The organism is Dyadobacter diqingensis (assembly GCF_024220585.1).
Taxonomy (GTDB): Bacteria; Bacteroidota; Bacteroidia; order Cytophagales; family Spirosomataceae; genus Dyadobacter; species Dyadobacter diqingensis.
Genome location: NZ_JAMXKF010000003.1, coordinates 230,685 through 288,355, shown reverse-complemented (window position 1 = coordinate 288,355; position 57,671 = coordinate 230,685). Strand labels below are relative to the sequence as shown.

Genomic DNA, 57,671 nt, shown 5'->3' with positions numbered 1-57,671 from the left:
GCAACATAGTTGCAAATAATAGAGTTCAGTTCGATATGATAAAAAAATATTTCCTTCCGACGCTGGCATTAACCTTCATTTTAACGGCCTGTTCAAATGACAAGGCAAAATCGGATAAGCTGATTGAGGCCAATAAAGCCCACCTGGAATCCGTTGCTATTCATGAAAATGTCGAAAGCGGGCTTCATGTCATGAAAAAACTGGCCGAAACCAAACAGGATTCCTTACGTTTGCAAAAGCTGGATAGCTTGCAGGATCTTATCGAGCTGTGGGAAGAAGGTATGATCGAAGTTCCCGGTTTTGAGCACGAACATCACCATGAAAAAGGAGAACATCATTCGCATAAACCGGCTTCGCAAATGACGGACGAGTCGATGCTGGAATATCAGCTTAATGCCAAAGCGGCCATTGAAGCCTTACAAAAAGATTTGAAAACTATTTAACAGGATTGTCCGATGAAAACGCTGGCGATGATTTTTATGCTGTCCTACACCGCCGTAACCGGTCCTTTGATAATAAATTGGAAAAAACTGGCGGATGTGGAGTTTACCAGAAAGCTTAATAAGGAAGTAAGCATGTACTTTTTGTATCCAACTTTCGGGCCGACCGTGAAGGCTTTGCAGGGAAAAGAAATTCAGATCAAGGGTTACATCATTCCCGTGGACGAAAATGAGAACATCTATGTAGTTTCCGCACAACCGATGGCTATGTGTTTTTTCTGCGGAGGTTCGGGGCCGGAATCCATCATGGAACTGCAATTCAAAAACAAAAAACAGCGGTTTAAGACAGACGAAGTCAGAACAGTCAAAGGTGTTTTACAACTGAACCCAACGGATATTGAGCACCTCAATTATATTTTAAAAAACGCCGAAGTGGTAGAATAAAATCGGGTTTGGTGCTGAACATGAACATCAGAACCAAACCCGAACTCTCTTGCGGTGATACGAAATTTTTCTATTGCATTTTCTCCCAGATTTCATGAACCGGTTTGCCGGCTGTACTCGTTCCCTTGTGATCCCAGCGGCCATTATCCAGTTTATAATCGAATGTCACGGTATTTCCTACCCTGTTATTATCCTTGGAAAAAAACTCGATCCGTTCCGAATATTTACCGTTTTTAGCAGTGTAAGTCCCACCGCCGGTATTGTAAAATGTTTTCTCAGCGGTATCAAAAGCAATCCACTGAAAACGCGTTCCCGATAAGATTTTCAATGTTTTACGTGTTCCCTCCTGGTGGATTTTCACCAGGTCGCCCTGCCCGTCATTTGCGCGTTCCGTAATTCTCCACGCACCAGCCAGCGGAGCATTTTCGCTTTCATCGATTTTCATCCAGACCATCGCCTCCTCGTATTTCAAAGTCAGGATGCCGTCTTTCCTCGTTACCGTAAACACAATAGGGATGCCCACTTTTGCCGTATCTGACGGATTAAACTCAGGTGTGTAAGTCATTTGATTACCCTGTATGGTAAATGGCCCGCCCTCGGTACGCTCATAATATTTGTTCAGGACGCTGTATGAAGCAATTGTCAGATAGTTATCCGCAACAATTAGAGTAGAAGTGCTTCCCGTTGGCTCCTGCGACTTCCATGCGCCCTTAGGTACCTGCGCCATAGCCAGAGAACCGCAGAAAAACAGTGTTATAATAATAAGTTGTCTCATGCTCAATTTAGTTTACGTTTGTCTGATTACTGTATCAAAATTATGCCAGTCTGGCCTGATTTCTATGCTTTTCCGCTAAATCTGTGCTAACGAAGCACCTCTTTCAACACATCCAGTGACCGGATCTCCCCAAGTGTATCCATATGTATTTTATAAAAGAAAAGAAGTTTTTCCAGTATATCGACCCGTCGGGACCGGTCCAGCGCCACGACCGTCCCATAAGGCTCCATTAACAACTGATGAGTAACCTGTAATTCCCGCTTATCCGCAATATGAGGATAATGGTTTTCCCGCAACTCACCTTCGAGGTCGTCGATCGTCTCAATACCAAAGCCAAGATAAGATGCCAGCTGCAACAGAAACTGAATATGAAAGTTTTCAAAACCACCGCTTGCTTCGTCCAGATACAAAACGGAATTCTCAATAAACTGAAAAAGTGGTTCGTTGGTCTCTTCTTCTTTTAAAGTTTTTCCTAAAATTTCTGTGGTAAACATCGCCAGGCTCGACTTATACATATCATAAGGCAGGCTTTGAAACGGCGCGTAACACTTCATTTCGGAAATCCGGTGAATCGTATCTTCCTTACTTTTATGATAAACTACCATATCCAGCAATGTAAGCGGCTGGAAAAGAGCAATTTTGTTCGTTTTCGATTTACTGCTCCGAACGCCGTTCACGATGTAACTCTGTATCCCAAAGGATTCGGTATAAACCTTCGCGATAATCGAGGATTCACGGTAACGGATATAATTTAATGCAATTCCTCTGGTTTTGTGCAGCATAAAAAAAGGAGCTATTTCACAAAAATAGGGATTAAAGATGCCATACTCTGATTCCTGTTTTAATTTGTTAAAGAGGTGCTGGAAAAAGACATCTTCACCGCTTCATGAATAAAAAATCGGAGCTCTGTCCAAAAAAATAATTAAAAAAAATTAAAAACTTTTTCGAGTTTCTCTCGTTCTTTTTCGTAAATTAATATAAAAAAAAGCGGTTTATATTTTCATAAACCAAGTTAAATGTACCTATCTCACTAAAAGAAGTTTACTTCTTGCTGTTTATAGAGTCAAGGCTCTAAAAAAACAGCGAGATTTGAAGTTTTTTAAGAGAAAGGATTTGTACCTTTATTCCGTGTTTACGAACTAAGAACGTTTTTCGTTCGTTAACAAATCATTAAAAAAGGAATAAGATTTGCAGCCAGCAAACGAACATATTTCTAACTCATTATTCTTCTCATGAGCGACGCCATAAAGCATGAGTGCGGAATTGCACTCATCCGTCTTCGAAAGCCATTTCAATACTACATTGACAAATACGACACGCCGCTATATGCCGTGCACAAGCTTTCTGTAATGATGGAAAAACAGGTCAACAGAGGGCAAGATGGAGCCGGAGTTGCCAACATCAAAATTGATGTACCACCTGGAAAACGCTATATCAGCCGTTACAGATCCGTAGAACCACAGCCACTTACCGACATTTTTTCCAAAATTCATAAGAAATTCCGTAAAGGGCTTAAGAATAACAAGGAACGTATCTCGGATGCAAAATGGTTACAGGAAAATCTTGCATTCACCGGTGAAGTGTGGTTGGGACATTTGCGCTACGGAACACACGGTACCAATGAGGTTGAAAACTGTCACCCGATGTTACGCCAGAGCAACTGGAGAAGCCGTAATCTGGTGATGGCCGGAAACTTTAACATGACAAATGTTGACGAGCTTTTTGGAAAACTGGTATCTCTTGGCCAGCACCCGAAAGAGAAAGTAGACACGGTTACGGTCATGGAGAAAATAGGACATTTTCTTGATGAAGAAAACCAACGTGTCTTCGATCGTTTCAAAGGAATATATGAAAATCCGACGTTATCGGATGTCATTGAAGAAAATATTGACTTACAGCGTCTTCTGTACAGATCATGCCGCGATTTCGATGGCGGATATGCGATGTGCGGTCTGACAGGTTATGGCGCTTCGTTTGTGATCCGTGACCCGGCTGGAATTCGTCCTGCATTTTATTATGCTGATGATGAAGTTGTTGTTGTTGCTTCTGAAAAACAGGCAATCAAGGCTGCCTTTAATGTAGAATATTCTCAGATTCAGGAAATCACTCCCGGTTCGGCACTTATCGTTGATAAAAACGGAGAGTATAACGAATTCCCTATTCTGCCACGTCTTGAAAAACGTTCATGCAGCTTTGAACGTATTTATTTCTCAAGAGGTACCGATCCGGATATTTACTATGAGCGTAAGCAACTGGGTAAATTATTGATCCCGCAGATACTTAAAGAGATCAATTACGACCTTGAAAATACGATCTTCTCTTATATTCCGAATACGGCTGAAACATCGTTCCTCGGAATGATCGAAGGTCTGGAAGAATATCTGGCAAAGAAGAGGAAACAGGCTATTATGGAAGGCATCCTTTTTGAGGCTGATCTTGAAAAAGTCCTTTCTTTCCGTCCCCGCATCGAGAAGCTTGTAACAAAGGATGTAAAGTCAAGAACCTTTATTACTGCGGATGAGCTGCGTGATGATATGGTATCGAGTGTGTATGATACCACGTTTGAAGTTGTTCGCAAAAATGTGGATACCGTTGTGATCATCGACGATTCGATCGTGCGCGGAACCACACTGGAAAAAAGCATCCTGACCATGCTTGACAGATTACAGCCGAAGAAAATCGTGGTTGTTTCGTCGGCACCGCAAATCCGTTTCCCGGACTGTTATGGTATTGATATGTCGAAAATGAAGGATTTCGTGGCTTTCAGGGCTGTATTGAAATTGCTTGAAGACAGAGGGATGGATTATTTACGTGAAGATGTGTACACACAAGCCGTGGCATCCATCGCAACCAAAAATTCTTTCCATACCAATTACGTGAAAGCACTTTATGATCCTTTTACAGACGAAGAAATTTCAAATGCAATTGCTGAAATTATCCGTCCTAAGGATTTGAATGCTGAGCTTTCAGTGATTTTCCAAACAGTTGATAACCTTCACAAAGCTTGTCCAAACCATGTTGGAGACTGGTACTTTACTGGAAATTATCCAACTCCGGGCGGAAACAAAGTAGTGAACAAAGCCTTTGCCAATTCTCACGAAGGCAAGCTGGAAAGAGCTTATTAATAAAGACTTTCTTATATATTCTTACAGTCGTCTGTTTTTCGGACGGCTGTTTTTTTATGTAATAAACCTAAATACCGTCAGTATGTTGACGGTATTTAGCTAAATTGCGTCAACATACTGACGTAATTTTGCTAACATCATGAAATTCGATCGATTTCTGGAAAAAATAATTCTTGATTTTCTACGTCCTAACAAAGTAAATGTTATTGTCGGAACGCGGCGTGTGGGTAAAACATATCTAATCCAGAAAATCAGCCGGGAAGCTTCTTATAAAACCTTGACTTTGGAAGGCGAAGATTCTACAACTCAGGAATTGCTTGCGCAAAAAAGCATCGCTAATTATCAAAGAATTTTATCCGGTGTTGAACTATTAGTCATTGATGAAGCTCAGGCTATACCAGATATTGGTAAAATTCTAAAATTAATCGTGGATCAGATCCCCAACATCCGAATCATTGTTACTGGTTCATCTGCCTTGGACCTCTCCCAAAAGTCCGGTGAGCCTTTAACTGGTCGTGCCTATTTCCATAACTTATATCCCATCGCGCAGGAAGAACTCAATCAACACGAGAACCCTGTCCAGATCTTATCCAACCTTGAAGAGCGACTGGTCTATGGTGGTTACCCCGAACTTTTTCAGCTAAACTTAATTAAAGAAAGAGAGCTCTACCTTAAAGATCTTGTGACCTCCTACCTGTTAAAAGATATCTTAACCTATGAGGGAATTCGAAACGCCGATAAAATAAAAGATTTGCTGCGACTTATCGCCTACCAGGTTGGGAAAGAAGTTTCTATGGAAGAGCTTGGGAAAACTCTCCAAATAAGTAAAAATACTGTTGAAAAATATCTTGACTTATTAACAAAAGTATTCATACTTCGTAAAGTTGGCGGGTTTAGCCGTAATTTAAGGAAAGAAGTTACAAAAACTTCAAGATGGTACTTTCATGACAATGGTATAAGAAATGCCCTGATAAATGACTTCCGACCATTGGTACTAAGAACAGATGTTGGAGAACTTTGGGAGAATTATCTGGTATCGGAACGCCTCAAATATTTACATTACGCGCAAAGGCAACCCGAATTTTATTTCTGGCGAACCTATGACCAACAGGAAATTGACTGGCTTGAATATGAAAACGGGCACCTGTCTGCTTTTGAGTTTAAGTGGACAGAAAATCAAACTAAAATTCCAAAAGCATTTTCACAAGCCTACCCTGACGCAACCTTTCAGTTAATTAATAGGGGCAATTACATTGGCTTTATTTCTTAATTATCTAATTTGGCATTTTATTAAAAACCTAAATCCATATGATCCTATTTAACAAGCTCAATTTTGGTAAAATCTTATCATTCGTATTATTGCTTTCTGCTGTCATAAGCGCTCCCGCGTTGGCACAAACCGCAACAAAAGGAAGTCTGAAAGACATAAACTTCCTGGACGGACGCTGGAAAGGCAATTATAATGGAGGAACCATTGAAGCATCATGGACTGCTCCCGAAGGCGACAATATTGTTGGATTTATCCGTATGGTTAAGGACGGCAAAGCAACACTTTACGAACTTTTTGCCTTTGAACAAACGGAAAAAGGACCTGTTGCCCATGTCAAACACTTCAAACCAGGTATGATTTCACTGGAAGAAAAGGAAGTATCTGATACTTACAATTTCATCGAAGCCAAGAAAAACGAAGCCTTATTTGAAAAAGACGACATTTCAGTGCGTATCATTTATGAAAGACGCAGCCAGAATCAACTGGTAATCAGAAGAGGAAAACTGGAAAACAACAAGTGGGAATTCATCGACTTGTTCGTTTTCAACCGCATTCCTTAATTTTTAAGGATCAGATAAACACCCGCGATCAACAGCAATGCGCCGCATATCCTGGGAAAACTGATCGGATGTACTGCAAAACCCTGAAAGCCGTAGTGGTCTATGACCATTGCGGCTAACATTTGTCCGGCAATGACCAAACAAATCAGATTGGCCGGCCCGATATCCCTTACAATAAAAATTACCGTAACTACGTAAAAAGCGCCCAGAAACCCTCCGGCATATTTCCATAAACTGACTTCACGGAAAGTATCGAGCGAGGGTATTGGGTTCTGATTAAAAAACGGGAAAGCAACCAACAACACAAGAAGACCAAAGCTGAACGAGGTGATGGCTGCCATAAGCGGATTGCCCAACGCGACACGAAGCTGTGCGTTCACGCCCGACTGGACCGTATTAGCCATCCCGATCATAAAAGCCAGGAGCAGGAATAACCAATTCATATTGTTAGGAATAGTAGATTTCTAAACAGATTCGCAGTCGGATTACTTCTTCAATTCATTGACCTTATCAGGATCTACCGTACGGAAATGTCCGTAAACTCTGAGGATAATCGCCAGCGCGACAGTCACTTCCGCAGCTGCTACCACAATGACAAAAAGTGCAAAGAGCTGCCCTCCTATCCGTTCAGGATCGTGACGGCTAAATGCAACCAGATTAATATTAACGGCATTCAGCATCAACTCAATCCCAAGCAAAATACCAATCAGGTGTTTTTTCGTAATGGCAATGGCCAGTCCTATGCAGAACAAAGCGGCCGCAACGATCAGATAATGTTCTACCGGAATGATTGTCATGAGGCGGGATTTCTGTTTAAAGCAAGATACGCTGCTCCAACTAAGGCAACCAATAAGAGGATAGCAGCAATTTCAAAAGGTAAAAGATGGCTGGTCATCAGTTCCACACCAATTGTTTTAAGAGTTGAGCGTGAAATATTGCTTTCGCCCGTCATCCTGAAATTTGAAGTAGCGATCACATAAGACAAAAAACCAAACAAACCGGTGCCGATCAGAAAACCCCAGAACTGCCGGGCCATTGATACGATTACACGGTTGGGCGTTGTCGAGATTGCTTCCTTGTCCGCTTTTTGGGTAAGCATAATCCCAAATATCAGTAACACAAGAATTCCTCCAACGTAAACCATAATCTGCGTGACGGCAAGAAAATCAGCTCCCGCCAAAACATACAGCGCTGCAACGCCAAGAAAAGTCAGGAATAAAGCAAATGCGGCGTAAATAAGATTTCTGGAAAACAGGATAAAAAGTGCCGAAACAATCGCCAAACCTGAAAAACCATAAAATGCAGCTATTTCCATATTTATCTTACAAATTATTTATTCCTGATCCGGTGCTTTTGGTTTCGGTTTCATTGTTGGACGAAACGCCGGTTTAGCTTTTATTTCCTCATTTTCAACTTTTTCAACAGAAGCTTCCGGAGTATCCGAAACCGGAGTTTTTGGCTTCATCGTCGGGTGGAATGCTGGTTTCGCAGCAACCGGTTCAGTAGGCGCTACCGGAATATCTTCATTTTGCAAAGCAGCTTCAACTTTAGGTTTCATCGTAGGACGAAACGCTGGCTTGGCTTTGACTTCTTCGTTTTCAACTTTTTCAACAGAAGCTTCCGGAGTATCCAAAACCGGAGTTTTTGGCTTCATCGTCGGGCGGAATGCGGGTTTCGCAGCAACCGGTTCAGTAGGCGCTACCGGAATATCTTCATTTTGCAAAGCAGCTTCAACTTTAGGTTTCATCGTAGGACGAAACGCTGGCTTGGCTTTGACTTCTTCGTTTTCAACTTTTTCAACAGAAGCTTCCGGAGTATCCAAAACCGGAGTTTTTGGCTTCATCGTCGGGCGGAATGCGGGTTTCGCAGCAACCGGTTCAGTAGGCGCTACCGGAATATCTTCATTTTGCAAAGCAGCTTCAACTTTAGGTTTCATCGTAGGACGAAACGCTGGCTTGGCTTTGACTTCTTCGTTTTCAACTTTTTCAACAGAAGCTTCCGGAGTATCCAAAACCGGAGTTTTTGGCTTCATCGTCGGGCGGAATGCGGGTTTCGCAGCAACCGGTTCAGTAGGCGCTACCGGAATATCTTCATTTTGCAAAGCAGCTTCAACTTTAGGTTTCATCGTAGGACGAAACGCTGGCTTGGCTTTTACTTCCTCATTTTCTGCTTTTTCAACAGAAGCTTCCGGGGTATCTGAAACCGGAGTTTTGGGCTTCATCGTCGGACGGAATGCGGGTTTCGCAGCAACTGGTTCGGTTGGCGCTACCGGAATATCTTCATTTTGCGAAGCAGCTTCAACTTTCGGTTTCATCGTGGGACGAAACGCGGGCTTAGCTTTGACTTCTTCGTTTTCAACTTTTTCAACAGAAGCTTCCGGAGTATCCGAAACCGGAGTTTTTGGTTTCATCGTCGGACGGAATGCGGGTTTCGCAGCAACTGGTTCAGCCGGCGTTGCCGGAATATCCTCATTTTGCGAAGCAGCTTCGACTTGCGGCTTCATCGTTGGACGAAACGCTGGCTTGGCTTTTGGAGCCTCTTCCGACTGCACTTCACTACCCTCAGTTGCCTCACCTTCTACAACTTTCGGTTTCATCGAAGGTTTAAAAGGCAAGCGCGGAGCCACAGGTTTTTCCGTCGGTACCTCAGAAACTTCATCATTTACGGACTTGGCTTCAACCGGAGCAGGTTTACGCGGTTGAAAAACAGGTTTTGGTTTTGCAACTTCGGATGGCTCCTCTTGTGCCGCAACTTCCTCCTGTTTTGGTTTTATTGTCGGTTTGAAAGCCGGACGTGCTACTGGTGTTTTTGCTGTTACATCAGGAGCAGCAGCTGGTTTTTGGGCCGCTTTAAGCGCTTCTTTTTCTTTTTGGAATTGTTCCAGTAAATCCCGTTTCTCCTGCGCCTCTTCGGCCGTAAGATTACCGAAATTATAAACCATTTCCCGTATATCTACCTCGCTATAATCGAAAGTCTTGGTCATTGTCAGACATTCGGTCGGGCATACAGTGGTGCAAAGACCGCAATAACAGCACTTTGCCATATCAATATCAAACTTGGCAGCGTACAAACGGATTGGCGAACCATCCGATGCCCTCCCAACTTCCTCAATCGCCCGAATCGGCTCAATTTCTATACAATCAACGGGACAAACCTTGACGCATTTATCACAGACAATGCAGTCGTCCATTTCGTTGTGCAAACGATAGCGGCCATTGTCGGGAATCGGGATTGTTTCCTGAGGATATTGAATGGTAACAATACCATCCTGTAAATCGAAAAAGTCCCCCTTGCGGATATCCGTTGACATACGGCGTTTTCTTGCGTCAAATAAATGGCGCAACGTCAGCTTCATACCCGTTAAAGTGGTATTGATACCCTCTGATATATTTTTAAAGTAAGTCGACAACGTTAGCAGGTCTCGATTTTCAATTCATAACTAATCCGGAAATCTCCGAAAATAAGCCTATTGCAAAGATAGAGTAAACTCTGAAAAAACTTACTTATCCACGAAAACACCTTCCAATAACACCAATAATTCTTTCTGAACCGACTGTGTTTTATCTCTCGTGTACCAACGCTGGATATCTTCGGCAAACTCTTTATACGGCGGCCGGTCCGGGTTGGCTTTATATTCTGCCAGTTTGGCCTGAGCACCTTCGGGACGTGGTCCCCAGGTAAAAATCTCATTAAACTCTTCGTCTACCGCAATAAGCTTTGGAATCGAACGTCCTCCGTTGGTCAGATACTGATCCATAAGGTCGGGATTTTCGTCTCTTAACAACAACTGAAAATCAATCAGCGGATTGAGTTTGGCAATCGCAGCCAGCACGGGTATACATTGTGCTGCATCCCCACACCAGGCTTCTGTCAGCACGTACCAGGTCTGCGGTATTTGGACCTGTTTCGCTGCGATTTTCAACTTTTCACTTAAAACTGTCGTTTTATTAAGCCTTTGCATTCTGTGCAGGTTGAGCTTGGTATATTCATTGAGCTCTTCCGACTGTTTGGACCCGGTTGTCCTTTGTTCCATGACAACCAATTCCATCAATAACATGTAATCCGGATAAGAATAAATATTCCGCTCCGTCCCGTTCTGAAATAAATCCGCTACGTTCTTCATGAAAATACACTGGTTCAAAGAAAAAACCCGTACCTGATCATTTCAGTTCAGACAATCCGGTTCAAATATTTACTATAATCGATTTGCTCAGCAATATAATCTTCGTTCACCAGCGGAGATGTGAATAAGTAATCGGCAGTAGCACGGTTTGACGCCACAGGAATGTTCCAGACCACACATAAACGCAACAAAGCCTTCACATCAGGATCATGCGGCTGAGCTGACATCGGATCCCAGAAAAAAATCAGTAAATCGATTCTTTCTTCCGCAATCATAGAGCCTACCTGCTGGTCACCACCGAGCGGGCCGCTCAAAAGACGGATCACGGGTTGCTCTAATAATTCCTCCAATAACCTCCCCGTTGTCCCGGTGGCATACAGTTCATTTTTTGCCAGCTGAGCCCGATTGGCACGTGCCCAGTCCATCAATTCCGTTTTCCGATTGTCGTGAGCCACCATGGCGATACGTTTGCTGGCAGCGATTTTTCTAAAATTTGTCATTCAAGTTCGAATTTATGAGCAAACATCAGTCTAAAACTAATGCGGTTCAAAGATGCTCAATATAATTCAAATACTCTTTTGCCAACACCTGCCTGTCGAAATGTTTTTTAGCAAACCGATACCCGTTTTCTCCCTGTACTTCCAGTAAAGCAGGATTTTTTAGATAAATCCTGACTTTTTCAGCAAAATCAGCCGGATTTTCCGGTTCTACAAAAATGCCCGCAGCAGCCTCTTCTACCAACGACCTGGAAACTCCGTCAATCGCCATCAGCACAGGCTTTTTACAGGAAAAGTAATCGAAGGTTTTATTGGAATAAATAGTCTTGAAAGTATCCGTTTTCTTCAAAACGGAAGTACCCATATCAGATGCTATGATATATTTCAAAACTTCATCCTTAGGCAATGATTCTACAAAACGAACATTATCGATTGCTCGCCGCCTTGCTTCTGCAATCAGATATTCATTTTGTTCCCCGTCGCCAATGAGCAAAAAGAGCACATGGGTGTCCCGTAAGATTTCAGCCGTTTCTAAAATCTGGATCAGATGATTCGCCTGACCATGCGCACCGGCGTAGGTTATGACAAACTTCCCTTCCAGTTTTTTGGCTTTTCTAAAAGAAACAGCATCAAACTCGCTGAGCAGTTTATCTGAGCGTATAAAATCGGCGGCGTTTGGAATTAAGATGATCTTGTCAGCCGGGACCTTCTTTTTATTTATTAAAATCTCACGAAATGCCGGCGTCAAAACCGCGATCACTTTTGCTTTCTGATAAATCCTCGATTCAAGCCAAAAGGCAAGGCGGATGAGATATTTATTTTTCAACATCCCCGTTCCAATGGCAGATTCCGGCCACAAATCACGGATTTCAAATACAAAAGGAATGTGCTTCCACCAGTTTAAAAAGATAGCTATCAAACCTACGAACAACGGCGGTGAGGACACGATCATGACGTCATAATCTTCTTTTGCATAAAAAGCACCCGCCCAGATACCTGTAAAAACAAAGGCAAAAAAGCCAGACAAACGACTTAAAAAGCCTTTACCAGACTGCCCCGCATAACAACGGATAACTTTCACCTGATCCTGGTTTGTGTAACTATGAAATAGATTTCCCCCATAATGCTGTGCCCGGTGTCCCATGTAATGCCGCATGCCGGCAATAACCGTGATCTCATGCCCATTTTCCGTCCAAATCCGGCTCATTTCATTCCAGCGGGTTCCGCCTCCTTCGCCATCTTCAAGAAAAAACTGATGTATCAATAAAATGCGCATCCTTGATTTCTGTTTTAGATTTTAAACCGATTTCAATTCTGATATATCTTTCAGTCGTATTAAAAACAATACGGTGTGCACGTATCTTGCAACCATAAGCAGGCGCATACCAACCTTCCGTTTTGACAAATGGAATCTCTTTGCCGCATTTCAGAAAAGCCCTGATGTAAAATCTTTCAAAAAAACTTTCTGACGGATGCCAGATCTGATTCATCAGGATCTCCGACGGTGCGTTTTCAATCCAGTCGTCAACAATCCAGTGAAAAACTCCTTCCGGTTTCGTCACCCGACGCCGGTGGATAATGTTTTCTCCCAGATGCTTAAACCCCTCAAACCAGCCTTCAAATACAGACTCGCCATTTCCTGTTTTCCAATAACCCTGGCTTTTTTTGATCCAGTCATACCAGATAAACCGCTTCCCTTTCCTCATTTGATCATATCCGCCAAGCATCACGGTGTTGTGCGAAGCGGTTCCCGAAAAATAATCCGTCCATCTTTTTTCGGTATTGTATTTGAAGGTACCCGCATCTCTCAGAATATTTTCGCCGTTGACCCAGATATCAAGGTGTAAGTTATCGGACTGAAAAGGACGGTTTTGGTAACTGCCACAACGAAGAAATGTCCTGCTGTTTTTATCCTGTAAAATGTAATAACCTCCGCGGGGGAAAACGTAAGTCGGCGATTCATTTTGGAGGAGTAATGGCTTCCCTGTTTGTACCGGACTTATGCCAAGCCAGCGGCTTTCTTCTTCCCATTGACCTGCCTTATAATCCAGCTCCTCCCCCAAAATATTGGCCAGTGCCAATAACTGCGGTCTGAAATCTCTGAAATGACATTCCGACAAAGGAAAAAATAAGGCACCATCGTTATGACCATAATTGGGCAGCTGTCCGGAAGTCATATCCTGGCAGGCATACAAAAACTGTAATGATTTTCTCGCCCGGTCGTAAATAACCGGATCCCAAAATTCATGATTCAGATGTGCGAGTTGCATCGCCCAGGTCAGCAGCTGGACCACAACCCGGTGATAATTCATCGAAAATTGCAGAAACGTACCATCTTCGTAAATCTGGTAAGCAATTTCTCCTTCAAACCACTCTTTTCCGTTTCGTTTCCAGTCTGCACTTTCTTCTAAAAAGGGGTATAAAAGGCCCACCAAATATAACCCGAGCGTTTCTGTCAGAGCATGGTTATTTCGTACCGCGATTCTCGAAAAATCGATATTAGCAGCCACGTGACGCATCTGGCTATCGATACTGTTTATAATCCGATCAAAAACTGACTGCGTTAAGGTGTCTGAATTTTTGTAATACTGTAAGGCAAAAGTCCAGTTCAGAACCCGCAGCGTAATTTCCTGGCTGCATCGCCAGTTTGGCCCGCAATTCACCGGATTATCCTGAATCCAGCTTTCGATCGTTGCAAAGACGGTTTCGGATTGATCTTTGCCAAAATGATAGTCATACCGGATCAGATCGTAAAGAAACGTAAACCGGGATTTCTCCCAAACAAATTTTATATCTCCAGCCGCTGATGAGAAGTCGGAAACCTCCGTCCAGTGTTTTAATTTATCGTATCGAAAACCGGTTTCCGGGTTTGTCAACCACCCTTCAACTTTGTAAAAGGTTGTGCCAAAAAATAGTATTTGATTATTTTGGAGCGCCTTAACACGCTTCGCCAACGATGGATAATCGAGCTGGTTTAAAGATGGAGAAGAAACAGCAGGCCGGCCTGGGAAGAAAAAATTTACAGGCAGATTTCGCCAGTCAGCCAGGGCGATTGTTGCTTTGTGGTCAGTAGAAGCGGGGAAACGATATTTCAATATACCCGTTCTTCTTTGAAACTCATACCAGCAACGGAAAATTACATAACGAAGCCCCATGTTCCGGACAACCTGAACGGCATCGGACAGGGCTGTCCAATGATTTTTAATGATTTCTTTCATAAAAGTGTGTGTAATCGTCTGTGCAAGATAAGAAATTGCAGGAGTCGCGGTCTATAAACCATTTACAGTTTTACAAAAGGTTATCTTTGGATCATATTTCGGCGTTTTAAAAAAGATGGGGCCGGCAAATTGCACTTAATCATGCCTTAACATCCCATTAGTACCTTTGGTTTTAACTTTTAAACATGACTCCTACGACTTTCTCAAAATACACAGTACCGGTTTTGAAAAAAGACCAGCCCGACGATACTTATAAATTTCAGCCTTTACCCGCGCCAACGGGCGAATATCCTTACCATCTTTCATTAGAGAAAATTATACCAGAGGTTACCTCGCAAAGGACTGTCTTTCACATGCTCGGCGATACCGGTAGCATAGGAAATCCCGCGTTTCAACATCTGGTAGCCAGTGAAATGGCAAAACAATATGAAGCTGGAAAGGAAAACCGGCCTCAGTTCCTGTTTCATCTTGGCGATGTGGTTTATACTTTTGGTGAGGCCAATCGTTACCACACGCAGTTTTTTGAGCCATATCAAAAATATCCCGGGCCGATCTTCGCCATCGCCGGAAATCATGATAGCGACGTAAACCCGAATGCCGCTCCGTACAAAAGCCTTGATGCATTTAAAACTGTTTTCTGCGATACCGAACGCCGGGCGGTCAGTTTTGGCGGTGAGGCTGAGAGAACCAGCATGATCCAACCCAATATTTACTGGACGCTAAAAGCGCCTTTGGCAAATATCATCGGATTACACAGCAATGTCCCCAAATACGGTGTCATTACACCGAACCAGAGAAACTGGTTTAAGGAAGAGTTAATAACAGCCGCCGCCGAAAGACCGGAAAAGGCTTTGATCCTGGCCCTGCACCATGCGCCTTACACAGCGGACATCAACCATGGTTCCAGCGTACCAATGATTGAATTTCTGGAAGGTGTTTTTGAAGAGACGGGCATAAGACCGGATATTGTTTTCAGCGGCCATGTCCATAATTATCAGCGATTCAATAAACATTACGCAGACGGAAAGATCATTCCCTATATCGTGGCCGGCGCAGGGGGTTATGACGAACTGCATCCGGTGGCTTTCACCAACGACCAACGTTTCACCACCGACAGCAATTTACTGGGTGGAATAACCATGGAAAGTTACTGCGACAACAAACACGGCTTTTTGAAAATAGCCATTGAAAAGGATAACAAAGGTTTAAACTTAACCGGTGAGTATTACACCATCCCTCACGACAAGAACCCCGATAGCAATACAGGGGCAACCCTGGCAGACCGGTTTACGCTTTCGATAAACTAAGGATTGCGAACATTTGTAGCTGAATCTACGGTATTTTGATATTTTTAGAAATATCGTAGGTTTGGTCAAACTGGAAATCAGAGAATTTAACGGCTTTATTCCGGCAGAAAAACCGGTCTAAAGCAAAAAAAGCGAGTTATTGCTAACTCGCTTTACTGTGGGCCCTGCAGGATTCGAACCTGCGACCCCCTGCTTGTAAGGCAGGTGCTCTGAACCAACTGAGCTAAGAGCCCCTCTCGGGGATTTCAAATAAACGACTTATTTCTTCTCAATTTTAGAAAAAATTAAAACGAGTTATCGCTAACTCGTTTTATTGTGGGCCCTGCAGGATTCGAACCTGCGACCCCCTGCTTGTAAGGCAGGTGCTCTGAACCAACTGAGCTAAGAGCCCCTCTTGTCGTCATTCGGGAGTGCAAATATGCACGTCTGATTTTTTTTATCCAAATTATCCGGTCAAAAAATCTATATTTTTTTGCCAATAATTTCCAATCCATTGATAATCAGAATTCAAATTATTCGAAATTCAAATACAAAGTTACCGTATGTGTCGTCAACCGGCTTATACCCGAGCTCGGAGCGCCCTGAAATACGTTCTTCAATCCGTGTGAAAATCTTAACTCTGGCGAAAATTTGAAAAATTCAAAGAATCGTTCATACCCCACCCCATAATCCAGTGTAAAATCCGATGTCTGTGTATCCAGCCTGCCATTGCTGCCAGAGCCGCCATTACTTTTTTTCACGTTCGTCTCAATGCCCATCGTTACACCGGCTATCATATACATTCTGGTGTTGACCCGCCGTTTCGATTTATATTTTACCAGCAACGGAATTTCAAGCCAGGTCGACTCCCGCTTATTAATCTTATCAGGGCTGTTTGGATAACTGTATTTCACCTCTCGCTCATAAAGCGAGACCGAAGGGGTTGTTCTGATATCAAACCGTTCGTTCAGGTAGGCGTTAATAATAAAACCCATTCTGAACGCGCCTTTTAGCGGCGACTGGATCAGATAAGCCGAATCACTGGCAAAAGAGTCACTATGCCTGATGTTATATCGGGCAAGCGGCATTGCAAACAAAATCCCATAATGAATAGGTTTGTCGTCGTAATATTCCAGGTGGCGGCGTACATAACCTTGTCCCTGCGCTTTAACTTCCTGTGAAACGGCACACAGCAACAAGATGCCAATAACTATTTTTGTCCTGTGTAAATGGAGCAAATCCCGAAGGTTAATGGTATGCATTTGGTATTTTTAAAACCTGCTTTTTTATAAATATCAAGAAAAGCCTCCCCATCCGGAAATGCCTGAACGGATTCAGGAAGGTAGGTGTAGGCGGCACTGTCCTTTGAGACGGTCTTACCGATCAATGGTAATATATATTTGAAATAAAAATTATAGAACTGCTTAAACGGGAATGAACGGGGTTTTGAAAACTCAACCACCACACAGGTTCCGCCCGGCTTCAATACGCGGTTCATTTCAGTAAGCCCTACCAGCAAATTCTGAAAGTTCCGTACTCCAAACGAAACGATAATAGCATCAAAATAATTGTCTGCAAAAACTAAACTTTCCGAGTCTCCGCTTTGCAGGGTGATAATATCCTGTTTGCCAAGTTTCGCAATTTTCTCCCGCCCTACCGCCAACATTCCTTCTGAAATATCAACACCGATTATTTTTTCAGGTTTAAGTGAAAGGGCTTCAATCGCAAAATCGCCCGTCCCTGTGGCAATATCCAGAATCACTTTTGGTTGCTGCTGCTTCAGGAGTTTTATGGCACGTTTGCGCCAGTAAATATCCACGCCACCGCTTAAAACGTGATTCAATAAATCATATTTTGGTGAAATGTTGTCGAACATTTCCGCCACCTGTTCCCGCTTGCTGCCGTCTTTATCTTTATAGGGTACTACACTCATTTTCGATTTGCATAAAATTAGAAGTACAAAACTAACAGATATTTATTGGTTATCGTTTTGCTGTATATATGTAAAGTTTGCATAAACCATTGATTTTTAAGAGAAGTACCCTCGTAAAAAGGAAGATAGTTTTAAATTTGTTTTGATAACACACACACTTCCTGGTCATGATTCGCAAATTTTTACAATTATTTGCCATTATTACGCTCTGCATTCCCGTTCGGGCACAACGCCGGACCAGCTGGAATGACGCGTACCGTAACTACAAAAACGGCAATCACAACTCCAAAATTATTTCACCTTATTCACTGACAGTTCGTGGCGGACTGACCCAGTTTTATGGCGAATTGGGGAAACAGGATATGCTCGGCATGCTGAGCATTGGCCTGAACAGGTCTTTCAATAAATCCATTTCACTTGGTTTTGAATATTCGACAGGCAAACTTGGCGGCGAAGAAATTCCATTTTTCAATTCTTATTTCATCAATGAGTACAACGCTGCCGAACTACTTGTAAAATGGAATTTAATGGAACAGTTTGCGCAAAACCACAACGACGACCTGGACTTTAGTATTTACGGAGGCCTGGGATTAATGATGTTCAGCGCCAATGCGTACGACATTACCTCGAATAAGTTACTCAGATTTACCAACAGTGCCACCAGTGCCCGGAATCAGCTTTTTCTTCGCTGGGGAAATCCGCATGGAAAACCCGGGATCAGGAAAACAAACGAACGTATTATCCCGGTGGGAATAGAGGCAAACTATAAATTATTTGAAAAGCTGATCTTCGGTATCGATTATCGTTTTTATTTCGTCCGGAGCGATAAAGTGGATGCAACCTCGGGCATGCGACTGATAAACCCGGAAGAAGCCGATACCTACAGCAAAACCCCAAACGACAAGTTCAGCTTTTTATCCTTTTCGGTAATGTATAAATTCAGCAAATATCCGGGGCATGGGAAACGGTAAAATTACTTATCTTGTTCATCCACTATAACAGTGAAACACGTTTAAATTTTATCCCTTGGCGCCAATTGCTTACAATCTCTATCCCACCCTGCTTAATCTTTTTGACCGTTATCAAAAAGGATATCTCGACAAGCAGGAGCTGCTGAACCGCATCAACCGTGTCCCTGTGCCACAAACAGAGGCGCAGGCGAGAGGCTGTTCCTTCGAAGATGCTGTCATAAAAGGTGTGAATGAAAATGCTTTTGATTCAGAAATTTTGGATAAAGTCCGGGCGCTTTTACCGCGACCCATGGTAAAAACCCAGGTTTATTGTGAACATCAGCTGGATAATGTTCTGCTGTATGGTTATGTGGATGTTATTGGAAAAACGCTAGCCGTGGATATCAAAACGACGAATAGTTACACAGAAGGACGATTCGCCCATAGTCACCAAAATTTCTATTTACCCGCCTTACGCGCAAAAGGCATAAGAACCCTGCGTTACGTGATCACCGATTTCCAGGATGTGTATCAGGAAAATTACGATCAGACAATTGATTTCTCAGTACAGGAAATCCAGATTAAGTTTTTTTGTGACTTTTTGGAAGAGCACCGGGGGGAGATTACAGATCGGAAGGTTTTTGGGAGGGGATATTAAGTCAATTTCATTCCCATGACTGCATTTCTAAAAGCAGGATTACACAAACCCATTTCATTCACTTTTTCGCGACCTAAAACAAAAGATCCTGCCAGAATTTCTTCTGACAGGATCTTGTGGTGATGGACGGAATCGAACCGCCGACACAAGGATTTTCAGTCCTTTGCTCTACCGACTGAGCTACATCACCAGCTCAATTCGTTCCCTTTGGGACTGCAAAGGTAGAATTACGATTTTACTTTCCAAATTATTTGGAGAAAAAATATTTGTAAATTTTTATCAAATACTCAGAAAACAAACTTAGTAATCTGATTTTCTAGCACTTAACCATTATCAAAAAAATAATTTATTTTAAAAAAAGTTGTAGCTAAATACATTTTTACCATATTTGCTTATAGTATGCTTGCATACTAATTGACGAATTATTTCTTTTCCGGTTCACAAAGCGAATTTTTATGGCCATAATCCAGCAAATCATTTTTCTAGCTGTCCTTGGAACAGTTGGCTGGCTTGTTTTCAAGCGTGCCAGTTTGATACGCAATACCATATTGCTTGGACGAGACGAAGACCGTACGGATCAGCCGGGATTGCGGTTTGCAACCATGGTTCGCATTGCTTTCGGACAAAAGAAAATGTTTGACCGGCCCCTGATCGGTGTGATGCACTTTGTGGTTTATGCCGGATTTTTGCTCATCAACATCGAAGTGCTGGAAATTGTCCTTGACGGAATTTTAGGACATCACAGACTCTTCGCACCTTTTCTTGGATCTTTTTACACGTTTCTAATCGGCTTTTTTGAATTTCTGGCCGTCGGCGTATTAGTTACTTGCTCTATATTTCTAATTCGCAGGGCTGTTGTTAAAGTTGAAAGATTCCAGCCATCCCGCCATAAAGAAATGAACGGCTGGCCTGAGCTGGATGGAAAAATCATCCTGCTTTTCGAAATAGTCCTGATGATTGCAATCCTAACCATGAACGCCGCCGATACGGTTTTGCAGGAAATTGGAAGCACGCATTACACGCCAACCGGAGATTTTGCTTTCAGCCAGTTTCTTAAACCGCTTTTTACCGGCTGGAATGAAACTTCTCTGATCGTTTACGAACGGTTTGCCTGGTGGTTTCACATTCTTGGCATTTTTGCGTTCGCCGTTTACGTTACTTATTCCAAGCATTTGCATATTGCGCTGGCATTTCCCAATACTTATTTCTCCCGTCTTACGCCCAAGGGAGAAATGAATAACATGCCGGATATCACCAAAGAGGTAAAAATCATGCTGGGACTCGATACGCCAGACACCACAGCAGCAGAAAATGTAATACCCGAACGTTTTGGAGCCAAGGATGCGCCGGATTTAAGCTGGAAAAATCTGATGGATGCGTATTCATGCACAGAGTGCGGCCGGTGCACCTCTGCCTGCCCGGCTAACCTGACCGGTAAAAAATTGTCTCCGCGGAAAATTATGATGGACACCCGCGACCGGTTAGAGGATATCGGCAGAAATATGCAGACCAATGGCGGAAAGTTTGTTGAGGATGGAAAAAATCTGATGGGCGACTACATCAGCAACGAAGAAATCCTTGCCTGTACCACTTGCAATGCCTGTGTGCAGGAATGTCCGATTCTGATCAACCCGCTGGATATTATCCTTCAATTGCGCCGGTATAAGATCATGGACGAAGCTCAGGCTCCCGGCTCCTGGAATGCCATGTTTCAGAATCTGGATACGAATCAGGCTCCGTGGAAATTCTCCCCGGGTGACCGTTTCAACTGGGCTGACCATTTAAAAAATGAGGCCTGACCTTAGTATCGGCGAAACTCTTCCCTATTTGATCTGTCTGTAATTATCAGGAACACATGAGCGAAATAACCTACAAAGTGCCAACCATGGCTGAAATGGCCGCTAACAACGAAACACCGGAAGTACTTTTCTGGGTGGGTTGTGCCGGCTCGTTTGACGACCGCTATAAAAAAGTGACTGTCGCTTTCGTGAAAATATTGAATAAAGCGGGTGTAAAATTTGCCGTTCTGGGTACTGAAGAAAGCTGTACCGGTGATCCGGCACGCCGCGCGGGTAACGAATTCACGTTTCAAATGCTTGCCATGTCCAACATTCAGGTTTTGGATATGTACGGGGTTAAAAAAATTGTTACGGCTTGTCCGCATTGTTTTAACACGTTGAAAAATGAATACCCGGAGCTCGGCGGAAACTATGAGGTAGTACATCATTCCGAATATTTACAGCAGTTGATCAATGAAGGCCGTGTCAGGATTGAAGGTGGAGAAACTTTCAAGGGCCGCAAAATCACCTTTCATGACTCCTGTTACCTGGGAAGAGCCAATGGCATTTACGAGGCGCCACGGCACGTTTTGGAGGCACTGGATGCAGATTTGGTCGAAATGAAGCGCTGCAAAACAAAAGGGCTCTGCTGCGGGGCGGGCGGCGGCCAAATGTTCAAAGAACCTGAACCAGGCAAAAAAGATATTAACGTCGAACGCATCGAAGAGGCCATAGAAACCGGTGCGACCACCATCGCGGTAGCCTGTCCGTTTTGTATGGTAATGATGACCGATGGAGTTAAAAACAAGGAAAAGGAAGATAGCGTAAAGGTATTTGACCTTGCTGAACTGATTGCACAGGCGGAAGGCTTATAAATTTTATTTTTTGAAACTTAACAAATAACCGGTTATATCAGCCAGCGCCTGTTCATCAAGCCCCAGGCTGGTCGGCTCGGGCATAAATGAGTTTGGCAATTTCTCCCGCTTTTTAATATCCACGGCTTTAATCACGTGTTTCAGTCCTGTTCCGTCTTTAAGCACGACATTATTCCCGTCGCTCAGTAAAAACCCGAAAAACGATTCTCCTTTTTTCGTAGTGATGGAATATGCCTCGTAACCAAAAACAATGCTGGCCGAAGGATTGATAATCGCATCAAGCAATGATGTTTTGTCAAACTTTTCATGAATCGCTGTAAGGTCCGGGCCAATTTCTCCGCCGCTTTCACCGTGCCGATGGCAAACTGCACAGTTCGTCATAAATAACCTGGCGCCGTTATCCTTACTGGCAGACATCCGGTTTATAAAATCCACTTTCATCACTTTGCCGTTTCTTGGAAAAAACTGACTTCCAACTGTGCGCACATTCTGGTTCGGATTTTTAAAAATCAAATCACTGACAGACTTGGCGATCGTATCCGGCAATCTGCCCTGAACTCTCATTTCGATCAGGATATCACCACCAACAGGATCTATGGCCATTTGTTTAGCCGCGGAAATTCTTGTTGATAATGGCTTATTATTATCAGAAAGGCTCTTTTTCAGTGTCAGCATTTTTTGGCTGACAGGGGCCGTCGTAGTTTCTTCATGTTTTTTCCAATCCAGCAAATCCGACCAATCATTGGTTTTCCTGAAATTCAACCACCATAGAGCTGTTGACGAAACATCTGAAAGCTTTGATTTTGATAATTCCAAAATCGCCATCGCCGCCCTTTTGTCATGGATAAAAGCAATGGCTGTCAAAGCTTTTTTACGCTCATTGATGGCTACAATCGTAGATCCGGCTCTTGTTTTCAAATCGTTAATAGCCGTTGCAGGATGCAAACGCCAGGCAAGATTTGCTCGCTGGGCGTGCCAGTCTTGAGCCTCTCCCGGATAAATCTCATTAACCATCGCATACACCTGCTCTTCTTTTTTTTCCGAACCGCTGCCTATCGCTTCCAAAAGCCACGGATCTTTTCCTTCGTAACGTTTAAGCAGCTCACGTGTGATTTCCTTTGAAGATTCAAACGGGAGATCTCTCAGCGAAACAGCTACCTCCGCACGCACTGCCGGATCAGGATCCGCAGCCAGCATTTTTGCATAGGATAAGATATCGGCGTTAACCACCCGCAATGCCCGGTAAGCATTCAGTCGTGTCAACGCGTCCGGACTTGTCAATAACTCTTCAACCTCCGCCTTACCCTCCTCTCCCAACTGTGCCAAAAGCCAGATAGCTCTTGCTGCGTGGTATGGGTTTTCAGATTTCAAAAGAGCCTTCACTGGTCCGATAGCCGTCTCTCCTCGTTTTTTCAACGCATCGAAAGCAACCGCCCGTACGTTGACAGCGGGATTTTTCAGGACTTCAATCAACCCTTCTGTCGTTGTGAAATCAAATTTCGGCGAAGCCAGTTTTTTGTTTTTTGGTGTAATACGAAAAATCCGACCATAACCCTTTTGGTCTTTCATCGCGTGTCCTCCCACGATTGGATCGTACCAATCTGCGACATACAAAGCTCCGTCCGTGCCCGCAACAATATCCGAAGGACGAAACCATTTCCGGGTATCCGTATCCGTTTCAAACCACTCATAACGTTCAGAAGCCTGAGGAAATGAGCTGAGAAGATCGTTTCGTCGGAGATCAAACCCAGCTCCGTTTTTCACAGGCTGATAAGAGAAAATCACGTTTCTTCCCGCCTCACAGCTTAGTAGAGTTCCCCGGTACTTTGCTCCCAATGCATCACCCTCGTAAAACATAATGCCCGTAGGAGATCCGGCACCCGTGTTATTACCCGCTGGCATTACACCGGGATCTTCCTGATGCCAGTGGGCGGTAAAAATATCCTGTCCGGGACGACGATCCGCCTGCCAGTATCTTGTACCATCCGACGAAAAATATCCCGCATTTCCATTTTCAGGCAAATACGAAGTGCGACAGGTAATCACCTGATCGTCATTATCATTTTGCCAGCGGTTGCCATAACTATCCATGCAAACCTCGTAGCTGTTACGGAAATTATGGCCCATTACTTTCAAACCGGTACCGTCAGGATTGATCCTTAAAGCCAGACCGCCCACCCAAATACGGCCATCATCCGACTTCATATTGCCCTCATTCTTTTTATTGTAGGGCGTTCCACCGGTATACAAACTTCCGCTCCGAAGCATCCAGCCACGCTTATCCTTCACCACATGCGGACCGGCATTTCCTGTATTAAAATACCACAGCCCATCCGGCCCCGCTACCAGCGAATGCAGGGAATGATCATGATCGAAACCGCCGAAACCGGTCAGAAAAACTTCCCTTCTGTCTGGTTTGTCGTCACCGTTGTCGTCTGTATAGATCAGCAGATTGGGTGCGCAGGAAACGATCACTTGATTGCCAATTACTGCAATCCCCAGTGGTGCAGTCAACAGCGTGTCCTCTACAAATACTTTTGAATTATCCGCTTTTCCATCTCCATTGGTATCTTCCAGGATAACCACGCGGTCTCCCTTTTGTTTGTGTGACAGCCGCTCCGCAGGTTTGGTATTGAAATCGCGGTAATTTACCGCCTCTGTAATCCAGATCCGCCCCTTCGCATCCACATCCAGATTGGTCGGATTATTAAACATAGGCGCCTCGGCCCATAATGTCGCTTCCAGATCGTCAGGCGTGTACAGTTTCGACGTATCTCCTGCCGTCTCTGGCTGTTTATCCAACGCATTGGCAACACCAGTTTCTTTTGTTTGAAATACTGAAAAGAAAATGCCAAACAACAGGGCTGAAAAACTCAGAAAAATAAACGTTGATCTCATATTTCAGTCAGAAAAATAGCCTGGATCTTTTTATCAGAATTGAAATAAACCGCTCAGATTTGCTTTTCTCAAAAAAGAAAGAAACCTTGTATTATACTGTTATTGAAATCAATAAAGTCCTATTTCTACTTCAAAAAACCGAATTAAGAAATGGCGAACTTAGTTTTGCCAGGGCATGTTCTGAATGTTGAAACGACAGTGGATTATTACTCAAAACTATTAACCAGGCTCAACCATGTATATCCCGTTTAATGAAATAGATTTATCCGCCCGCGTGTGGATTTATCAGGCCAATAGAAAATTTACAGACGAAGAAGTGGGGATTCTTACGGAAACGTTAAAAGCAGCCCTGGAAGGTTGGGAGGCACATGGGCACCCGCTTACCGCATCCGGAAAAATTTTCGAGCATCGCTTTGTCGTAATCGCCGTCGATGAGTCCAGAGAATTGCCAAGCGGCTGCTCCATTGACAAGTCGGTTCACTGGTTGCAACAAATCGGAAGTCAGTTAAATATCGATTTTTTTGACCGCTCCCTGGCTTATCTTGACGACAACGGCCAAGTTGAAACAATTCCTGTACCCAAAATAAAACAGGCCGTAACGGAGCAGATCATCACACCTTTCACTACAATTTTCGATAATCAGGTTAATAATAAGGCACAATGGATGAAACGCTGGAAAACACCGGCATCGAATTCATGGCTCAGCCGCTATTTTTCGGCGCAAACCGCATCATAGTTTTGAAAGGTTTCTCTGGCAGCTTAGCTTTGCAAACTACTTACTGATACCTGCATGAAAACATTTGGAATGTTTGCCGCGCTTTGTCTTGGAATTTTATTGACGGGATGCGACAAAAATGTTGTTTACAAAGCTTACGAAGATATTGACGACGGACAGTGGTTCATCAAAAACACGCCTTCCTTCAAGGTAGAAATTACAGATACCACGCAGCTTTATAATGTATTTTACCTGGTCCGGAATACGTTGCAGTATCCTTACTATAATTTATACCTGACACGTAAAATTACAGGGCCGGACAGTTCGGTATCGACCAACATGGAAGAAGTCTTTCTTTCCAATGAAATTACCGGCAAGCCGTTCGGGAAAGGTTTAGGCGATTTGTTTGATCATAAAATACCTTTTCTGACCAACCATAAATTCCCCAAATCGGGCACTTATACTTTTACACTTTCCCAATCCATGCGGCAAAATCCTTTACCCTTCGTCATGGGGATTGGTATCAGTGTTGAAAAAGTCGAGAAGTAACAAAAAAGGATTCCCTTAACCGAGAATCCTTTTTTGTTACTGAATGGTTGTATTCGGCGGCGTGCCTTGCTGCCCCTCCGGTTTTTTGCGGGGCCGGTTTTTATAATTCCGATATCGTTTTTTCTGCACTTCTTTTTGCTGGACCATCTTTTTCTGCTCCTCCGCTTTGTCTTCTTCCACTTCATGAACAGGTTCGCCCAGTAAAAAACCATAAGGTTCCAGACTTGGAATAGTATCCAGCACAACTTTTAAAATGGCTGTGACCGGCAATGCGAGGATCAGACCTGATAATCCCCAAAGCTGACCGCCCAAAAACAGTGCCACGATTGCCGCCATCGGGTTCACACTGACTTTGGATCCTACAATATTGGGTGTGATAAAATTCCCTTCAAGAAACTGTACAAAACTCATCACCCCAATGACCCCCAGTGAATACCACGGCGAATCCATGGTGACAATGCTTAATAAAGCAGGAAACAATGACCCGATTAAAATACCGATATAGGGAATCAGGATAAGGAATCCTGCAAGAAACCCGAAGAAAATGGCATGCGGGACACCCAGAATCAAAAGCCCGATGCTATTTAAAACGCCAACAATGATGATGACCAAAAATAGTCCTGAAAGATAACTCTGGATCACGCCATATATTTTTTTCAAAAGCGCGTTCAGATCTTCATTCGGCACACTGGCTATGGCTTTATAAAAAAATCTTCTGAAAAAATCGCGATACAGAAGGAAGAAGAAAACGTAGAGCGGCAACAGAATAAAGGTCGAAATAGCGCCGGTGGTCGTCACAAGCGTATTCAGCAATACCGCCCGGCCTTCGCTTAACATATTGATCAGATATTTTTTGGCCTCTGTAACCTGCTGCGTTCTACTCAGGTTCAGATATCTTTCTCCCATCGTCAAAGTCTGGTCCAGAATCACCTCTGCCTTTTCCGTAATTCTTGGAAGTTCTTCCGCGAAACTGCCGATCTGCAACGTTACCACGTACACCAGCACCACAATCACGAAGAAGAAAACCAGGATACTCAGCAAAATGGATACGATACGGGGAACGCGGCGATGTTCCAGCCAAACGCAAACCGGATGAAGAAGTATCGCCAGTAAAACAGAAAATGCCAGCGGGATCAGCGTTTCCCGAAGTACAAAAAGGATATAAACGCCGGCGATCAGGGCTACCAGAATACTGGCCAGCTTCAGGTAAGTGGGTGTTTCCTTATCTTTGTTCGGTACAGAATGTAAAGGATGGTTCATGAATAAGTTAGTGTATCTTTTGTTTGCTTTAAAAACGGTGTTCTGCACCTGCACCCCCGACAAGCGGGCGAATGGATTTGATAAAGTGCGTTCTCATTACAAAATTAGCAAAATAGGCAAGCTTCCTGCTGTCGCTAATGAAAGTTCCGGTATTGCCCGCACGCAAAAAAATTCATTCTGGACGCATAACGACAGCGGCGGGAAACCTGAATTGTATGAAATTGATTCCACAGGCAAGCTTTTATCAACAAAAGTTATTCCAAATGCGCAAAATTCAGACTGGGAAGACCTGGCACAAGACCAGCTCGGAACGCTCTACATCGGCGATTTTGGCAACAACGGCAATACAAAACGTTCGTTAACAGTGTATAAGGTCCCGCCCGGAAATGCCGAAACGGAAAAAATCACCTTTAACTACGCGGATCAAAAAGATTTTCCGCCATCCAGAGACAAGCTTAATTTCGATTGTGAGGCATTTTTTTACCATAAGGATAATCTGTATTTGTTCTCAAAAAACAGAAGTCCGACAAACCATATGGTAAGAATTTACCGGTTACCCACGGAAAAAGGAAATTGTTCCATCGCCCCCATTGACAGTATTGCTATCGGAACGCAGGTTACTTCTGCGGATATCAGTCCGGACGGTAAAACATTTGCCCTGCTGACTTATGGCAAAATCCTGCTTTTCGGAATTGATGACGGAATGATTACATTTAAGAAGCCATTGGGCTGTTTGAAGTTTCCAAAAAAACAGACAGAGGCCTTGATATTTGTAAATAATACCGATATGATTGTAACCAATGAGCAGCGACAAATATTCAGGATTACTTACCGCTGATATTATTTTTTTGTTAACAATGCATTAAAGTAGATAATGTCATAATCACAACAACTAATTTCGAACTGGATTTAACCTGGTAACAATCACATGAGCAGTGCAAAAGCAACCCACTCAGCACCGAAAGTATTAGTAGTTGACGACGATTCAGATATAGTAGAGCTTCTGGAGTACAATCTGGTTAAAGAAGGATATTCTGTTCAAACGGCCTCCAATGGCAAAAGAGCCATCGAAACGGCAAAAACTTTTATCCCGGATCTTATTCTTCTGGACATTATGATGCCGCAGCTTGATGGCATCGAAACCGGCAGAATTTTACGCCAGAACCCCGATATTAAACATACCTACATTCTATTTTTAACAGCGCGTTCAGAAGAATATTCGGAAGTGGCAGCGTTTGAAGTAGGTGCCGACGATTATATCACCAAACCGATTAAACCACGTGCGCTGATGAGCCGTATCAATGCTTTGTTCCGTCGCGAGGCGCAAAAAGCAGATTCGGGCGATCAGATCGAGGTGCTGGATTTGGTTATCAACCGTAAAAATTATACGGTAACGCAAGGCGAAGATAAATCTGTGGTATTGCCTAAAAAGGAATTTGAGCTCTTGTTTTTCCTTGCCCAAACACCTAATAAGGTTTTTAGCCGCGACGAATTGCTGCAAAAGATATGGGGCGCAGACATTTATGTACTGGAACGCACCGTAGACGTACACATTCGGAAGCTACGCGAAAAACTGGGTGACCGTTATATCAAAACTCTGAAAGGTGTGGGTTATATGTTTACAGACGAAGCAGAATAATTTCAATACTATTTTTCTACTTCTGCCTGTTCCTCATCTTCTTTTTTGTCTTTCGGTTTCTTTTTCCTGAAAGCCAGTTTGATATTAACCTGACCATTTTCATCAATGGCCCGAAGATAAATCCTGGACCCTTTCTTTTTCTTCGGGTCGTTGGGATTTAACTGATATGTTGAATCCCTGCGGCTGAGATTGCTCAGCGGAATTGCGATGCTGAGGTCTGTTTTATTTCCAAAACTGTAAATCCCTTCCACAAACAAGGTCATCACATTGGATTCAATTTCCATTTGTTTGATCTCAATTTCCTCTCCTCTTAACACGAGGTCATTTTTTATCGGGGCAAACCGTACCTGTTCCAGATTTCTGTTCTTAAATATCAGCTTCTTCATCTTGAGAAACGGCTCGAAATTAATGATCTGCCCGTTGACAAGATTAAGTTTAACCTCACCGGACATTGTTTTTGGCAACAATGTCACATCGTTTTTCAGATTGGCGGCAAATTTGAATTCCGTATTGAGTTTTCCTTTAAGATTTTGATGCGTAACTGCTTTTTGTCCAAAATTATTAAAGGAATAAAATACCGAATGGACGTCGGCATTGGTCACGCTTCCCGCCAGTTCCAGACGGGGTGGCTCTGTAGAATAAGGATTATGTATGGAGCCGGCAATCTTGAACCCACCCCCAAACGCCCGCATGGAGAAATTATTAAGGCGAACAGAATTGTTCTTGACCGTGATCATTCCCCTTAAATCGTTGGCCGAGAAATTGTAATAAACCAAATGTTTGGAATGAAGTTTTGCTTCCACTTCCATTTGATCAATAACATTGTCAAGAAGATCTGAAAGTTTGAATTTTTTCCTGTTGTATTTTTTACTGGCCGTTCTTTTCCCCACAAAAACCTCCATCCAGTTCATTTTCCAGTTTGGAATATTCACATCGACAGACGCTTTCAGCAATCTTGGTGAACCAAACAGATATGGGATCAGGTTGGTCACCCCCCCTTTAAGATATAGCAAATTATGCCCGTCGTGGAAGTTGAGCTTGGACAATAGAAAATCCTTTTCATCGAAATAAACCTCTGCATTCACTTTTGACAAACGCACTTGTCGCGGCACGTAGTTTAACGACACATTTTCCAGATACGCTCTGCCCGTCAGTTTTCCGTTAAACTGATCTGTTTTAGCATTGTAGAAATTACGTAAGCTACCGTCATAGTGAATTTGAATATAGGCCTCACCACCCTTCATCACATATCTTTTTGGGTCCAGCAATCCATTTACAGCTGCTGAGTCAGCCTTGATCTTACCTCTTATTACGGCCACAGGGTCCGTGATGTTATCAATTTTCAAATCAAAACTAAACGGCAGCGTTTCAAAAAAACCTGCAACCTGCGGTACATTTACCTGCGTGTTGAGTAATCCAGGAGGTTTCGTCTTGTCGGCCTGATTGGTGTAAACGCCCTTGGCTTTCATGTTTTTCAACATGCCAATGGCCAATGGATATTGGAAAGTATCGGTCTCAAAGGCAACATGGACAGACGGCGGCTCATGCGAGAAAATACCTTCCACTTCCACATGCGTATCCACCCTCGTTTTTATACCGATCGAATCAATTGATTTTTCAATTTGTCTGGGAAGTAACTTAACAGCAGTCCCAACCTGAATTTTCTGAGCCGAAAATCCCAAACTGAAATGCGCCGGTTTTTCGCTCAGATCAAATTTTCCGTTAACGCCGATAACATCCTGAGAAGCAACCCGTAGTTCAGAAGAAGGCCGGAGCAGCAGATACCTTTTGCTTTGATTGTAAGAAACCGACAGGTTAGCATATGTTTCCTGCTTAATAAGAAATCCTCCTTTTTCAGGTTTAAAGGTTAATCCTTCAAAAAATATTGGCCCGCTGATATTGGCGTTCCAGGAAGAATCGGAATGGCTTACGCGGTTGGTTACATCCCTGAAAATGGCGCCGAAAGATTTTCCATTTGTAGAATCTGCAAAACGAAAGCCAAAATTGGACAGATGTACCTGCCCCAGTTTATCAATAAGCTGATCAGATTTCCCGGAATCCTTATTCTTTTTTTTATTCTTTTTAGCTCCAAAAACAGATAGATTGGTATAACCGTCCTTCCTCACGAACAAGGTAACTGCCCCATCCTGTAAGACCAGGTTCTGAAGCCGGATAACGCCTTTATAAAAACTTCCTAAATCCAGCGCCACATGGATCATCTTGGCATTCAGAACGTCTTTTTTATGCTCATGATAAAGGCTGTCGCGCAATACCACGTTATACAAAGTAAAATTAAACCCGAAGCCATCCTGAAAAGGCCTGAACCTGAATTGTTCCACATCCAGGGTACCATTGATCTGGTCATTAACCGCAACTTTTACCCTCTCAAATATTTCCTCCTGATTTTTATAAAACCAAAACTCTATTCCGCCAAGAAGCAGGCCGACGAAAAGTGCAAAAATTGCTATGCCTTTTAAGAGTTTTTGAAACATGAAAAATACGGACGGGTTACGATAAAAGTAATATTTTTACACTGAAATTACCATGCCAGTGGTAACCAATACATACTTAACAGACACGATTTTGGATCAATTGGTTTGATCGTATCTGTTGAATAGCAATTAATATGCCAGGAAATGTCCTGTTTTTTGGCCTCCGCTGCGATCTTACTTCCGTCAACATCGGGAATAACAGCAAAAAATGCTAATTTTGCGCACTCTTTTGCAACTCAAAGAGTTATCGTTTTCATAAATATTGTTATAAAATGCTACTGAGCGAACAGGAAATATTGCGCCGCCAAAAGCGCGAAGAACTTATCAAGATGGGGATTGAACCCTATCCTGCCGAAGAATTTGTAGTAAATGTCACTGCTGCTGATATTATAAAGAATTACGAAAACAATAAGATAGATTATAAACACGTCACGATTGCAGGCCGGTTAATGGGTTTCCGCATCATGGGAAGCGCCGCTTTTGCCGAGTTGCAGGATAGTACGGATCGAATTCAATTGTATTTCCGCCGCGACGATCTTTGTCCGGGAGAAGATAAATCGCTGTACAATACCGTTTTCAAAAAATTACTGGATATCGGTGATATCATCGGTGTTACCGGATTTGTATTCACGACGCAGACGGGTGAAATATCTGTCCACGTTCAGGAATTCAAGATATTAAATAAATCGCTTCGTCCGCTGCCTGTTGTAAAACGGGATGAAGACGGCAATATCCACGATGGTTTTACTGACCCGGAATTGCGTTATCGCCAGCGTTATGTTGACCTTATCGTAAACCCGGAAGTACGCCAGATTTTCCAGAAACGTGCGCGTATCATTACGACCATGCGTTCGTACTTTGATTCGAAAAACTGGCTTGAAGTGGAAACTCCGGTTTTGCAAACCATTCACGGCGGTGCTGCGGCGAGACCTTTCGAAACGCATCACAATGCTTTGGACACTGATTTGTTCCTGCGCATCGCAACCGAACTTCACCTGAAAAGACTGATTGTTGGTGGATTTGAAGGAGTTTATGAATTTGGTAAACTATTCCGCAACGAAGGAATGGATCGTACCCATAACCCGGAATTTACAACCGTTGAGTTATACGTTGCCTACAAAGACTACTTGTGGATGATGAATATGACCGAGGAAGTTTTGGAACAGGTTGCACTGGCGGTGAACGGAACAACAAAAGCCAAATTTGGTGATGTTGAACTGGATTTTGCAGGCCCTTATCCAAGACTGAGCATTACTGATGCGATCCACCAATACACTGGACTGAATGTGGAAGCGCTTGATGAAGCAGCAATCCGCGAGCAGTGCCGTGCCTGGGGCATGGAAGTGAACGACAGCATGGGTAAAGGAAAACTGATTGACGAAATTTTTGGTGAGAAAGTGGAAGAACATATCATTCAGCCAACTTTCATCACGGACCATCCTGTTGAAATGTCTCCGTTAACTAAAAAACACCGGGAGAAACCAGGTATGGTGGAGCGTTTCGAACTGTTCGTGAATGGTAAAGAAATCGCTAACGCTTATTCCGAGTTAAATGATCCGATTGAACAACGCGAGCGTTTTGAAGATCAGCTAAAACTGAAAGAACGCGGTGATGACGAAGCCATGGAAATGGACGACGACTTTCTTCGTTCGCTTGAATATGGTATGCCACCTACGTCCGGTATCGGTATTGGTATTGACCGACTTACGATGATGCTTACCAATAATTCGAGTATCCAGGAAGTGATTTTCTTCCCGCAGATGCGTCCTGAGAAGAAGGCTGAAATCGCGAAAGAAGCGGATTATATTGCTGCGAATGTTCCTGCTGTGTGGATTCCTGCGTTGCAGAAAATGAACATCCTTACGATCGAGCAATTGAAAGCGGCAAGCCCAAATAAGATTTTTAATGATCTGGGCGGAATGCGCAAGAAATTAAAGATTGACGAGAAAATGCCAGCCCTTGATGATATCAAAACCTGGGTTGAGTAAACGCAAACGCCATAAAAACAAAAATACCGCAACCTTAAACTGCGGTATTTTTTTGTTCGGACAAGAAATTAAAAAAATTATAATTTTTTAACTTGCACAGCATTTAGTCCTTTTTTCCCTTCAACAACCTCGTATTCAACCTGGTCGTTTTCACGGATAGTAAGTCCTCCCAATCCTGTCACGTGAACAAAGATGTCTCTGTTTGTGTCGTCTTCAACGATGAAGCCGTATCCCTTAGCTTCATTGAAAAATTTTACAGTACCTGTTGGCATAATAGTGGAAATAAAAAAATGAAATAAGTTGAAAATACATAAAGAGTTATTAACGTTTCATTACTAAACCATGATTGTCTTCTACCAAAGAATTGAGGGAGGCTCAACAGATTGACAGAATAAATTTTGGCTATTTTTATCGGGGCATCCCAATAATAATGCAGCGCTAACAATTTCTTCAATCACAAAGAAACAAAAATTGTTCGGAAAACAATTTATTTGCATCAAGAATTTGAAAATTTCCAAGTTAACGGTCAATTTCCGTTAAATTATTGATCTTCGAAAAATCAATTTCTCTTTTGTATATTGCAATGAAAATTGCTAGTTATGAGCTAATTATTCCAGAATCAGGTATGAATCGGTTTCGATATTTCGTAGAGAATCAGATATTTGGTGTTTGTGCACGGATGGGTGAAAAGCTTAATTTCCCGGCTAGCAGCATCCGCCGATACTTTATTTATGCAACTTTTATGACATTCGGGTCCCCGATCATCTTATACCTCGTTCTTGCATTTTGGATGGAAATGCGCCAGAACTGGCGAAGACATAACAGCCCTACGATTTGGGAGTTGTAGGTGGAAACGTAATGCCGGTCAACTGGGCAAAGCGGTGTTTTCTCAACACAAAATATTCCCAGACTATACTCCGGTAATACAAAGGTGCACGGTAATGTGTCCTTTCCGGCTCTTCCTTTAACAATGTGGGAATCAAAGCGTAAAATGCAAAATGTGCCTGGATAATGGCAAAAACGTCCGGCCACGCACCCGTTGCTATAAACCGAACACTGGAAATGCCGTCAAGAATTAATCTGAAAAACAATGTTTTCTTACGCCGGCCTTTCGGCAGATTTTTGAAAAGCATGATCAAATTGTTCCGGTAATTCAGGAAAGTCTTACGCGGATTGGACTTATGCAGCGTACCTCCACCAACATGATAAACAGTTGCGTGAGAACAAAAAGTAATCCGGTAACCCAGATTTAACAAACGCCAGCAAAGATCGATCTCCTCCATATGGGCAAAAAAGCGCTCATCAAAACCGTCTGCTTTGTGAAAAGCCTCAGATCTCACAAATAAACATGCGCCGGTAGCCCAGAAAACGTCTTTTACGTCATCAAACTGGCCAAGATCTTCCTCGCGTGTATCAAATATCCGCCCACGACAAAACGGATAACCAAGGTAGTCCATGTAACCCCCAGCTGCTCCGGCATATTCGAAATGGGTCGGGAGATCGTAAGCACGGATTTTAGGCTGGCATGCGGCGATGTTAACATCCGACTCCATAAAAGTGATTACGGGCTCTATCCAGTCCGGAGTCACTTCGATATCTGAATTCAGCAAAACATAATATTCGGCATCGATCTGGCTCAGCGCCTTGTTATAGCCGCCGGCATATCCCTTGTTTTCAGCGATAACGAGGGTTTTAACGGAGGGGTGCTGACTTTCCAACCATTGCAATGATTGATCTGTTGACCCGTTGTCGGCTACCCAGATTTCATAACCTACCGAATATTTAAGAACAGTAGGGAGAAATTTTTCAAGATAGTGCCTGCCATTATAATTCAGGATAACAATTGCAACAGTTGGAGTCATTCTATTAAAAGGGAATTATTTCATGAATCCCCCTAAATCCAAACCGGGAATATTGGGAAGAACCCCGTCGGTTGCTTTTTGCAAATGTGCTTTTATTTTTGGTTCAATATTTTCAAGCGCTTTGTTGACAGCTGCCACGATCAAATCCTGAAGCATTTCTTTGTCGTCCGGGTTAACCAGGTCTTTATCAATATCCAGTCCGATTAATATTTTCTGTCCGTTGACCGTTGCACGCACCATACCCCCACCCGACTCTGCTGACTCAACAATACCTGATAACTGCTCCTGCGCCTCTTTCATGCGCGACTGAAGGTCTTTCATTTTACCCATGAGACCCATCATGTCTGCCATATTTCCAAACATAACCAAAAAATTATGAAGTGAATTAAAACTTAACCTGAATTATTTTAGAAGCACAAAACTACCGTTTTTTTTCACGGTTTGGTCTAAATTATCAACAATTTCAACGTGCCAGATATAAGCACCCACCGGAGCTTCCTTTCCTTTGATCTTTCCGTCCCACCCCTTTAAAATGTCATTCGAATGAAAAACGACTTCTCCCCAACGGTTAATCACCGACATTTTAAATGTCTTGTACATCTCCGCTTTTACTTCAAAGGTATCATTGTACCCATCGTCATTGGGTGAAAATGCACCAGGCGCAAAAACTTCCGCGTCTCTTTTGTAATTGATGATATTAGAAAAACTCTGAAAACTTCCGCTTTCTGAATCCGCACGAACCTGAAAAGTATAATCTTTGTCGCTTTGTTTACCCAGATCGGGATGATACTGCGTTTTAAGTTTCAGATCCATTTCCATGATGGATCCGCCTGAACCTTTCTGAATCATTGTGTAAGAGGCAATCTCGTCTGTGAAAGGCTTCTCTATAGTCCAGATTAACAACGGAGCTTCATTCTTAAATAAAATAGAGCACACAGGTTCAGACGGAGGTGATTTCTGCCCACATGCATTTTCATAAATTAACCGGTAACAGTAGGAATGATTGTCTGCTTTTACATTAAAATCTTCAAAAACCGTCTCTCCATACAGCGTGTTAACCTTTTTGTAATTAGCTTTTTCATCAACCCCTCTTTCAATTACAATAGAGTAATTGGTTTTCGAGCCTGCACCTGGCAAGTTTGCGGTTAACTGGATCAAATCATTTGCATTTACCGTGACATAGGCTTCCGTTATGGTTTTGGGAGACGACAGGCTAGTGCTGATACTTACCGGCGCTGATGTCGAAGTAATCGTTTTTGTCACCGCAACAATCGAATACTCGTAATTATCACCGCACTGAACATCATCGTCTTCAAAAGAAGTCGTTTTTATATCCGTAAACGATTTTAAAACAACACCATCTTTCATCAAGCGATATTCCTGAAAATCAATTGCGTCGGGATATTCATTCCAGGAAATCGCATTTTTTTCATCTGCCGAGCTGCCTTTTAACACCATGCTGGAAACAATTTCACTATCTTGCTTACCTCCGCACAAATCTTTCGAAGCAAGTTTCACCTTGTATACCTGAGTGGTGTTAAGATTAGCGATCCTGTAAAATTGAGTCCCGCCCGAAGTTCTTGTTCCGCCAAGAACATAATTGGTTCCGCCATCATTACTTGACATAATGTCCGTTGCAATGGAAGTAAGTCCTTCATAGGAAACTTCAAGATTCCCGTTGCCTTTCATCTCAACACTTTTAATTTGAATATTTTTAAGAAGAGGCTGTTGAAAAACAACTGTCACTCTTTGCTCCAAACCTTCCGCACATGCAGAACCAGTGGCATGAATACCTTTTATTCGTATGACTGGTGGAGTTCCTGTGATGTTCTTGTAATTGTGATCCAGCGTCATTGAATTACCCTTGCTCCAGATATCTTTTTCGTTATCTCCCCAATTTATTTCAACATGATTATACGCTTGTATAATTCTGCTATCTTCCAGTGTAAGTTTCACACTCCCACCACCGCAAGAAGTTACTCCTGCATTAATTCTGATAGTCTCATATACTTTTACCTGTTCACAATGAGTCACCTCCCTACCATTTACATTGGCATTTTGTAGAACACGAAAATCGCCTGCAACGGAATAAAAAAAATCTTTCGGGTCCTTAATTGTAATGGGGTTCTCGGACTTCCCGTCATAATCGTAGGCGTAGTACAACGAAGTCCCTCCGATTTTATTAATAATCTGAACCGTCAGAGGTGCACACCCGGCCGCAGGATTAAGTTCGAAACCTCCTCCACCTTTATCACACAAACCCTGTCCAAAAACAGGATTAATGTAACACTTGATTTGTATTAGTAGCAAAATAAACAGTATCAGTTTTTTCATAAGTGTGCATAGCAATTTGCAATAAACAACCCTCTAACAGGCACTTATCACAATGGGGGGTTTACATTTGGTTTTCTTCAAAAACGAGTCAAAGTTAAAATTTTTCAGAATTAACAGGCTCACTTTCAAGTGCAAATATATTAAAATCCAGTAAACGGCTGGTTACCTTATCAAAAGGACTGTTCCGCTTTTGGCAAACGGCTGATCGTAAACATCTATGATTTCAGTTTTATAGGTATAATAACCCGCAGGAGCGTCTACTCCTTTAATCTTTCCATCCCAGGCATCAGTCATATCATCCGATTGAAAAACAACTTGTCCCCACCGGTTGAAAACCGATATTTTAAATGAGCTGACAAAAACTCCTTTCACTTCCAGCAAATCATTATGCGTATCGCCATTGGGTGTGAACGCATCAGGGATGAGAATTACCGGTTTACGATCATAACGGACCAGGTTGGAAAAGCTCAGCAAATTCCCGCTTTTGGCGTGCGCACGAATCTGAAACGAATAGTCGGCGTTGACCAGGTTGTTAAGATCCAGATCATAGGAGGTGTCCAGCCCTACGGGCAATCCGGCGGTTCCGGCGTTGGCATCGGTTTGAATGACATCATACGAATCCAGCCCTTCTGTGAAAGGGTTAGCATCATTCCAGGTGAGGCTAGTCGGCGTCTGCCGCAATAAAATGGTACATACCGGATCGCTGAACTCAGACCGTAACGGGCATGAATTTTCGTAACTAAACCGGTAACAATAGGAAGTACCGCTCGTATTTACACCCTTATCTTCAAAATGAATGACCTGATTTTGCACACCCGAAACCTGTTTAAAATCAGCACTTCCCTGTTCTGCCCGCTCCACAATAAGGTTATAAGTACCTGTTAACCCCTTTCCTTCCAGCACAACATCAGCAGCGACCATGTTGCCGGCCTCAACCGTCACACTGGCCTTCGTTATTTTTTCCGGTGCAGATGTCGTTGTTTTTACTGTTTTGGCAGCAGAAAATGAACGTGCCAGACTTGTCAATGCCACAATCTGATAGACATACTCTTTGTTACAGTCCAGGTCTTTGTCGGTCCATTTGACCTCATCGACGGACTGAAAGCTCTTGATCACGACATCATCGCGTAAAAGGTTATAAGCTGCAAATTCCGATTTATTGGCATATTGGTTCCATTCCAGTTCAATCTCACCTTCCAGTGCAGTGGCTTTAAGCACCATTGTCCCCACCTCCCGGCTGTCTTTTTTTCCTCCGCAGTTCTCTGACACCAGCTTGACCGTATATTGATTTTCCGGATTCAGATTTTTGTCAATCGTTAAGTTTCCGGGCTGTTTTTGACTTCTGATAATGTCAGTCGTTTTAAAAACACCATTGTCCCCGTAAAAAATTTCCGTCGATACACCATCCAAACCCTCATAAAGCAATGCGATCCTCCCATCCTGCTGCATTTCCACACGCTTGATCTGGATTGCTTCCACCGAGTTATCGGCATTCTCCGGCGTTAAAATATTGATGTCGCCTGAACACGACGCCGTATATTTTCCCTGAACAGTAATATTGGGTATGGCATCAAAATACGCCTGATTAACCGTCAGCGCTTCTCCCTTTTTCCACACCTTGGTTCCCCAGGCCGGGCCCCAGTTTATTTCAATGTAATCGTAAGCTTGTGTTATTTCGTCATCAGCGATGGTAACCAGGGCATAGGTCCCGCAGGAAATCTTGAGTGTGGCATTGACTTTCCGGTTTTCAAGGACTTTTACCTGTTTGCATAATGAAAAACCTGTGCCGTTTGCGCTCCCCAATTGTAAGATCGTATAGGTACCAAGCTTGGTGTATGTATGAGTATTAACGGTTGGTGCTTTGTCCGGACTCGTGGATATATCATAATCCATGATGTATCCAACACTCTGCGCTCCTGCAACTTTATTTTGTAAGTCCACAGTTAAGCTGCCACACCCCTGATAAGTTGGTAGTATATCAAAAGCTCCGCCTCCTGTATCGCAGTAACCTCCTTTAACAACAGGAGCCTGGCCCAGCGCGGAAAAACACTGAAATAAATAAAGCCCAAAAAGTAACAAAAGTAGTTTTACCCTCATGAAGTATGATCTAAAGTAAATTAGGACACATATAAACCTTGAAATGACCTACTTTGAAACCCATCTGAAAATTCGATTGTTCACTTAAAGAAGGTTCAAAATTAAAACATTTCAACATTAAGACCGTACCTTTATATTCTAAAACGTGTTTTCCAGTAAAACTATTTTTTGTCTACCCGAATAATGAATAATAATAGTAATCCCATAGTATTAGATTCGATTGAAGAAGCCATTGAGGCCATCAAAAACGGCGAAATGATCATCGTGGTGGATGATGAAGATCGTGAAAATGAAGGCGATTTTATTTGCGCTGCCGAACTGGTTACTCCCGAAATAGTGAATTTCATGGCAAGAGAAGGCCGTGGATTGATTTGCGTTCCGATTACAGAAGAGCGTTGCGCCGAACTGGAACTGGACATGATGGTGGGCAATAACACTGCACTTCATGAGACAGCCTTCACCGTGTCTGTTGATTTGTTAGGTCATGGTTGTACAACGGGTATTTCCGCAAGCGACCGTGCAAAGACTATCCAGGCACTGGTTAATTCGGAAACACGTCCCGAAGACCTGGGTCGGCCGGGACATATCTTCCCATTGAAAGCAAAAAAAGGAGGCGTACTTCGCCGTACCGGACATACGGAAGCGGCTATCGATTTCCCTCGTCTGGCCGGGTTATCGCCAGCTGGCGTTCTGGTTGAGATCCTGAATGAGGATGGTTCAATGGCCCGTTTGCCTCAGTTGCGTGAAATCGCAAATCGTCTGAACCTGAAACTGGTCAGCATCAAAGACCTTATCGAATATCGTCTTCGGAAAGAATCGTTGATTAAAAGAGAAATTGGTGTAGATATGCCCACGCAATGGGGCCATTTTGACCTGATCGCTTATCGGCAGATTAACACCGGAGATTTACATCTGGCCTTGGTAAAAGGCACCTGGGAAAAAGATGAGCCAGTTTTGGTTCGTGTTCACTCTTCCTGTATGACCGGAGATATCTTTGGCTCGTGCCGTTGCGATTGTGGCCCTCAGCTACACGCAGCCATGGATTTGGTAGACAAAGCCGGAAAAGGAGTGGTCGTTTATATGAACCAGGAAGGAAGGGGTATCGGTTTATTGAATAAACTAAAAGCCTACAAACTTCAGGAAATGGGACGCGACACCGTGGAAGCAAATCTGGAACTGGGTTTTTCAAGCGATGAACGTGATTACGGCGTTGGCGCACAGATTCTTCGCGACCTTGATATTACCAAAATAAAATTGATTACCAACAATCCAAAGAAACGCGCCGGACTGATCGGTTATGGCCTGGAAATTGTTGATTCTGTTTCCATTGAAATCCCGTCAAATCCATACAACGAAAAATATCTGATCACCAAACGTGATAAGATGGGTCACAATTTGAGCAACCTAACTTTCCCGGGAAATCAGGCATGACACAGGTTCAGCTTGTCGCAACAGAAACCGACATTCTAAAATGCCGCAGTGCCATTCAGGCGCTGCGGCCTTCTTTAACGGACGAGCTATATCCGGACGCCGTTCAGAAAACACTGGCAGACAAAAGGCAAATTATCTTTATTGAAGAAGACGGACAAGCTGCCGCAGTCGCCGTTTTTGAAACGGGTTATAACCTGTTCCGCGGAAAATATATTTACATCGACGATCTTTCCACACTTCCACAGCATCGGGGAAAAGGATATGCGGGTGTTTTGCTCGACTGGATCTCTGATTTTGCGCAAAAGGGGGAGTATCAGGAAATCCACCTTGATTCCGGCGTGAATGTGAACAGAACCAATGCACACCGCCTTTATCTCAACAAACGTTTCCAGATCACCAGCCTGCATTTCGTGGCAAATGTCTGAATGGTTTGATTTTTTCAACCCTTTGTACGAATTTTGGCACGGTTTAATCTGAAAATGATTGCCCGAATTCATTCATCAACACACGGTAAACCCGGTCAAAATTATATTAATGAATATCCATCAGGTTTTTGAAGCATTCAATTCTTTACGCGTACTGGTCATTGGCGACGTTATGCTCGACTCTTATGTTTGGGGGAAAGTAGAACGTATTTCACCGGAAGCGCCTGTTCCGGTGGTTAATGTAAGTCACCGAGAATACCGCCTGGGTGGCGCCGGAAACGTGCTTTTGAACGTGCAGGCCCTGGGTGCGGAAGCGATAATCTGCTCAGTGATAGGAACGGATACCTCCGGCGATGCCTTGAAAAACAGTCTGATTGAAAAAGGGTTAAACTGTGAGGGCCTGATCCGCAGCGAAAGCAGAATCACGACGATCAAGGAACGCATCATTGCCGGATCTCAGCAGGTGGTCCGTATTGATACAGAAACAGACAAACCGATATCCGGAGCAGAAAAGGACAGACTCGTCGCCAAAGCCAAAGAACTGATTCCATCCTGTCATGTCATTATTTTTGAGGATTATGACAAAGGTGTCCTGACAGCAGAATCGATTGCTGAGATAACTGAATTTGCCAATTTACACAACGTACCGACGGTCGTTGATCCTAAGAAGCGTAATTTCCTTGCCTATAACAACGTAACACTTTTCAAACCAAACCTGAAAGAACTCCGTGAGGGTCTGAAGGTGGAATTCAATGTGGATAACCCTGCCGAATTGCAGGCCACCGTGGAGCAATTGAAAAATACGCTGGGGGCCAAGGGCGCATTGATCACGCTTTCGGAAAGAGGCGTCTACATTGATTTCAAAGAAGAAATACACAAACTTCCTGCTCATATCCGCCACATCGCCGACGTTTCGGGTGCAGGTGACACGGTTATCAGTATCGCTGCCTGCTGCGTAGCGCTCGGGCTCCCGCCGCATTCGATCGCCGGGATTTCCAACCTCGGTGGTGGACTGGTCTGCGAACTCGTAGGCGTTGTCCCGATTGATAAGGCACTTTTGAAGGCAGAAGCAGAAAAGGAAGGACTGATTTAGTCTTTCAGCATCATATGGAAAAGGGATCGACAAGCTTAACGGCTATCGATCCCTTTTTTATTTTCTGGTAAAACGCATCATGGCAATATCACCGCTGATGAAATTCAACGTGTTGCCATCACTGACTGCATACGTGTTAACTTTTTTAAGGCTTTCTGTAAAAACGCTCTCCCCTTCTCCCTGACACATCATTCTGGTCATCGCATAAGGATCCCTGAAACTGATTTTGTGCCCGTCTACATTTAACTTTCCGGAAAAGGAATTACAGCCCGTATTCCCGCTAAACCTGTTTTCTTTTATTTCAAAAGTGATCTCAGGTTTTTTGCCGGCGTACAATTCATCAAAAGATTTTCCCGGTGCCATCAGATAATTGAGGACCCAGGTGCCTTCCAGCGACTCAACCGGTGAGACAGCGGCGGCAGGTTTTGCACTCATTTTGCTGTTTTTACAGGATGACAAAAAACTTAAACAAATCAATGCTGCGATAAGAATTTTTCTCATACATTTTGTGATAAAGGGTTTATCAGCGTAATGATTTAACTTTAAAACCAGCAAACTGACCAAATAAATATAGAAAAATTAAGATCGACAGACAAAAATTACCAGTTAATTCCGCCGCCGCCAATGCCCATTTTATTTGTAAATCTGCTGGACAATTTCGACCTGCTTGTGATGTAGCGGATACTGGCTCCAATGTACGGCGTTGTCCCGGGCGTATAAGCTGTCAGCGTTTCTCTTGCACTGTTAAAAGTTTTCAGCTGGCGGAACGTCGTTACACCTGCTTCCAAAGAGATATTAATCGCTGTAAATAAATGCGCATTTGCGGAAACACCCAGTTTTATCTGCCGGTAATTTTCCCTTCTCAACATTTTTTCTTCTGGTGTCTGAATCTGAAATCCTCCGCTATAACCATTTAAACCAGCCATCATATCCACATTAAACCAGCCCGTTGCGCGGTAATTCACATTCGCCATAAACGGTAGCAAAGCTGAAACACGCCAGTCTTTGCCAAAACGTTTGTTCACTCCGAATACCGGCACAAAGCGCAGTTTTTGATTGTATGCTAAAATCGATCCGTACATAATCTGCGTATGCAATCCCAGAATATGCATCCGGGCAGCGCCTCCCCAAAAAAATGGCTGCGGAGTAAAAAACGTCTCGTTACTTTCGGTCATGCCCAGCCCCCCGCCATACACCCAAAGCCGGTCTTTGATACTGGCCTGCAATCTGATCACGCCCAGGGAAAGTGTTTTATAACCATTACTTGGAATATTTTTACCGTCAACCGTTGGCTGAATTTGGGTAAACTGAGTTAGCAAAACCGTGTGCACAGCCCGCAGATCAAACTTTTTTCTCAGACTGTAACCCAGCTGGACTTCGCTTTGGAGGGGGATAATTCCGAAAAATCCACTCCGGGTCACACCATAATCTTTCCCGGTTCCGCCGCCAAGATTTGACGGCACATTGTAGTCTGCTTTTAAAGTTAAGTTGGGGTAAAAAAGCCGGCTCAATGCAAAGTGCTGAGCCTGAACCGAAGAAACGGCCGTAAAAAGTAAGCCGAAAAATAAATGTCCGGAAATTTTCATGCGATGGTTCGGGGTGAGATTGTCGGCAAATAACGAGAAACAAGTTTCGGTATTGTATACGGCGCCTCACCAGGCCCGTCACTTATTCTTTCGGTCGTACTTTGAGAAGTCGGTATTTTTTACTCTTTTTTCAAATTCTTCATAAGACATAAAAAGCGGTGCATTATCCAGATAAGAGCCCTAATAAATGATTTTCTCAATGGATAATGATCTTTTGGAAGCAAGCTCGTACAGCATTTTGTCCAATTTACTTGCTTCGCCACTGCTGCTACCAGCATGGAACGGAGTTCCATTGATAAAAATTGCTCTATCCTTTGGCAAATAATAAGCCACCCAAATCGATTCAAATTCATCTTTCCTGACCGGATTAAGAATTAAAGTCTCAACATCAGCCGTCTTAAAATCAGCATCGAAAGTCGTTAAGAGTCCTTCCTTACGCAAAACCTGACGGGTCGAATCTTCCCGGGGACTTTCGTATGCCCGGATTTTCTCTTCCGCAAAAAAGCCAGTTCCGATTGGAGCATAATAATGCGTTTTCCCGGAGAAGAAAGCGGAAAGTGAAAGCACTCCGGAAAGCCGGTCAAGATTGAAAATATTCCGGACTTGGGTATTGGGAAATTTCTCCTTCAACGCAGACAAATACTTCTCATTCGACAGGTCAATATTTGAAAGTGTAGCAAACAAGGATATGCCCTCGGTCTCAGTCACTTTCAGCAAGGATCGTTCGTTTAGGACTTTCCGGCTTACTTCCAGTACATATAAGTCCTTACCAATTTCAGAAATATTATATTTCACCCGGTCATACTCAGAAGGTTCTGCGGCAAAAGTCGATGGGGCAAACGGTTTATTAATACTAACCCATTCCATTTTTTTTCTAATCGTAAATTCATTTTGGCTGTTGGCTTCCTCTATTTCATTCGGAACCCAAAAGCCTTCCTTCTTTTCAAATTGTTTATAATAAATGATGTCTTTGTAATAAACCGGCCCGCGACCGATTAAAGGATCCGTATCTACCTGCATAATAAATAATTTGCTTAACATATTGCTTTGCCCGTCGAAGTAAACGTCGAGCCATTTCACACCAACTCTAACCTGTACCACATGATAATCAAGGCCTTCAAAAGTCACTGCCCCGGTATAATTCAGTTCGGATGTGTCCATGGCCATGAGCTGAAGTATGGCTACCGGGTTATTTTTAAGATGATAAAAAGCATTTGCGTTCGGATCCAGAGCATATACCGTTCGGCTGGTGTCTGGCCTTCCCTTCAACTGGTTTGGCCTTAAAATGGTTGTGGCTGCAATCTTCGATGTAAGATCAAAATCGTATTTTTCCTTTTGCCCTTCATGTAGCTCATTAAAAAAACTATACATAGATTTTTCCGTTTCCGCCTTTTGTATCTCCATCTCCCTCCGCATTGAATCCAACATCGTCAGCATTAATGAGTCTATCAGTGAAAGCCACGGATTGGTCTGGACAAGGCCTGGGTTTGCCGTTCCCGGCTTATCGTACGTAATATTCAAAGCATACTGACTTAACACTTTCCCTCCCGTATGAACTTTCAATGCACGGTTTACAATTTCCCGCGCCCCCAATTTTTGTCCATTGCAGTAATATCCCGAAAACAAAACAAGTATAAAAACTAGTACTAAATGCTTCATTGCGTGTATAGTTAAAGTGATCGGTTACAAATACTTCAAAACAAACATAATCAATTTAAAAATCTTATGAAGCAGTCGTTACTATTCTTAATATTGCTGATTTCCTTCACGATCCGGGCACAAACTGGCGAGCCTACGTACGCCGAAAAACTGGGTTACCCGAAGGGCAAAAAAGTATTGATCATCCATGTGGATGATGTCGGCATGTCCTATGAATCCAACCAGGGTGCGATCAGGGCGATTAAAGAAGGGGTTGCCAATTCTTTAAGTGTGATGATGCCCTGTGGCTGGGTACCGGGTTTTGTACATTATCTGAAAGAAAATCCTGACATAGACGCGGGGCTTCATTTGACATTAACCTCGGAGTGGAAAGATTATCGCTGGGGGCCCCTGGCAGGGAAAAATCAGGTCAAAGGTTTGGTTGACTCCGAAGGAGCCATGTGGAGAGGCGTTTCCGATGTAGTAAAAAATGCCTCGCCCGATGAAGTTGAAAAGGAAATCAGGGCACAGCTGGACCGTGCCAGAACCATGGGTTTTACGCCAACGCACCTGGATTCGCACATGGGAACGCTTTTCGCCACACCTGAATTTTTACAGCGTTATTTAAAGGTCGGGATGGAAGAAAAAATCCCGGTGATGTTTCCCGGAGGGCATAACACGGTGGTGCAGCAACAGGAAAAAATAATTGCAGATCAGCTTGCGATGACACAAATGGTAGGAAAACAACTCTGGAATGCCGGTTTACCCGTTTTGGACGATCTTGAAAATTCCAGTTATGGATGGAAAGGCCCTGAGTCCGGCGATAAGTCTGAGAAAGCACTTCAAAAATATAAGACAGAAAAGTATATCAACGCCATCAAAAACATCAAACCAGGCCTGACCATGGTGATCATGCACTGTACGATCCATACGGAGGTATTCCCGAAAATTTCGGACTCATACCCGACCCGTGAAGGGGATTTTCTGGCCATGATTGATCCCGAACTTAGAAAATATATTGAGAAAGAAGGCATTGTCCTGACAACATGGAGAGAAGCCATGCAGCGCCGTCAGAAAATCAAATAGTAATTATACTGTGCCGGATCACGGCTTTCTGCGTTTCGGCATGGTATATCAGGTCTTTAACAACTTATTCATTTTCAACAGCCTTTTTATCCAGGTGGAAATAAACCATTTCATAAAAGTCCACCGGTAAAAATGGCTTTACCAGATACCCTGTGAAACCGTTTGACAGCGCTCTCTCTTTTTCATCTTCAAAAGTGGAAGCGGTCAGCGCTACGATGGGGACGGTATAACCTTCTGCCCGCATCAGGATCGTAGATTCAAAACCGTCCATAACCGGCATTCGGAGATCCATCAGCACGAGATCGTAGTCTTCCGAGGCCTTGAATTTATCCAATGCTTCCTGGCCGTTTTCTGCGGTTTCAAAACTGATATTCTTACGTTTGAGCAGTGTCGTAGCCAATAGCAAATTGGTGTAGTTGTCATCAACCACCAGTACTTTTGCATCCGGATATGAGGCCTGCTTTGCTTCAACAATCTGTTTCCCGTTATTTAACGGCTGACTGGAATAGGAAAAATTAATTTCGAACGAGAACTCCGAGCCTTTATCCGCAGTACTATGGAGATTAATTTCACTTTCAAAAAGTCTCAAAATTTCCTTCGTAATCGCGAGCCCCAAGCCAGAGCCACCGTATTGCCGGTCACCGGAGGTATGCGCCTGCGTGAACAGCTCGAAAATCGAATCTTGTTTATCGGCAGGGATGCCAATTCCTGTATCGCTTATTTTAAAATAAAGTCCAATTTCTTGTTCATTCCTCGTTAGCTCACTCACCTTTAAGGTTACCGAGCCCTTATCCGTAAATTTAATGGCGTTGTGAATCAGATTCGTGATCACCTGATTTAATCTTCCCTGATCGCCCAGTAACTGAGGCGGCAACGAATTTTCAATATCAAAAATCAGTTCGAGACGTTTCTCTCTGGCTTTTGGAATAAAGGTCTTTTCAAGATTCCTGAATAACAGAACCGGGTCAAAGGGGCTTGAATCCAGCTTGACATGGTTGGAATTGATTTTGTTAAAATCCATAATGTCGTTGACGACCGTCATCAAATGATTGGATGAAAAAAGCAGCGTCTGTATCATTTCTTTCTGAAAATCACTCCGTAATTCCTCTTTCAGCAATAAATGCACGATACCTACAATACCATTCAAAGGCGTGCGGATTTCGTGACTCATCATGGAAAGAAAATCTGTTTTGGCGCGGGTTGCTTCTTCTGTAATGAGGATATGTTTTTCTAACAATTCATTCTTTTCCCGAAGTGTATACTGATAATAAAACGCCCGCTTATCGCTGGTATACTTGATATGCATGATAAACGGGAACAATAATTGTCCCAGAAAAAGAAAAAAACCGCCCTCTTTTATAAACTGTCCCAGTGCCTCCGGTTGAAGCCAGTAAAGAGCTGATGGAAAAAGCAAAAAGACAAGAATTGTACAAATAATCGATTCCCTGGCAGGCCAGCGCAAAACGATTGTGATAAATATCAATGCCAGCGTCATGTTAAAACTGGCCCTGTCATACGACGCATGGGGTATCGTCGCCAGAATCCAGGCGTGAAAAATGATGACGGTCAAAAACGTGTAAAACGCAACGCGCTGGCTTGAAAGCTTATTTAGAAAATGAAAAACCATTAAGGCGATCATTACTGCGCTTCCTAAAAGCTGTATCTGAAGGATTTTCGAAAAGAGCGGATTGTTGTTCAGGTAATAAAGAAGAGAAGTTGCCGGGTAGCCAATGATATGAGCAATGCAAAAAGCCCGATTTCCCCACTGAGATTTAATATCGTGCTCCGCCTTCCAAATGTCATTAAAACGACTTGAATATACTACCTTATCCAAACTGAATTTTCACCTTTTATCGTTGAGTGTTCCAATATACAATTAAAACAATTCTGTGTCTCCCTCGATATCAGAATTCCTTTAGATAAGGTGGTTAAATCTGTACAGGTTAAATCTGCCGACTTTCCCAGATACGCTGCAATTCCTCCACATCAGCCAAATCCTTATTTCTCCCGGTTGCCCTTTTCTCTGTAATCAGATCACCGAGCTGAATGACCGGAAACGGAATGCCATCCAGGTCTGCCTGTAAAGCCCGATTGTAACACGCATCAAAATCAGTTTCACCAAATGCTTTTAAAGAATGTCCCAAATCCAGTTCAAACCCTGACATTCCAAAACGAACCGAGGTATAACCGAAAATAAGTGGCATATTTAACAGTAAATTACTGCCAACAACCTCGTTTTCAGATAAAGCATGGATCAGTGCGTTGGTATTTTCCTCTCCGCTTTTTATCCATAAATCCATATCCTGCGTCGTGCGGATATGTCCATGAACAACTCCTGCCATTCCACCAATAAGGAGATATTTTACCTCAAAACGGTTTAGACTTTTCAACAACTGCTGTACATCCTCACTACTGATATCCATACAAAGTGCCTTTTTATTAAGCGGATTCGAACGATATAACTTTCCTGCCAGTCGGTTCAGTCGACTGAAAGATTCTATATTTTCTAAATACTGCGATTTTGTATGGAAGTCACTATTAGACATGTTTTTAAGAGCTGGTTATGACATAAAGTTACAATGAATATATACGAAAATGTATAAGGTAATATACATTTTCGTATAAGTCTGAATGATCCAATAAGCCTCTGAAAACAAAAACCCCGGCAGACCAAAGTCTACCAGGGTTTTATATTCGTTATGACCAAAAGCTAATCGCTAAAAGCCAACTGCTAAATCCTACAAATCGATTGCTTCACCGTAAGCAGCCTCAGTTGCTCCTTTCAAAGCTTCTGACATGGTTGGGTGCGGGTGAATAGAACGCATGATTTCATGCGCGGTAGTTTCCAGTTTACGGGCTACTACAACCTCAGCGATCATTTCTGTTACGTTGGTACCAATCATGTGGGCTCCAAGGAACTCGCCATATTTGGCATCAAAAATAACTTTTACGAAACCATCCGTAGCCCCGGCAGCCGTAGCTTTACCAGATGCTTTGAACGGGAATTTACCCACTTTGATATCGTAACCAGCTTCTTTGGCTTTCTTTTCAGTGAAACCAACAGAAGCGATTTCAGGCTGGCAATACGTACAACCCGGAATGTTTCCATAATCCAAAGCTTCCGTTTTGTGGCCTGCGATTTTCTCTGCGCAGATAATCCCCTCAGCCGTAGCAACGTGTGCCAAAGCCGGGCCAGGCGTACAGTCACCGATTGCATAGAAACCCGGAACGTTGGTTTCGTACCATTCGTTAACAGCAATTTTACCTTTATCTGTTTTGATACCTGTTTCTTCTAAACCGATATTTTCGATGTTTGAAACAATACCAGCTGCTGAAAGCACCACGTCTACTTCAAAAGTTTTATCTCCTGTTGGTGTTTTTACAGAAACAACACAGCCGCTTCCGCTTGTATCCACCTTCTCCACTGAAGAGTTAACATAGGTATCGACGCCCAGCTTTTTGTATTGCTTTGCAATTTCTTTTGAAACGTCTTCGTCTTCAACAGGAACCAGGTTTGGAAGGAATTCAACAACAGTAACTTTCGTACCCATTGTTGCATACACATAAGCAAATTCCATTCCGATTGCACCAGAACCTACAACCAAAAGGCTTTTTGGCTGCTTTTCAAGGCTCATTGCTTTACGGTATTCAATTACTTTCTGACCGTCGATTTTGATATTTGGCAATTCACGCGCACGGGCACCCGTTGCGATGATAACTCCTTTGCCAGCTGTGTAATCAGTTTTCTTGCCGTCCTTATCAGTAACTTCAACTGTTTTTACACCTTTTACTTTACCAGCTCCCATGATGACGTCGATCTTATTCTTCTTCATCAAAAAGGCAACTCCTTTGCTCATGCTGTCTGCAACACCACGGCTACGTTTGATCACGCCTCCGAAATCAGCAGAAGATTCGCCTACGTTGATCCCGTAGTCTTTCGCATGTTTAATGTATTCAAATACCTGCGCACTTTTAAGAAGGGCTTTGGTTGGAATACAGCCCCAGTTAAGGCAAATTCCACCTAAAAGTTCTTTTTCTACAATTGCTACTTTCAATCCTAATTGCGAAGCACGGATAGCTGCCGGATATCCGCCAGGACCGCTACCAACGACAATCACGTCATACGTTTGAGCCATTTTCTAGTATTTTTATTTGAAAGAAATGGGTTGACAAAAATTTCATGCAAAGGTACGACGATTTGCCGGAAACCCTACATGTAAACTGCTACGTATTTATGTGAAACTGACACTAATCGCGAATTGTTATACCTTTGTATTACCGGCAATAATAGTGATTCACATTTGGAGCCGCAAAATTTCAAATTTTTTCAACTATAAATTCAAAAAATTCAATGACACTTGATCAATTGAAAGACTTGAAGGCCCGTGTAGAGGCTTTGGGGAGGTATCTTTGACTACGCTAACCGAAAAAAACAGCTAGACGACCTTGAACAACAAACTTCTCAGCCGGAATTCTGGAGTGATTCGGAACGTGCCGAGAAAACAATGAAGGAAATTCGTGGATTGAAATTCTGGACCACAGGGTATGAGGAACTTTCAAGACTACGCGATGACCTGGATACGATCTGGGAATTTTATGACGCAAGCGAAGCTACCGAAGAAGAGGTAGACGAAGAAGGCAAAAAGCTGGAAGCGAAGCTTGACGAAATCGAATTCCGTAAAATGATGGGCGAAGAGGGCGACGAACTTCCGGCCGTTATTGAAATAAACTCTGGTGCCGGTGGTACCGAGTCGCAGGACTGGGCTTCGATGCTCATGCGGATGTACATCATGTGGGCTGAGAAAAATGGCTACAAAGTACGCGAAGTGGATTTGCAGGATGGTGATGTGGCTGGTGTAAAATCGGTAACATTGGAAATTTCCGGTGAGTATGCTTATGGTAATTTGAAGTCGGAAAATGGCGTTCACCGTCTGGTGCGCATTTCTCCTTTTGATTCCAACGCCCGCCGTCATACATCGTTTACCTCGGTTTATGTATATCCATTGGCGGACGATAACATTGAAATTGACGTCAACCTGGCCGATATTACCTGGGATACGTACCGTTCCGGTGGTGCAGGAGGGCAAAATGTGAACAAGGTAGAAACGGCAGTTCGTCTGCATCACAAACCTTCGGGCATCATTATCGCCTGTCAGCAGGAACGTTCACAGCTGATGAACAAAGAAGTTGCGATCCGTTTATTGAAATCACGTCTTTATCAGATCGAGCTTGAAAAACGTAACGCAGCGCGTGCAGAGGTAGAAGCATCCAAACGTAAAATCGAATGGGGCTCTCAAATCCGCAGTTACGTACTGGACGACCGCCGCGTAAAAGATCACCGCACGGATCATCAGACTTCTAACACCGATGCCGTTTTGAATGGTGAGATTAATGACTTTATTAAGGCTTACTTGATGGAGTATTAATAAATATTGAATTAAAGGAAACCTCCAGACATTATTCAATCACTGGATTTGTTTGGAGGTTTTGTTTATATTTATAAAAAAAAGCTATGACTGGCATTCGATATATAACCGATGAAAAAGGTCAAAAAACTGACCTTATTATTTCTTTGGAAGAACACGGACAAATTGTCGAGGACTTATTAGATGCGTTATTAGTTGAAGAACGGAAAACAGAGGATTCAATACCTTTCGATACGTTTGTAAACCAGTTAACCGCTGAGGGTAAATTCGATGCATAAAGTTTATCAATTAATTATCACAAACTCCGCTCAAAAGGAAATTCGTAACCTTCAAAAAACAGAAGTACAAAAAATAATTCCTGCAATTCAATCACTGTCCGAAAATCCTCGTCCTCCAGGTTGTAAAAAATTAGTGTCTGTAAACAATATTTACAGAATAAGAATTGGAAATTATCGTGTTCTTTATTCCATAGACGATCTAATACGAATTGTAGAAATTTCCGGGGTCAAACATCGCAGGGAAGCTTATGAGTGATTCCAGCAAAGAAATCCTGTACACTCATCAACTCGGCCACGGCCCCAATATCCTTCTCGCCTTCCATGGCATTGGCCAAACTGGCTTAACCTGTTTTGAATCCTTTGCAGAATTGCTAGGCGACCAATACACTATTTATGCATTCGACCTGTTTTTTCACGGACACAGCAAAGGAGTTCACGGAAATGATGATTTTTCAGATCAGGATATCGTCACTAAACCCTTGTGGAAAAGTCTGATTTCTGAATTTTTACAACAAAAAAACATTAATCGATTTGATATCGTGGCGTTCAGTATGGGTGGCAGATTTGCCCTGGCAACAATAGAGGCCTTTTCTCAACAAATCGATAAAGCATTCCTGATTGCGCCGGATGGTGTTTCTGAGCATCCGCTTTACACGCTCGCTTCGCGGTTCTGGCCCACCCGAAAGTTGTTTCACCGGGTTTTGAAAAATCCGGATACCCTGATAAAATCTGCGGGTTTCTTCCAAAAACTGGGACTTATCCACAATAGCCTCATACGTTTTACACAATATATGCTGGCGGATCCCAAAAGGCAGGAAACTATTTACCGCTCCTGGCTGGCTTTCCGGATGCTGAAATTTGATATTTCGTCTATCTATCAAAAACGGAATGACACCAGGATCTATCTGTTTATCGGTAAACATGATAAGTTGTTGAAAGCAAAAGATGTCCAAAAATTGTCAATACTTCTTCCAAAGGAGCAATACTATTTATTGCCCGCCGGACATTCCAATCTGGTTGATAAGGCTTCGGTTATCATTCGGGATTTGGTAGAACAAAGTGATAGACCCGGTGCTATTGATTAGCTAATATGGATTTAAACTACAAAGATCATTTTTTTCTTGCTTCCCGAAGTAGTCAAAAACAGGTAAATACCATCCGTACTATACACAACCGTTAGTTCTGCACCCGACACTGCCTTATACGAAATTGTAGCTCTTACGAGGATTTTTAAGTTTATAGATGTTACCTGTTTTTAATTTAAATTTAATGTGGTAGATTGCCGCAACTATTCACGCTATAATCTTTTAAATTAACATGTTACACCCTCTTCTGAACGCCACTCTTTGGCATTTTCGCCTATTACTGTCTATCTTATTTGTGGTCTTATTTGTTCTGGATCACTAGTAATCCCGTGACCTATCCTGTCAATTGCTGTCTCAATATTCTAGTTGAGAAAAGGATGTTACTTGCTCGGGAATCTTACAACTGCAAGTGTATTCATAAACACAGAATATCCTTTAAGATGATGGCTTCGGGTAGCAGTAGGTAATTTTCTGAAAGACAGGCTGTAACCAAATAATCAATTCCACAACTAACATTCTTCCGCATGTTACACACATTTACGAAATTTTCGTTTTTACTTTTGTTTTTATTGATAGGTTTTAGTTCGTACGCTGTTAATTATACCTGGACTGGTCAGGTAAGCACGGATTGGAATACTGCTGGGAACTGGAGTCCGGCGGGAAAACCTGGCGGTGTAGATAATGTTACGATACCTGGTGCCGGAATAACGAATTGGCCAGTGATGTCAGCTGATGTTGTATTAGCTAAACTTGTTTTTAATTCGGGTAGTCAAATCGATACCAAGGGAGTAAACATTACTGTAAATGATTTGCAAATGACAGCTGCTACGGTCAATAATTCGCAACCCGGTACCTTGATTCATTTTTCGAAAGTAACTGAAGAAATTTTAACCTACACCATCAATAGCTCGACCTTCAATGGGAATACGCAATTTAGTACTGGAAGTGGACAGAACTTTGTAGGGGGTGCCAATCATTTTATTGGTAACACCAAGTTCCTGACCACCGCATCGGGAGGTATGTCCATTTTTAGCGAAAATGCATCCGTTTTTGATGGCAATGTCGAGGTAGAGTGTATTAATGGCACAACAATGGTTAGAATGTTTATATGGGGAGCAACAATAAACGGCAATCTTACCTACACTAACCTGGTCGGAGGAAGAATGGAATTAGGCACTTTCCCTGTTAATGTAAGCGGAACAATAAATATTGACCTCCTATCAACGGTGGCAATTATACGGAAAATTACAAATACCACTGCTGGGGGTAGAATAAGTATCAAGAATTCTCCCGAAGTATTCTTGGATCAAAGTAATCTTAAACTTGCAGCCCTCGATATTGGTGATATTTATTGCCGTATTACCAGCAATAATATTAAAGCAGATGCGATCGAAATAAGTGGTAATAGTTTAACATTTATGGCTAATACATTTGACGGTATAGAAAAGACTATCGCTTATAATGATTGCACCTTAGAAGGCAACAAACATCTTGGTAACGTTACGCTGATCTGTACTGGAGTTACTTCTCGAACTATCCGAGACGAATACTCACAAAATCTTACATTGCAGTCGTCTTATATGGTATATAATAGTGATAAAATATCATTTGTAGGCTCTCAAAATAGCACTCTGAAAAACAGCCAAACTTGGAATGACGAAATGATTATTGCTAAAACGAATGGAGCGCGTGTGATTCTCGACGGCGCCTGCACTACTAAAGGTTACATTACTTTCAATAGCGGTTATATTCAAAGTAGCAGTGTGAGCCCTTTAATCTACTTGGCAAATGCTTCTGTTAACTCCATGAGCAATAATAGCCACGTAATAGGCCCCGTCCATAAAATCGGTAACGAGGCCTTCACATTCCCCATCGGTTCAGGTACAAAATTAACGCCCGTTACAATAACTGCTCCTTCAAGTGTTACCGACGAATTCAGCGCAGAATATATTGCTTCTTCACCGACATCCAACGGCTATAACACAAGCTCAAAAGCGGGTTCGATTACTAATGTTTACAATTCAGGTTTCTGGGATGTAAAGCGCGTAGCTGGCAGCAGCAACGTGTCCGTCTCGCTTGGATATAACGTCCCAGCCGGCTACATCACCAACCAAAGCAAACTTCGCGTAGCACACTGGAATGGTTCAATCTGGGAAGACCTGGGCAATGGCGGAACTTCGGGCTCGCTCACAGTAGGAACAGTTACCACAGCCACCGGAGTTACCACTTTCAGCCCTTTCACCATTGCCAGTACGGATGCATCCAATCCACTTCCTGTGAAACTGGTTAAGTTTTCTGTCCAAAAGGAAAATGAAACGGCATTGCTCCAATGGAGCACTACGGAGGAAATCAACAGCGATCGCTTTGAAATTGAACATAGCACTGATGCCAGGAAGTGGGAAAAACTGAGTGAGGTAAGTGCCGCGGAAGAGAGCAAATCACTATTTTCCTACCACTTTACACACTTAACTCCGTTTCCTGGATCAAATTACTACCGGCTAAAAATGGTGGATCTGGATGGCTCCTTTGCATACAGCAAAATTGAAACCCTGAAACTTTCATCACTTACCCAAACGATAGTATATCCCAATCCAGTAGCTGACAGGCTGTTTATTAACACGGCAAATGGAATGAATACCTCGAAGGTAGAGATAATCAATCTCGTTGGACGCCGTGTATTGCTAACCGAAGGCAGTAGCTTAAAAAGTGGCATCAATTTGTCCAAACTACCAGTCGGAATCTACTTTTTAAATGTCAGTTTCTCTGACGGCCAGATAGAAACGCATAAGATTTTTGTGAGTAGGTAGGAGGCACCCCTATAATTACCTTTTATAGTGAAGATTAACTAATTGAAATCTTCCAAAACATCTAAGTTTATCAACAAGGTAACATTTTTCACATGTTACCACCCTTTAAAAAACAGATCGTATCCAAATAATTAATTCCACCATTAACCTCCTTTCATATGTTACACACATTTATAAAATTTTCGTTTTTACTTTTCCTGACTATTAGTTCGATTGCAAAGGCGCAGCTTTGGACCGGAGGTGTGAGTTCAGACTGGAATAATCCTAGTAACTGGAGCTCTAATGCAGTGCCGACAATTAACGGTTGGGTTATTATTGGACAAACACCAAGTACATACTGGCCGGCATTAGCTAACGATGTATCTATTAAAAACTTATCGATTGAAACCGGGGGTCAGCTAGACACGAAAGGCTTTACCATTGCTACAAATTCCCTAAGTCTCTTTAGAGCAATCCTTATTAATACAAAGCCTGGAACTGATATTCGTTTTGATCTGGGTTTAAGTAATAATGGTTCGGGAATTTCCGGTACCTCCTTTTATGGTAACACCGTGATTACTTCTCGCTCTTATCTCAGAGAGGGGTTCTCCGCCCCGAATCATTTTGCGGGTAACGTAAAATTTATTGTTTCAGAGAGTGAAGATCTTTCCCTTGCTGGTGAGAAGTCTTTATTTGAAGGGAATGTAGAAATAGAGCGCACCGTTCCCGGAAGGACGTTTATTTTTTCAAACGGAGCAACTGTAAAAGGAAACGTAAAGTATGTTAATAACGTTGGCGGCTCAACATCAGTAGGTTGCGCTTTTGATCCAAAATTTACCACCACTATTGGAGGTAGGCTGGATATAACGGATTTAAAGCCGACGTCTAACCCTGGTGGTGGATTTTACATACGTCATGTTACTGCTTTAAATGGCGGAGAAATCAATGTTCAGTATCCGCTGACTTTTGAGGCATGGGGCAATAAACTCAAATTAACAAATTTCAGTGTTACGGGTATTCGTGGAAAAAATGTTAACAAGTATTTTTTAGAAAATTCTGTTGAGGCCAATC

Annotated in this window: 52 protein-coding genes and 3 tRNA genes (1 of these 55 only partly in view); 26 read left to right on the top strand and 29 right to left on the bottom strand. The window is 42.9% G+C overall.

The features are described from left to right. Positions 1–35 precede the first annotated feature (35 nt). Together M1L62_RS10370 and M1L62_RS10365 are read left to right on the top strand one after the other, a co-directional pair. A complete protein-coding gene (locus M1L62_RS10370) occupies positions 36–443 on the top strand; it encodes a hypothetical protein (protein ID WP_254412965.1) in 408 nt (135 codons plus the stop codon). Between the two features lie 12 nt (positions 444–455). Next, a complete protein-coding gene (locus tag M1L62_RS10365) occupies positions 456–884 on the top strand; it encodes a DUF3299 domain-containing protein (RefSeq protein WP_254412964.1) in 429 nt (142 codons plus the stop codon). A 70-nt stretch (positions 885–954) separates the two neighbouring features. Here M1L62_RS10365 and M1L62_RS10360 read toward each other — a convergent pair whose 3' ends face one another. Beyond that, the gene (locus M1L62_RS10360) at positions 955–1,659 is read right to left on the bottom strand and encodes a DUF4488 domain-containing protein (RefSeq protein ID WP_254412963.1); all 705 of its coding nucleotides are present in this window, start codon (positions 1,657–1,659) and stop codon (positions 955–957) included. 86 nt (positions 1,660–1,745) lie between these two features. Beyond that, on the bottom strand, positions 1,746–2,441 hold the full coding sequence (gene recO, locus M1L62_RS10355; RefSeq protein ID WP_254412962.1) for a DNA repair protein RecO: 696 nt from the start codon (positions 2,439–2,441) through the stop codon (positions 1,746–1,748). A gap of 450 nt (positions 2,442–2,891) precedes the next feature. Between recO and M1L62_RS10350 the strand changes: the two genes are divergently transcribed. The 3 genes from M1L62_RS10350 (at position 2,892) to M1L62_RS10340 (ending at position 6,614) form a co-directional block, all read left to right on the top strand. Beyond that, positions 2,892–4,784 (top strand): amidophosphoribosyltransferase, encoded by a 1,893-nt coding sequence (locus M1L62_RS10350; RefSeq protein ID WP_254412961.1) that lies wholly within the window; start codon positions 2,892–2,894, stop codon positions 4,782–4,784. 139 nt (positions 4,785–4,923) lie between these two features. Next, positions 4,924–6,054 carry an ATP-binding protein gene (locus M1L62_RS10345; protein WP_256527669.1) on the top strand — a complete coding sequence of 377 codons (1,131 nt, stop codon included), beginning with the start codon at positions 4,924–4,926 and terminating at the stop codon, positions 6,052–6,054. 38 nt (positions 6,055–6,092) lie between these two features. Next, entirely contained in the window at positions 6,093–6,614 is a 522-nt protein-coding gene (locus tag M1L62_RS10340; protein WP_254412960.1) for a DUF6265 family protein, read from the top strand. Here the strand turns inward: M1L62_RS10340 and M1L62_RS10335 are convergent. From M1L62_RS10335 to M1L62_RS10300, 8 genes are all read right to left on the bottom strand, one after another. Further along, entirely contained in the window at positions 6,611–7,057 is a 447-nt protein-coding gene (locus tag M1L62_RS10335; protein WP_254412959.1) for a DMT family transporter, read from the bottom strand. The two genes, M1L62_RS10340 and M1L62_RS10335, sit on opposite strands and share 4 nt — an antisense overlap. 42 nt (positions 7,058–7,099) lie before the next feature. Beyond that, the gene (gene nuoK, locus M1L62_RS10330) at positions 7,100–7,411 is read right to left on the bottom strand and encodes an NADH-quinone oxidoreductase subunit NuoK (protein ID WP_256527668.1); all 312 of its coding nucleotides are present in this window, start codon (positions 7,409–7,411) and stop codon (positions 7,100–7,102) included. Next, positions 7,408–7,929, bottom strand: coding sequence for an NADH-quinone oxidoreductase subunit J family protein (locus M1L62_RS10325; protein ID WP_254412958.1), 522 nt, complete (start codon positions 7,927–7,929; stop codon positions 7,408–7,410). Before M1L62_RS10325 ends, nuoK begins: the two co-directional genes overlap by 4 nt. A gap of 18 nt (positions 7,930–7,947) precedes the next feature. Continuing rightward, positions 7,948–9,969, bottom strand: coding sequence for a 4Fe-4S dicluster domain-containing protein (locus M1L62_RS10320; protein ID WP_254412957.1), 2,022 nt, complete (start codon positions 9,967–9,969; stop codon positions 7,948–7,950). Between the two features lie 144 nt (positions 9,970–10,113). Next, complete coding sequence (locus tag M1L62_RS10315; RefSeq protein WP_254412956.1) at positions 10,114–10,737, bottom strand: thioredoxin family protein; 624 nt, start codon at positions 10,735–10,737, stop codon at positions 10,114–10,116. Positions 10,738–10,784: 47 nt separating this feature from the next. Next, entirely contained in the window at positions 10,785–11,237 is a 453-nt protein-coding gene (locus M1L62_RS10310; protein WP_254412955.1) for a methylglyoxal synthase, read from the bottom strand. Positions 11,238–11,283: 46 nt separating this feature from the next. Next, on the bottom strand, positions 11,284–12,510 hold the full coding sequence (locus M1L62_RS10305; RefSeq protein WP_254412954.1) for a glycosyltransferase family 4 protein: 1,227 nt from the start codon (positions 12,508–12,510) through the stop codon (positions 11,284–11,286). Further along, the gene (locus M1L62_RS10300) at positions 12,476–14,452 is read right to left on the bottom strand and encodes a heparinase II/III family protein (protein ID WP_254412953.1); all 1,977 of its coding nucleotides are present in this window, start codon (positions 14,450–14,452) and stop codon (positions 12,476–12,478) included. Before M1L62_RS10300 ends, M1L62_RS10305 begins: the two co-directional genes overlap by 35 nt. 185 nt (positions 14,453–14,637) lie before the next feature. On the opposite strand from M1L62_RS10300, the gene M1L62_RS10295 reads away from it, so the two are divergent. Beyond that, positions 14,638–15,759 (top strand): metallophosphoesterase family protein, encoded by a 1,122-nt coding sequence (locus M1L62_RS10295; protein ID WP_254412952.1) that lies wholly within the window; start codon positions 14,638–14,640, stop codon positions 15,757–15,759. Positions 15,760–15,917: 158 nt separating this feature from the next. Here M1L62_RS10295 and M1L62_RS10290 read toward each other — a convergent pair. The 4 genes from M1L62_RS10290 to ubiE all read right to left on the bottom strand — a co-directional run bounded on the left by M1L62_RS10290 (position 15,918) and on the right by ubiE (position 17,671). Then, positions 15,918–15,992 (bottom strand) — tRNA-Val (locus M1L62_RS10290). Positions 15,993–16,075: 83 nt separating this feature from the next. Next, positions 16,076–16,150, bottom strand: a tRNA-Val gene (locus M1L62_RS10285). 121 nt (positions 16,151–16,271) lie between these two features. Beyond that, complete coding sequence (gene porT, locus M1L62_RS10280; RefSeq protein WP_254412951.1) at positions 16,272–17,000, bottom strand: type IX secretion/gliding motility protein PorT/SprT; 729 nt, start codon at positions 16,998–17,000, stop codon at positions 16,272–16,274. After that, positions 16,949–17,671 (bottom strand): bifunctional demethylmenaquinone methyltransferase/2-methoxy-6-polyprenyl-1,4-benzoquinol methylase UbiE, encoded by a 723-nt coding sequence (gene ubiE, locus M1L62_RS10275; protein WP_254412950.1) that lies wholly within the window; start codon positions 17,669–17,671, stop codon positions 16,949–16,951. Before ubiE ends, porT begins: the two co-directional genes overlap by 52 nt. A 167-nt stretch (positions 17,672–17,838) precedes the next feature. On the opposite strand from ubiE, the gene M1L62_RS10270 reads away from it, so the two are divergent. Then, entirely contained in the window at positions 17,839–18,642 is an 804-nt protein-coding gene (locus M1L62_RS10270; RefSeq protein ID WP_254412949.1) for a hypothetical protein, read from the top strand. 55 nt (positions 18,643–18,697) lie between these two features. Further along, positions 18,698–19,279 (top strand): hypothetical protein, encoded by a 582-nt coding sequence (locus tag M1L62_RS10265; protein ID WP_254412948.1) that lies wholly within the window; start codon positions 18,698–18,700, stop codon positions 19,277–19,279. A 117-nt stretch (positions 19,280–19,396) separates the two neighbouring features. Here the strand turns inward: M1L62_RS10265 and M1L62_RS10260 are convergent. After that, positions 19,397–19,469, bottom strand: a tRNA-Phe gene (locus tag M1L62_RS10260). A 265-nt stretch (positions 19,470–19,734) separates the two neighbouring features. Here M1L62_RS10260 and M1L62_RS10255 point away from each other — a divergent pair. Both M1L62_RS10255 and M1L62_RS10250 read left to right on the top strand, forming a co-directional pair. Continuing rightward, positions 19,735–21,078: a 4Fe-4S dicluster domain-containing protein gene (locus M1L62_RS10255; protein ID WP_254412947.1), complete on the top strand. Its 1,344-nt coding sequence runs from the start codon at positions 19,735–19,737 to the stop codon at positions 21,076–21,078. A 56-nt stretch (positions 21,079–21,134) separates the two neighbouring features. Then, positions 21,135–21,932: a (Fe-S)-binding protein gene (locus tag M1L62_RS10250; protein WP_254412946.1), complete on the top strand. Its 798-nt coding sequence runs from the start codon at positions 21,135–21,137 to the stop codon at positions 21,930–21,932. A gap of 3 nt (positions 21,933–21,935) precedes the next feature. Here M1L62_RS10250 and M1L62_RS10245 read toward each other — a convergent pair whose 3' ends face one another. Further along, a complete protein-coding gene (locus M1L62_RS10245; protein WP_254412945.1) occupies positions 21,936–24,830 on the bottom strand; it encodes a PVC-type heme-binding CxxCH protein in 2,895 nt (964 codons plus the stop codon). A gap of 235 nt (positions 24,831–25,065) precedes the next feature. Between M1L62_RS10245 and M1L62_RS10240 the strand changes: the two genes are divergently transcribed. Further along, positions 25,066–25,566 (top strand): hypothetical protein, encoded by a 501-nt coding sequence (locus tag M1L62_RS10240; RefSeq protein ID WP_254412944.1) that lies wholly within the window; start codon positions 25,066–25,068, stop codon positions 25,564–25,566. Positions 25,567–25,620: 54 nt separating this feature from the next. Then, a complete protein-coding gene (locus M1L62_RS10235) occupies positions 25,621–26,094 on the top strand; it encodes a gliding motility lipoprotein GldH (RefSeq protein ID WP_254412943.1) in 474 nt (157 codons plus the stop codon). Positions 26,095–26,130: 36 nt separating this feature from the next. Here M1L62_RS10235 and M1L62_RS10230 read toward each other — a convergent pair whose 3' ends face one another. After that, positions 26,131–27,354 (bottom strand): AI-2E family transporter, encoded by a 1,224-nt coding sequence (locus M1L62_RS10230; RefSeq protein ID WP_254412942.1) that lies wholly within the window; start codon positions 27,352–27,354, stop codon positions 26,131–26,133. Between M1L62_RS10230 and M1L62_RS10225 the strand changes: the two genes are divergently transcribed. Together M1L62_RS10225 and M1L62_RS10220 are read left to right on the top strand one after the other, a co-directional pair. After that, positions 27,353–28,192 (top strand): YjiK family protein, encoded by an 840-nt coding sequence (locus tag M1L62_RS10225; protein ID WP_254412941.1) that lies wholly within the window; start codon positions 27,353–27,355, stop codon positions 28,190–28,192. The genes M1L62_RS10230 and M1L62_RS10225 overlap by 2 nt on opposite strands. A 90-nt stretch (positions 28,193–28,282) precedes the next feature. After that, on the top strand, positions 28,283–28,993 hold the full coding sequence (locus tag M1L62_RS10220; protein WP_254412940.1) for a response regulator transcription factor: 711 nt from the start codon (positions 28,283–28,285) through the stop codon (positions 28,991–28,993). Between the two features lie 8 nt (positions 28,994–29,001). On the opposite strand, the gene M1L62_RS10215 is transcribed toward M1L62_RS10220, so the two are convergent. After that, entirely contained in the window at positions 29,002–31,485 is a 2,484-nt protein-coding gene (locus M1L62_RS10215; protein WP_254412939.1) for an AsmA-like C-terminal region-containing protein, read from the bottom strand. Between the two features lie 272 nt (positions 31,486–31,757). On the opposite strand from M1L62_RS10215, the gene lysS reads away from it, so the two are divergent. Then, a complete protein-coding gene (lysS, locus tag M1L62_RS10210) occupies positions 31,758–33,473 on the top strand; it encodes a lysine--tRNA ligase (RefSeq protein WP_254412938.1) in 1,716 nt (571 codons plus the stop codon). A 77-nt stretch (positions 33,474–33,550) separates the two neighbouring features. On the opposite strand, the gene M1L62_RS10205 is transcribed toward lysS, so the two are convergent. After that, positions 33,551–33,745, bottom strand: coding sequence for a cold-shock protein (locus M1L62_RS10205; RefSeq protein ID WP_149241463.1), 195 nt, complete (start codon positions 33,743–33,745; stop codon positions 33,551–33,553). A 353-nt stretch (positions 33,746–34,098) separates the two neighbouring features. On the opposite strand from M1L62_RS10205, the gene M1L62_RS10200 reads away from it, so the two are divergent. After that, a complete protein-coding gene (locus M1L62_RS10200; protein ID WP_254412937.1) occupies positions 34,099–34,320 on the top strand; it encodes a PspC domain-containing protein in 222 nt (73 codons plus the stop codon). Here M1L62_RS10200 and M1L62_RS10195 read toward each other — a convergent pair. The 4 genes from M1L62_RS10195 to M1L62_RS10180 form a co-directional block, all read right to left on the bottom strand. After that, a complete protein-coding gene (locus tag M1L62_RS10195) occupies positions 34,301–35,335 on the bottom strand; it encodes a glycosyltransferase family 2 protein (RefSeq protein ID WP_254412936.1) in 1,035 nt (344 codons plus the stop codon). The two genes, M1L62_RS10200 and M1L62_RS10195, sit on opposite strands and share 20 nt — an antisense overlap. A 15-nt stretch (positions 35,336–35,350) precedes the next feature. Next, complete coding sequence (locus M1L62_RS10190; RefSeq protein WP_254412935.1) at positions 35,351–35,698, bottom strand: YbaB/EbfC family nucleoid-associated protein; 348 nt, start codon at positions 35,696–35,698, stop codon at positions 35,351–35,353. Positions 35,699–35,737: 39 nt separating this feature from the next. Then, positions 35,738–37,669 carry a T9SS type B sorting domain-containing protein gene (locus tag M1L62_RS10185; protein WP_254412934.1) on the bottom strand — a complete coding sequence of 644 codons (1,932 nt, stop codon included), beginning with the start codon at positions 37,667–37,669 and terminating at the stop codon, positions 35,738–35,740. 162 nt (positions 37,670–37,831) lie between these two features. Further along, positions 37,832–39,766: a T9SS type B sorting domain-containing protein gene (locus tag M1L62_RS10180; protein ID WP_254412933.1), complete on the bottom strand. Its 1,935-nt coding sequence runs from the start codon at positions 39,764–39,766 to the stop codon at positions 37,832–37,834. A 183-nt stretch (positions 39,767–39,949) separates the two neighbouring features. On the opposite strand from M1L62_RS10180, the gene M1L62_RS10175 reads away from it, so the two are divergent. From M1L62_RS10175 to M1L62_RS10165, 3 genes are all read left to right on the top strand, one after another. Further along, on the top strand, positions 39,950–41,197 hold the full coding sequence (locus M1L62_RS10175) for a bifunctional 3,4-dihydroxy-2-butanone-4-phosphate synthase/GTP cyclohydrolase II (protein ID WP_254412932.1): 1,248 nt from the start codon (positions 39,950–39,952) through the stop codon (positions 41,195–41,197). Next, positions 41,194–41,622, top strand: coding sequence for a GNAT family N-acetyltransferase (locus M1L62_RS10170; protein WP_254412931.1), 429 nt, complete (start codon positions 41,194–41,196; stop codon positions 41,620–41,622). The genes M1L62_RS10175 and M1L62_RS10170 overlap by 4 nt, the downstream gene beginning before the upstream one ends. 109 nt (positions 41,623–41,731) lie before the next feature. Continuing rightward, positions 41,732–42,715 (top strand): bifunctional heptose 7-phosphate kinase/heptose 1-phosphate adenyltransferase, encoded by a 984-nt coding sequence (locus M1L62_RS10165; RefSeq protein ID WP_254412930.1) that lies wholly within the window; start codon positions 41,732–41,734, stop codon positions 42,713–42,715. Between the two features lie 57 nt (positions 42,716–42,772). Here the strand turns inward: M1L62_RS10165 and M1L62_RS10160 are convergent, their stop codons facing one another. From M1L62_RS10160 to M1L62_RS10150, 3 genes are all read right to left on the bottom strand, one after another. Next, complete coding sequence (locus M1L62_RS10160) at positions 42,773–43,216, bottom strand: META domain-containing protein (RefSeq protein WP_254412929.1); 444 nt, start codon at positions 43,214–43,216, stop codon at positions 42,773–42,775. Between the two features lie 98 nt (positions 43,217–43,314). Beyond that, entirely contained in the window at positions 43,315–44,301 is a 987-nt protein-coding gene (locus M1L62_RS10155; protein WP_254412928.1) for a hypothetical protein, read from the bottom strand. A gap of 180 nt (positions 44,302–44,481) precedes the next feature. Then, a complete protein-coding gene (locus tag M1L62_RS10150) occupies positions 44,482–45,960 on the bottom strand; it encodes a hypothetical protein (RefSeq protein ID WP_254412927.1) in 1,479 nt (492 codons plus the stop codon). Positions 45,961–46,026: 66 nt separating this feature from the next. On the opposite strand from M1L62_RS10150, the gene M1L62_RS10145 reads away from it, so the two are divergent. Continuing rightward, positions 46,027–47,025 (top strand): polysaccharide deacetylase family protein, encoded by a 999-nt coding sequence (locus tag M1L62_RS10145; RefSeq protein ID WP_254412926.1) that lies wholly within the window; start codon positions 46,027–46,029, stop codon positions 47,023–47,025. 64 nt (positions 47,026–47,089) lie between these two features. Here M1L62_RS10145 and M1L62_RS10140 read toward each other — a convergent pair whose 3' ends face one another. The 3 genes from M1L62_RS10140 to lpdA form a co-directional block, all read right to left on the bottom strand. Continuing rightward, positions 47,090–48,859, bottom strand: coding sequence for an ATP-binding protein (locus M1L62_RS10140; RefSeq protein ID WP_254412925.1), 1,770 nt, complete (start codon positions 48,857–48,859; stop codon positions 47,090–47,092). Between the two features lie 109 nt (positions 48,860–48,968). Beyond that, positions 48,969–49,571, bottom strand: a complete 603-nt coding sequence (locus M1L62_RS10135) for a DUF6036 family nucleotidyltransferase (protein ID WP_254412924.1) — start codon at positions 49,569–49,571, stop codon at positions 48,969–48,971. Between the two features lie 192 nt (positions 49,572–49,763). After that, positions 49,764–51,161, bottom strand: a complete 1,398-nt coding sequence (lpdA, locus tag M1L62_RS10130; protein WP_254412923.1) for a dihydrolipoyl dehydrogenase — start codon at positions 51,159–51,161, stop codon at positions 49,764–49,766. Positions 51,162–51,376: 215 nt separating this feature from the next. Between lpdA and prfB the strand changes: the two genes are divergently transcribed. From prfB to M1L62_RS10100, 6 genes are all read left to right on the top strand, one after another. Beyond that, positions 51,377–52,451 (top strand): peptide chain release factor 2 gene (gene prfB / locus M1L62_RS10125; RefSeq protein ID WP_254412922.1). Its coding sequence is split into 2 segments (ribosomal slippage): positions 51,377–51,436 and positions 51,438–52,451, totalling 1,074 coding nucleotides; the frame shifts between segments, so codons are not numbered across the junction. Between the two features lie 86 nt (positions 52,452–52,537). Then, positions 52,538–52,729, top strand: coding sequence for a hypothetical protein (locus M1L62_RS10120; protein ID WP_254412921.1), 192 nt, complete (start codon positions 52,538–52,540; stop codon positions 52,727–52,729). Then, a complete protein-coding gene (locus M1L62_RS10115) occupies positions 52,722–52,985 on the top strand; it encodes a type II toxin-antitoxin system RelE family toxin (protein ID WP_254412920.1) in 264 nt (87 codons plus the stop codon). The genes M1L62_RS10120 and M1L62_RS10115 overlap by 8 nt, the downstream gene beginning before the upstream one ends. Next, on the top strand, positions 52,978–53,814 hold the full coding sequence (locus tag M1L62_RS10110; RefSeq protein ID WP_254412919.1) for an alpha/beta fold hydrolase: 837 nt from the start codon (positions 52,978–52,980) through the stop codon (positions 53,812–53,814). The genes M1L62_RS10115 and M1L62_RS10110 overlap by 8 nt, the downstream gene beginning before the upstream one ends. Before the next feature lie 524 nt (positions 53,815–54,338). Then, positions 54,339–56,621, top strand: a complete 2,283-nt coding sequence (locus M1L62_RS10105; RefSeq protein ID WP_254412918.1) for a T9SS type A sorting domain-containing protein — start codon at positions 54,339–54,341, stop codon at positions 56,619–56,621. Between the two features lie 158 nt (positions 56,622–56,779). Continuing rightward, on the top strand, positions 56,780–57,671 hold the start of the coding sequence (locus M1L62_RS10100; RefSeq protein ID WP_254412917.1) for a T9SS type A sorting domain-containing protein. Its footprint extends 1,502 nt past the window's final position; only the first 892 of its 2,394 coding nucleotides appear in the window; it begins with the start codon at positions 56,780–56,782; its stop codon lies off the right edge, out of view.

Bases quoted from the DNA above. Each gene is read 5' to 3' on its own strand.
- M1L62_RS10190 (WP_254412935.1), bottom strand. From the start codon at position 35,698: ATGTTTGGAAATATGGCAGACATGATGGGTCTCATGGGTAAAATGAAA.
- M1L62_RS10255 (WP_254412947.1), top strand. From the start codon at position 19,735: ATGGCCATAATCCAGCAAATCATTTTTCTAGCTGTCCTTGGAACAGTT.
- M1L62_RS10310 (WP_254412955.1), bottom strand. From the start codon at position 11,237: ATGACAAATTTTAGAAAAATCGCTGCCAGCAAACGTATCGCCATGGTG.
- M1L62_RS10215 (WP_254412939.1), bottom strand. From the start codon at position 31,485: ATGTTTCAAAAACTCTTAAAAGGCATAGCAATTTTTGCACTTTTCGTC.
- M1L62_RS10250 (WP_254412946.1), top strand. From the start codon at position 21,135: ATGAGCGAAATAACCTACAAAGTGCCAACCATGGCTGAAATGGCCGCT.
- M1L62_RS10370 (WP_254412965.1), top strand. From the start codon at position 36: ATGATAAAAAAATATTTCCTTCCGACGCTGGCATTAACCTTCATTTTA.
- M1L62_RS10235 (WP_254412943.1), top strand. From the start codon at position 25,621: ATGAAAACATTTGGAATGTTTGCCGCGCTTTGTCTTGGAATTTTATTG.
- M1L62_RS10205 (WP_149241463.1), bottom strand. From the start codon at position 33,745: ATGCCAACAGGTACTGTAAAATTTTTCAATGAAGCTAAGGGATACGGC.
- M1L62_RS10165 (WP_254412930.1), top strand. From the start codon at position 41,732: ATGAATATCCATCAGGTTTTTGAAGCATTCAATTCTTTACGCGTACTG.
- M1L62_RS10115 (WP_254412920.1), top strand. From the start codon at position 52,722: ATGCATAAAGTTTATCAATTAATTATCACAAACTCCGCTCAAAAGGAA.
- M1L62_RS10240 (WP_254412944.1), top strand. From the start codon at position 25,066: ATGTATATCCCGTTTAATGAAATAGATTTATCCGCCCGCGTGTGGATT.
- M1L62_RS10120 (WP_254412921.1), top strand. From the start codon at position 52,538: ATGACTGGCATTCGATATATAACCGATGAAAAAGGTCAAAAAACTGAC.
- nuoK (WP_256527668.1), bottom strand. From the start codon at position 7,411: ATGACAATCATTCCGGTAGAACATTATCTGATCGTTGCGGCCGCTTTG.
- M1L62_RS10340 (WP_254412960.1), top strand. From the start codon at position 6,093: ATGATCCTATTTAACAAGCTCAATTTTGGTAAAATCTTATCATTCGTA.
- M1L62_RS10295 (WP_254412952.1), top strand. From the start codon at position 14,638: ATGACTCCTACGACTTTCTCAAAATACACAGTACCGGTTTTGAAAAAA.
- M1L62_RS10155 (WP_254412928.1), bottom strand. From the start codon at position 44,301: ATGAAAATTTCCGGACATTTATTTTTCGGCTTACTTTTTACGGCCGTT.
- M1L62_RS10315 (WP_254412956.1), bottom strand. From the start codon at position 10,737: ATGAAGAACGTAGCGGATTTATTTCAGAACGGGACGGAGCGGAATATT.
- M1L62_RS10180 (WP_254412933.1), bottom strand. From the start codon at position 39,766: ATGAGGGTAAAACTACTTTTGTTACTTTTTGGGCTTTATTTATTTCAG.
- M1L62_RS10230 (WP_254412942.1), bottom strand. From the start codon at position 27,354: ATGAACCATCCTTTACATTCTGTACCGAACAAAGATAAGGAAACACCC.
- lysS (WP_254412938.1), top strand. From the start codon at position 31,758: ATGCTACTGAGCGAACAGGAAATATTGCGCCGCCAAAAGCGCGAAGAA.
- M1L62_RS10185 (WP_254412934.1), bottom strand. From the start codon at position 37,669: ATGAAAAAACTGATACTGTTTATTTTGCTACTAATACAAATCAAGTGT.
- M1L62_RS10145 (WP_254412926.1), top strand. From the start codon at position 46,027: ATGAAGCAGTCGTTACTATTCTTAATATTGCTGATTTCCTTCACGATC.
- M1L62_RS10350 (WP_254412961.1), top strand. From the start codon at position 2,892: ATGAGCGACGCCATAAAGCATGAGTGCGGAATTGCACTCATCCGTCTT.
- M1L62_RS10110 (WP_254412919.1), top strand. From the start codon at position 52,978: ATGAGTGATTCCAGCAAAGAAATCCTGTACACTCATCAACTCGGCCAC.
- M1L62_RS10335 (WP_254412959.1), bottom strand. From the start codon at position 7,057: ATGAATTGGTTATTCCTGCTCCTGGCTTTTATGATCGGGATGGCTAAT.
- M1L62_RS10170 (WP_254412931.1), top strand. From the start codon at position 41,194: ATGACACAGGTTCAGCTTGTCGCAACAGAAACCGACATTCTAAAATGC.
- M1L62_RS10270 (WP_254412949.1), top strand. From the start codon at position 17,839: ATGATTCGCAAATTTTTACAATTATTTGCCATTATTACGCTCTGCATT.
- M1L62_RS10300 (WP_254412953.1), bottom strand. From the start codon at position 14,452: ATGAAAGAAATCATTAAAAATCATTGGACAGCCCTGTCCGATGCCGTT.
- ubiE (WP_254412950.1), bottom strand. From the start codon at position 17,671: ATGAGTGTAGTACCCTATAAAGATAAAGACGGCAGCAAGCGGGAACAG.
- recO (WP_254412962.1), bottom strand. From the start codon at position 2,441: ATGCTGCACAAAACCAGAGGAATTGCATTAAATTATATCCGTTACCGT.
- M1L62_RS10150 (WP_254412927.1), bottom strand. From the start codon at position 45,960: ATGAAGCATTTAGTACTAGTTTTTATACTTGTTTTGTTTTCGGGATAT.
- lpdA (WP_254412923.1), bottom strand. From the start codon at position 51,161: ATGGCTCAAACGTATGACGTGATTGTCGTTGGTAGCGGTCCTGGCGGA.
- M1L62_RS10360 (WP_254412963.1), bottom strand. From the start codon at position 1,659: ATGAGACAACTTATTATTATAACACTGTTTTTCTGCGGTTCTCTGGCT.
- M1L62_RS10195 (WP_254412936.1), bottom strand. From the start codon at position 35,335: ATGACTCCAACTGTTGCAATTGTTATCCTGAATTATAATGGCAGGCAC.
- M1L62_RS10225 (WP_254412941.1), top strand. From the start codon at position 27,353: ATGAATAAGTTAGTGTATCTTTTGTTTGCTTTAAAAACGGTGTTCTGC.
- M1L62_RS10220 (WP_254412940.1), top strand. From the start codon at position 28,283: ATGAGCAGTGCAAAAGCAACCCACTCAGCACCGAAAGTATTAGTAGTT.
- M1L62_RS10305 (WP_254412954.1), bottom strand. From the start codon at position 12,510: ATGCGCATTTTATTGATACATCAGTTTTTTCTTGAAGATGGCGAAGGA.
- M1L62_RS10175 (WP_254412932.1), top strand. From the start codon at position 39,950: ATGAATAATAATAGTAATCCCATAGTATTAGATTCGATTGAAGAAGCC.
- porT (WP_254412951.1), bottom strand. From the start codon at position 17,000: ATGCATACCATTAACCTTCGGGATTTGCTCCATTTACACAGGACAAAA.
- M1L62_RS10320 (WP_254412957.1), bottom strand. From the start codon at position 9,969: ATGAAGCTGACGTTGCGCCATTTATTTGACGCAAGAAAACGCCGTATG.
- M1L62_RS10160 (WP_254412929.1), bottom strand. From the start codon at position 43,216: ATGAGAAAAATTCTTATCGCAGCATTGATTTGTTTAAGTTTTTTGTCA.
- M1L62_RS10365 (WP_254412964.1), top strand. From the start codon at position 456: ATGAAAACGCTGGCGATGATTTTTATGCTGTCCTACACCGCCGTAACC.
- M1L62_RS10200 (WP_254412937.1), top strand. From the start codon at position 34,099: ATGAATCGGTTTCGATATTTCGTAGAGAATCAGATATTTGGTGTTTGT.
- M1L62_RS10345 (WP_256527669.1), top strand. From the start codon at position 4,924: ATGAAATTCGATCGATTTCTGGAAAAAATAATTCTTGATTTTCTACGT.
- M1L62_RS10135 (WP_254412924.1), bottom strand. From the start codon at position 49,571: ATGTCTAATAGTGACTTCCATACAAAATCGCAGTATTTAGAAAATATA.
- M1L62_RS10245 (WP_254412945.1), bottom strand. From the start codon at position 24,830: ATGAGATCAACGTTTATTTTTCTGAGTTTTTCAGCCCTGTTGTTTGGC.
- M1L62_RS10105 (WP_254412918.1), top strand. From the start codon at position 54,339: ATGTTACACACATTTACGAAATTTTCGTTTTTACTTTTGTTTTTATTG.
- M1L62_RS10325 (WP_254412958.1), bottom strand. From the start codon at position 7,929: ATGGAAATAGCTGCATTTTATGGTTTTTCAGGTTTGGCGATTGTTTCG.